The sequence below is a fragment of the Mariniphaga sediminis genome (assembly GCF_003573545.1).
Lineage (GTDB): Bacteria > Bacteroidota > Bacteroidia > Bacteroidales > Prolixibacteraceae > Mariniphaga > Mariniphaga sediminis.
This window is the reverse complement of the sequence record NZ_QWET01000028.1, coordinates 1-54,364: the sequence shown is the minus strand read 5'-3', so window position 1 is coordinate 54,364 and position 54,364 is coordinate 1. Positions and strand designations below refer to the sequence as shown.

The following is a 54,364-nucleotide window of genomic DNA, read 5'->3' as shown; positions in this document are numbered from 1 at the left end:
CAGATATGCCTGCATAGATGTAACAAATTAAATAAACTGCCCGCGGTTGTGGTAACCAACGTTGCCACAACCACCACCGGGCTGTAAAATTACCGGACAAATGAAAAAAATTATTCCAATAGCACTGTTGGCTGCTTTTACCCTTTTTTTGAACCCATTATTAGGAATGGGGGCATCAGGGGAAAAGGCAACTGACCTGCAAAAAGAAGAGCTAAACAAGCTGACAAAAGAAGAGAAAAAGGAAGGCTGGAAACTTCTGTTTAACGGGGTCTCGTTAAAAGGTTGGAAAACGTTTAACGGAGGAAAGGTAGACGGCTGGAAAGTGATTGACGGTGTCCTGAATAACTCGGGAAAAGGCAGCGACCATGGCGGGGATATCATTACCAAAAAGAAGTACGATAATTTTGAATTGTACCTTGAGTGGAATATCTCGCCATTAAGTAACTCCGGGATATTTATCCGGGTACAGGAAGATATTGTAAACACCATTTATAAAACGGCTCCCGAGTATCAGTTAAGCGATGATATCGGGATAACGCGGAAACGGGAAAAATACCAGTTTACTGCTGCCTGTTACGCCATGTATGAAACCACTGGCGCTGAAATCAACCCTCCGGGGGAATGGAACAGCTCAAAGATTGTGGTGAACGGCCCCCATGTGGAGCACTGGCTGAATGGCGAAAAAGTGGTGGAGTATGAGTTGTGGAGCCGGGACTGGAAAGAGCGCAAAGCAAAAAGCAAATGGAAAGACGAACCGCATTACGGGATGGCTGAAAAAGGCCATGTCGGGCTGCAGGACCACGGCGGACTGACTCGTTTCCGGAATATCAAAATAAGAGAATTGTAAGAAAATTTTGAAAAACTAATCGGGAAGGGTCATTTTCCGTTGGGAACATATAAAATTGCGTTTTGGAGGGGGTAATTCCCATTGGGAGACTGAAAATTTCCGTTATGGAAGGAAAAATCGCGTTGGGAGTACAAAAAATCGTATTGTGAAGGGTGAAAAGCCCCTGTGGAAGGCCAAGCTTCACAGGGGCACTTAAAATCAACAATTTACAAGTTGCTAAGCATAGTAATATTTAAACGTTATGGCCCATTTTACAGGGCGTTAACACTGCCGGCGGGTTCCGTGAAAACCTGCCGGTTTTTTGTTGGTTTTTTTTTACAGACTTGAAAAACGGCAAGGCAGCAGTACACACGCCCGAAATGCTTCTGGATGCGCAACTTATATGCCACCAGGAGGCGATGCATTTTTTCGCAGAATCGGGCGGAAGATCAAAATGGACTCCCGGGCCGAAGCGGTAATTTGAGCAACACTCTCCAACAGAATACGGTCTTAAAATTTAAATTTGGCAGAAAAAACATAAAATTACTTTCAATTCATTTTGATTTTTAAATATAGTTTTTACATTTGCCAAAAACTTACGAAGTTTTAAGTATGAAATTAATTGCTACATATATTCTAGTCATTCTCGTGGTCGTGTCAGGATTCGCCGGGATGGGTTAGTTATATATGTTAGTTAAAAGATATTTACAAGCCTTTCCCGGATTCCGGGGGAGGCTTTTTTAATGAAAAGAGATTTTAAAAACTTAAAATTATGCAAATTCCATTACGAAGCAACACGACCACCCAGGGTCGCAGAATGGCTGGAGCAAGAAGTCTCTGGCGCGCCAACGGTATGAAAGAAGAACATTTTGGCCGTCCGGTAATTGCTATTGTCAATTCATTCACACAGTTTGTGCCGGGGCACGCCCACCTGCACGGAATTGGTCAATACCTGAAAGGCCTCATCGAAGAACATGGCTTCTTTGCCGCAGAGTTTAACACCATTGCCATTGACGACGGGATTGCCATGGGGCACGACGGCATGTTGTACTCCCTGCCCTCGCGCGATGTGATTGCCGACAGTGTGGAATATATGTGTAACGGGCACAAAGTAGATGCGATGATTTGTATCTCAAACTGTGATAAAATCACCCCCGGAATGCTCATGGCTGCCGTGAGGCTGAACATCCCTGCCGTGTTTGTTTCCGGAGGACCAATGGAAGCAGGTGAAATTGGCAATAAACATTTCGACCTGGTAGATGCAATGGTTATGGCCGCCGACCAGTCTGTTTCCGATCAGGAACTGTCGGTTATCGAACAAAATGCCTGTCCAACCTGTGGCTCCTGTTCCGGCATGTTTACGGCCAACTCCATGAACTGCCTTGCCGAAGCTATCGGGCTGGCGCTTCCCGGAAATGGTACCATCGTGGCAACGCATGCCAACCGGAAAAAACTGTTCGAAGAAGCTGTTGAGAAAATTATTGCAGCTACTAAAAAATACTATTTTGAAGGAGACGAATCTGTATTGCCCCGGAACATTGCGACCCGCGATGCCTTTTTAAATGCCATGAAACTGGATATTGCCATGGGAGGGTCTACCAACACGGTACTGCACCTTTTGGCAATTGCCCACGAAGCCGGGGTGGAATTTTCCATGCAGGACATCGACCGCCTTTCGCGTATTACTCCAAACCTTTGCAAAGTAGCGCCCAGTTCGCACTACCATGTTCAGGATGTAAACCGCGCAGGGGGTATTCTTTCAATTTTGGGAGAACTCGAACGCATCGATCTGCTTGAAACCTCTGTGAACCGAATTGACGGACGCACTCTTAAAGAAGCTATTGAAGCTTATGATATTACGCGCGACAACACCTCCGCAGATGCCATGAAGCGTTTCCTCTCCTCGCCCGGCGACGGATCACGTAACCTGATAATGGCTTCGCAGGAAAATTATTATACCGAACTGGATACCGACCGCAAAAACGGATGTATCCGGAGTGCAGAACATGCCTATAATAAGGATGGCGGGCTGGCCGTACTTTATGGAAACATCGCTGAAGGTGGTTGTATTGTAAAAACAGCCGGAGTAGATTCATCCATTTTCAAGTTTACCGGAACAGCCAAAGTATTCAATTCACAGGATGATGCGGTAAATGGCATTCTGGGCGACGAAGTACAAAAAGGCGATGTGGTGGTTATTCGTTACGAAGGCCCCAAAGGAGGCCCGGGAATGCAGGAAATGCTCTACCCTACTTCTTACCTGAAGTCAATGCAACTGGATAAAGCATGCGCCCTGATTACCGACGGACGCTTCTCGGGAGGTACATCAGGACTTTCTATTGGCCATGTTTCTCCGGAAGCTGCTGCAGGCGGAGCTATCGGTCTCATCCAAAACAATGATAAAATAGAAATAGATATTGTGAACCGTTCCATCAACCTGTTGGTTTCAGATGAAGAACTGGCCCAACGAAGAAAAGCAGAAGAGGCGAAAGGCGAAAATGCATTTAAGCCTGGCGATCGTAAAAGAGAGATATCCAAAGCGCTGAAAGCTTATGCCAGTCTGGTTTCTTCTGCCGACAAAGGCGCGGTTCGTTTGATAGATTAAAAATAAATAATGAATAATTCAAAATCTGGAAATATGACAAAGAGAAAAGTTACCGGTTCACAGGCCGTAATCCTTTCCCTTCTGGAAGAAGGAGTTGATACCATTTTTGGGTATCCGGGAGGGGCTATTATGCCCATTTACGATGCATTGTATGATTTCGATAAGCATGTAGAGCACATTCTTACCCGCCACGAGCAGGGGGCTGTGCATGCTGCCCAGGGCTACGCAAGGGTCACCGGGAAAGCCGGCGTCTGTTTCGTTACATCAGGACCGGGGGCAACGAATCTTATTACCGGCATTGCCGATGCCATGATCGACTCTACCCCACTGGTTTGTATATCTGGCCAGGTTGCTTCCCCCTTGTTAGGTACCGATGCTTTTCAGGAATCGGATGTAGTGGGTATTTCCATGCCGATTACCAAATGGAATTACCAGATAACCTCGCCGGAAGAGATACCGGAAGCCATTGCTCAGGCTTTTTACATTGCACGATCAGGGCGTCCGGGGCCGGTGTTAATCGATATTACCAAAGATGCTCAGTTTGCCGAACTGGAGTTCGAATACAAGAAATGCAGGAAAGTCAGAAGTTATGTTCCTGAACCACGCATCGATCCTTTTAAAGTAAAAGAGGCTGCTGAAATTATCGATGAAGCCAAAAAACCCATGCTATTGTTTGGGCAAGGTGTTATTATTGGCCAGGCCGAGGAAGAGCTGAAAGCATTTGTGGAAAAAACCGGAATTCCTGCTGCCTGGACCTTGCTGGGGCTTTCGGCACTACCTTCGGATCATCCACTAAATGTTGGGATGCTCGGTATGCACGGGAATTACGGTCCCAACCTGCTTACCAATGAGGCGGATTTAATTATTGCTGTTGGCATGCGTTTCGACGACCGTGTTACCGGAAAAGTATCTACTTATGCTGAAAAAGCAAAAATAATTCACCTTGAAATAGACCCGTCGGAAATCAACAAAATAAAAAAAGCAGATGTGGCCGTTTTGGGTAACTCCAAAAAAACGCTCAAAATGCTTACTGACCTTGTAAAACCCAACAAACACGACGAATGGCTGTCAAGATTCAGGGAATGCGACAAAATAGAAAATGACAAAATAATTCACAATGAGCTATTCCCGACAAAACCCGGCCTGACCATGGGTGAGGTAGTGCGTATAGCCGGAGACAAAACCAACCACGAAGCTATTTTGGTTACCGACGTAGGGCAACACCAAATGATTGCTTCCCGTTATTTCAAATTCAGGCAGCCGCGAAGCAATGTCACCTCCGGAGGTTTGGGCACTATGGGATTTGGATTGCCGGCAAGCATGGGTGCACAACTGGGGGCTCCCGACCGCACTGTTATTGCAGTTATTGGCGATGGTGGATTCCAGATGACTATTCAGGAACTGGGAACCATTGCCCAAAACAAACTCCCGGTAAAGATTATTGTATTGAATAATAACTTTCTGGGAATGGTACGCCAGTGGCAGCAGCTCTTTTTTGAAAAAAGATATTCCTTTACAGAATTGCAGAATCCCGATTTTATAACAATCGGTAAAGGTTTTGGAATTGAAGGTCACAAAGTGGAACACCGTGAAGATTTGGATAGTGGTATTCAAAAAATGATTGACCATGACGGACCTTACCTGCTCGAAGTTGTCATTGAAAAAGAAGACAACGTTTTCCCAATGGTACCGACCGGAGCCTCGGTTTCAGATGTTATGCTGGAACCCAACAGCTAAAATTTAACGTTCAAAATCTAAAAAATTCAGCATAATGAAAAAGGAATATATCATAACAGTTTATTCGGAAAATCATATAGGGCTACTGACGCGAATTACCATTGTATTCACCCGAAGAAAAGTGAATCTGGAAAGTTTAACCGTTTCAGAATCGGCCATTAGCGGAGTTTACAAATTCACTATTGTTGTTAATACGACAGAAGAGCAGATTGTCAAAATTGTAGGACAAATCGAAAAGATAATCGATGTTCTGAAAGCATTCTACCATACCAATAAAGAAATGATTTATCAGGAAATTGCTCTTTATAAAGTACATACAGAATCCCTTTATGAAGACAACACCATCGAAAAGGTAGTACGTAACTCCGGCGCCCGCATTCTTGAAATTACCAAGGAATACACGGTAATTGAAAAAACCGGTCACAAGGAAGAGACCCAGGCCCTGTTCGAAGAATTGAACAAATTTAAAGTGATGCAGTTTATACGTTCCGGAAGGGTTGCGATTACACGCGATCCTATTGAACGGCTTTCAGAGTTTCTGAAAGAAAGAGATGCACTTTTGGAAAGTTTAGACTAATTTATTGCGTGAATTTAGTATCATAAAAGGGGTCAATAATTCCAACATGCAATAAAAACTGAATAAAAAATAATAAATTTGCACTATTTTTTAGAAAAACATTAAAATTCATAATAATAATCGAAAATTATGGCAAAAATTAGCTTTGGCGGAGTATCAGAAAATGTTGTTCTCCGCGAAGAATTTCCAGTAGAAAAAGCAAGAGAAGTATTAAAAGACGAAATCATAGCCATTATTGGTTATGGAGTACAAGGTCCTGCCCAGGCACTGAATATGAAAGACAACGGGTTTAATGTCATTATAGGCCAGGCCCCGGAGTTCAAAGAGGATTGGGACAAGGCTATTCGCGATGGTTTTGTTCCGGGCGAAACACTTTTCCCGGTAGAAGAAGCAGCTAAAAAAGGTACCATTATTCAGTACCTCGTTTCGGATGCGGCCCAACGTATCATTTGGCCCCAACTGGAACCTTGCCTTAACGAAGGCGACGCCCTGTATTTCTCACATGGTTTTTCTATTACTTATAAAGAGCAAACGGGTGTTATTCCTCCAAAAAATGTGGATGTTATCCTCGTTGCTCCCAAAGGTTCGGGTGCCAGCGTTCGTACCAACTTTTTGGCTGGCAATGGCATTAACTCAAGTTATGCTATTTTCCAGGATTTCACCGGCAGAGCAGAAGAGCGTACTTTGGCGCTGGGTATTGCCATCGGTTCAGGTTACCTGTTCCCCACTACCTTTGAAAACGAAGTATTTTCAGACCTCACTGGTGAACGCGGTGTGCTGATGGGTGCATTGGCTGGAATTATCGAAGCGCAATACAAAGTACTCCGTGAAAACGGACACAGTCCTTCAGAAGCATTCAACGAAACAGTAGAGGAACTCACTCAAAGTCTTATCCGTCTGGTAGATCAGAACGGGATGGACTGGATGTATGCCAACTGTAGCGCAACAGCTCAACGCGGTGCACTCGACTGGAGACATAAATTTCGCGAAGCAACACTGCCTGTATTCAATGACTTATACGAAAGTGTAAAATCAGGTGCAGAAACCAAACGCGTTTTGGATTCAACCAGTAGTGTTGATTACAAAACAAGCCTGAACGCTGAGTTAACCGAGATGCGCGAATCGGAATTGTGGCAGGCAGGTGCAGCAGTGCGCCAACTTCGTCCCGAAAGGGGATCAAAATAGGAAAACGGACGTGTCATGTATAAAATGAATATTCTTCCCGCATCCTTACCCGTCAGGGGAAATGACTCTGCGCTTATTAGCCGCCAGTGGTTCCGGATGTGCCATGAGAACACATCATTTATAATCTGACACAACACCTGTTTTTCTGAAAAAGATAAAAAACCTGTTCCGTAACCGGAGCAGGTTTTCTTTTGCCGGAAAATCTATCGCCCGATTTTGAAACATTTCTGCTTAAAAAAAGTAGAAAAAGCACAAAGACATCTTCCTTTTGTACTCTTTTCATGTGCGTGTTCTTACTTTTTAACATTTTAAAAATCAGAAGTTATGCCGGTAAAAAAGCTCAAAACATTTTTGGACGGGAACAACATCAAATATGTTTCCATAAAACATTCCAATGCTTATACCTCTCAGGAAATTGCCTCATCGGCGCATGTTTCGGGGAAAGAGTTTGCCAAAACAGTGATGATTAAAATGGATGAGAAAATGGCAATGGCTGTTCTGCCGGCGTCTTACCACATCGATTTTGAAAAAATGAAAAAAACACTGGAATCAGATAAAGTTACGTTGGCTAACGAAGCAGAATTTAAATACCACTTCCCCGACTGTGAAGTGGGAGCTATGCCGCCTTTTGGCAACCTGTACAACATGGATGTTTTTGTTGCCGAGGCGCTTACCCGGAACGAAGAAATCGCATTCAACGCTGGCACACACACCGAGCTGATAAAAATGCGATATAAAGATTTTGAGCAGCTTGTCAAACCCAAAATTTTTCAGTTTTCCTGGAGAACCATTTCCTTCCCTAAAGATCCGTCGGAACGGTGGCAGGATGATTTATAATTTTTTTACTTGTAGTACCTTAGCCCCCTTTATCTTTCGATTCTTAATATCCATTATCGCCTCATTGGCCTTATCGAACGGATAAACTTCCACGTCGGGTTTAAAAGGCATTTCTGCGGCAATACGAATAAATTCACGCACATCGCGGGCAGTGACGTTGGCCACACTTTTTATCTCCTTTTCCATCCACAGATGACGCGAATAATCCAAATTGTACAAGTACTCCTGGTCGGTATTTTCTTTCCGGATAGCATTGATAACCAGTCGTCCGCCCGGCTTCAGAAATTCCAGGGCGCAAAGAACCGGTTTCCACACAGGGGTAGTGTCTATAACAGCGTCGAGCAGGCAAGGCGGCCGTTCATCCGTATTGCCGGCCCATTTTGCCCCAAGTTCCATCGCAAATTCCCGCTCTTTCGGGCTCCGGGCAAACACGTAAACTTCAACGTGTGGATATTTATACTTTATTAATTTCAGTACCAAATGTGCCGATGCCCCAAAACCAGTCAGTCCAATCTGCTGCCCGTCAGCAATATTACTCAGGGCGACCGAACGGTAACCGACAGCACCTGCGCAAAGCAACGGAGCGGCTTCTGCATCGGTAAAAATATCCGGGATCGGGTAAACAAACTGTTCCGGAACTACCATGTATTCAGCATACCCGCCATTGGCATCCCTGCCGGTAGCCATAAACTCCGGGCACAGGTTTTCCCTTCCTGATACGCAGTATTCGCATACACCACACGAAGAAAAAATCCAGGCCACCCCTACCCTGTCGCCGGGTCGAATGTCGCCTTCAAGCCCGTTCGATTCTTCTACAACTCCCACAACCTGGTGACCGGGGACCACCGGAAAAAAGGGAGGAGGTGTCCGTCCTTCAATTTCATCGATCTCTGTATGACAAACACCGCAAACATTCACTTTTATAAGTAACTCACCCAGCTTCGGTTTCGGTTTGGGTATATCCATCCGGGTGAGCGGTTTATCCTCCGTGCGCAAATCGCTAATTTCATCAATTACCCAGGCTTTCATATTCTTTTCCCTTTCTTTTTCTGTTAAAATTAATACATCCTGCCCCTTTTTCCAAGATGATCCGGAAGGGAAAGCTCAGGCACCGACGCTTTCACTGAATACATTTTTTATAAGAGTCCTTTTCTTTTTGTAAACTTCCCATCTGTTGTCCCAACGAAAAAAGCACCAGATAAAACTTGTTTTATACCGAATGAATCTTGCCGTAAACTCTTTACGTATCCTTTTTAGTCGATTAAAGTTTTACAGGATGAAAGATTTATTTGCGGTTACAGTGGAGTGTCATGCAGGTTATAAAGCCGACGAATATCCCATATGCTTTTACTGGGACAACATCCGGTTTGAAATTGAAGAAGTAGTTGACAGGTGGTACCAGGGAGATCAAAATTCGGATTTTCCCCCGGCAAATTATTTTAAGGTACGTACAGCCGGCCAAAAAAATTATATCCTAAAACACGATACCGGAACAGGCAACTGGTTTTTATGGATTCGGGAAGAGACGTTAAACCTTTAATTTACTTCCACCACGCAGATGAATCTTAAAATCAGATATTATTTGAACAAAGAGGCCGTACAGTTTGCTTCATATTTAGTAGGCAGAAATAAATAAAAAAAATAGAGCAATGATATTCAGAAAACTTGTTGTTGTTTTTTCTTTTCTGGTGTTCGGAATAAAAGCCTATTCCCAGTCGCCCGATATGTATCCGCCCACAGTTCCCGAACAGGTTGAATTCAATCTGTTCAATATTGTTCTGTACATCATTTTACCCCTGGCAATTTTTGCCGGCTATTTTGGATACCGCTATTCAAAAAGGAAAAAACAACGAAAAAAAGAAGAAAAGGAAAATGGGGAGAAATAGATGTCAAGAATACTATTGTGTTTTACTGAATCAGAAATTGTAATTTAAAAGAAAGTGTTATGGAATGGAAAACAGAAAATAATTGCCTGACAAAAGAGTTTGTACTAAAAAACTTCAAAGAAGCCGTCCGCTTTGTCAACCAGGTGATGCCGCTGGCCGAAGCCGCTGACCACCACCCCGATCTTTTAATTCATTCCTACAAAAAAGTAAAGGTGATGCTTATGACGCACTCCGAAGGAAAAATTACGGAAAAAGATCACTTGCTGGCCCGGCAAATTGAGGCTGAGTTTACCAAAGAGTTCGGATAAAAATGGTTGGAACGGATTTGGTCAGTTAACTACTGCTGAAAAGGGTACAAACTCTCCGGAAATGTCAAAAATCACTTTTTCGATTTAAAGTAATGGCGCCACAACACCTTTTTTAACTCACGGGCAATTACCTGGTGGGCAATAATTTCCACATGGCTGTAATGAGGCAGGTCCTGTTCGGCCTGTGTAATTTCATGGTCGGTAATATCCACATGGTAAAGAACCGACAACAATTTATCGTAATTGCGCTGAACGAGTTCTGAAATTTGTATGGTAAGTTGCCGGTGCAGTTCGTCATATGCATTTTCAACTTCTCCGGAAAAGGTGATTTCCACGCCGAACATACCAAAGTCTTTCTGAATTTGTCCGGCGGTTTCCTTAACAATTTCCGCACGGTCTAAAAAACTTTCCACATTGTTGTTCCTGATTTGCGGCAACTCCATCAAAATCCTTTTAAATTTAACGGTTGAAAGTACAATAAAAAGCCGGATTTTTGCCGGAACCACATTTTTTTTATTATTTCAAACTTAATTTAAATCTGCTTGAATTTCAGTATGGATAAAAATAAAATGGTTGCCGGAAACAACAAACAAGCCGGATATCGCACGCTTAGTCTCGGAGAAGAAATTTTCAACAGCATTACCCACGGAATTGGTGCGTTATTGAGTGTAGCCGGACTGGCTATCCTTGCCGTTTTTGCATCGCTGAAAGGAAATGCCTGGCATGTGGTAAGCTTCAGCATTTTTGGCGCTTCGATGTTTTTACTTTACCTTTTCTCTACCCTTTACCACAGTATGACTAAAACCAAAATCAAAAACCTGTTTGCCCGTTTCGATCATGCAGCTATTTTTTTACTGATTGCAGGTACTTACACCCCCTTTGTTTTAACGACCATTCGCGGGCCGCTGGGCTGGACACTTTTCGGCATTATCTGGGGTTTGGCAATTACCGGAATTGTCATCCGTTCCATTTACCTGACCCGTTTCAGAAAACGGATGGTTGGCATTTACCTTGCCATGGGCTGGCTATTCCTGATTGCCATCGTTCCCATAATAAAAAACCTGCCGGCTTCAAGTGTCGCCTTTCTTTTTATAGGCGGCGGCTGCTATTCCCTGGGGGTTATTTTTTATGCCTGGCGAAACCTGAAATACGGTCATGGAATCTGGCACCTGTTTGTACTGGCAGGTAGTATTGCACATTTCTTTTCGGTATTGTACAGCCTCAACGGATAATTTATGCGCCTTTTTATCTTTCGTTTCTTTCCTCCGAAAAACAAAAAGTTATCTCCCATTTTGCCTGCATTTCATTTAAATATTCCATTTTTGTAGTGCACAAATAAATGTACGCCTGAGTATGAAATTTTTATATCCGACATTTCTGTTTGCACTTTTTACGATTGCCATTCCCATCATCATCCACTTGTTCAGTTTCAGGCGATACAAAACGGTCTATTTCAGCCATGTCGGTTTTTTAAAAGATATTAAAAAGGAATCGAAAAAAAAGTCGCAGCTCAAGCAATTACTGATGCTCGCAGCAAGAATTTTCACTATCCTGTTCCTTGTGTTGGCTTTCTCGCAACCCTATATCCCCACCGAAAATGAAGCAACTGCGGGGGCAGGCGATATTGTAGGGGTTTATATCGACAATTCTTTCAGCATGAATGCTCTTTCGGAGCAGGGGCAACTTCTGGAGCTGGCAAGAAACAAAGCGGCAGAAATCGGGCAATCTTACCCGGCCGGAACGCGCTTTCGGTTAATGACAAACGACCTGGCGCCGCAACACCGGCACCTCTTCAATAAGGAGCAGTTTATACGGCAGGTGGCAGATATAAAACCTTCGCCCGCTGTAGTTCCTCTTTCTATTATCCACAACCGGTTCAACAGGCAGAACCAGCAGGAAGGGAACGATGCACGGGGAACACTTTACTGTATTTCCGACTTTCAGCGTAATATTACAGATCCGGAAAACTTTTCAGACCAACCCTTTTTCAGCTATTTTATGCCATTGGTTCCCAATCAGGTAAACAATCTTTATATCGATTCCTGTTGGGTAGAAGTGCCGGCTCACGGGTTAAATCAGGAAGAAACCATTTTTGTCAAAATAAAAAACAGTTCTGATGAAGATTACCAGAATCTGCCATTAAGGCTTTTCCTGAACGATTCGCTGAAATCCATGACCAATTTTTCGGTAAATGCCCGGAATGAAATTACCGCCAGTCTCAGATACACCAATGTTTCTGCCGGAATACAACTGGGCAAAGTGGAAATAACGGATTACCCGTTTATCCACGACAACTCGTGGTACCTCAGCTATTTTGTGGAGCCCAAACTAAAAGCGCTGGCGGTTTACAATAACACTCCCGGCTCGCAGGAAGGCCTGGATTATATTACGGCATTATTTGAAAATGACGATTATGTGGAACTGGAAACAATGGACATCCGCAGCCTGCAAATCAGCAAATTGGCCGAAAGCAATACCATTTTTCTTATCAATTCTGAAAATTACTCCACCGGATTTTTAAACGAACTTGAATCGGCTGTGAACAACGGAAGTTCTGTGGTCCTGTTTCCACAAATGATTCCACAACCAGAAATTCACAACCAGTTTCTGTCGAAATTTGGCGCTGGTTCTGTGTCAGGATTAGATACCACCAGCCAGGAAATCTCGGGAATTGACTTCGACAACCGCTTTTTCCGAAACGTATTCCGCCAAAGAAAGGAGAATGCCCTGCAGCCCAAAATTGAAAGGCACTTAACGTTTGCTGAAAATGTGCGCACCAGTGAAACCAACCTGCTCTGGTTTCAAAACAGCGACAAGGCACTATCATTCTTACCCTATGGAAAGGGAAAAGTGTGGGTGTTTTCCTTCCCGCTGAATCAAAAAAACGAAACGTTTGCCCGGGATATTCTCTTTGTTCCGTCCCTATACAATATTGTACTAAATAGTTTGCCCGACCAGCAAACTTCTCATATTATCGGGAGGGAACAAACATTTTTGTTGCCCCACAGCATAAATGCCGATCTGAAATCTTCCCTGGAAATTGAAAATCGCGAAACAGGAGATCGGTTCATTCCCGGGGTAAACATTTCCGGGCAAGGCACACGCATCGATTTCAACAGCTCCGTTGAGAAGGCAGGGCACTACCTGGTGAAAAACGGCAACGAAACACTGGTTCCGCTTTCCTTTAATTATAACCGCAACGAGTCTGACCTGCGGTATTTCAGTCCGGAGGAACTCCGGGAACGTTTTAGTTCAGAGGTTCCAGGGAAGGTGGCCGTAATCGATAATATTTCAGCAAATTTTTCCGATGTTTTACAGGAAATACAAAAGGGAAAGCAATTGTGGAAATGGTGTATTCTGCTGGCTTTATTTTTCATTTTAGCCGAAGTTTTAATTGCACGTTTCTGGAAACAATAAAGCACACAAAAAAACATGTTAAAAAACAACGTCGAATTTTCCCCTAATCCGACAAATCTCCTTTGAAATATTCTCCGAAAATTGTATTTCTGCATTCTAATTTAAAAATTTGAACCATGTTTCAACTTTCGACCAAAGATTATATAGAGAGAGAAGATAAGTTCGGTGCCCACAACTACCATCCGCTCCCTGTGGTTTTAGAAAAAGGGGAAGGTGTTTATGTGTGGGATGTGGAAGGAAAACGTTATTTCGATTTTCTGGCTGCTTATTCTGCTGTAAACCAAGGGCACTGTCATCCGAAAATTGTGAAAGCATTAACGGAACAGGCCGGAACGCTGGCGCTTACCTCCAGGGCTTATTACAATAATATTCTGGGCGAATGGGAAGAATATATGTCCCGGTTATTTGGGTACGACAAAATGCTCCCCATGAATTCAGGGGCCGAGGCTGACGAAACAGCGCTGAAACTGATACGCAAGTGGGGTTACAAAGTAAAAGGCATTCCAAAAAACAAAGCAAAAATTGTGGTGTGTAACGGCAATTTTCACGGCCGGACCATCACCATCGTTTCCATGTCATCCGATCCGGATGCTTATACGCATTACGGGCCCTACACACCGGGTTTTGTGAACATTCCATACAACGATACGGAAAGGCTGGAAGAAGAGCTAAAAGACCCGAATGTAGCCGGATTTCTGGTTGAGCCCATCCAGGCAGAAGCAGGTGTTTATGTTCCCGAAGACGGCTACCTGAAAAAAGCAGCTGCCCTTTGTAAAAAATACAATGTCCTTTTTGTGGCCGACGAGGTGCAAACCGGCCTGGCACGTACAGGAAAAATGCTGGCCTGCGACCACGAAGGCGTCCGTCCCGATATTTTAGTGCTGGGCAAAGCGCTTTCAGGAGGCTTGTACCCTGTTTCATGCGTACTGGCCGACGATGAAATTATGCTGACCATTAAACCCGGCGAGCACGGAAGTACTTACGGTGGAAATCCCATTGCGGCAAAAGTAGCAATAGCCGCATTGGAAGTAATACGTGAGGAAAAACTGGCGGAAAATGCCATGCGGTTGGGAGAAATTTTCCGGGAAGAGATGAAAAGCATCCCGTCGAAAATGATTGAAACAGTTCGGGGGAAAGGGTTGCTGAATGCAGTTGCCATCAAACCCACCGAAGGAAAAACAGCCTGGGACGTTTGTCTTGCCATGAAAGAGAAAGGGCTAATTGCCAAACCAACCCACGAACATATCATCCGGTTTACACCGCCGCTGGTAATTCACGAACAACAACTCATGGAAGCTATCGGAATAATCAAAAAAACATTTGATGAGATGGGCGTTTAAGCAAACCTTTATCTCTGCGCAAACCGGTAAGGTCCTATTACCCGTTTGCGCACCACATCGAAATCGCGCTCATAGCTAATCACCGAGACTCCCTGGTTCATGTACCCCCCAAAGCGGGAAACTTTCTCGAAACGGTAATTTCCTTGCGAAAGATGAACCTGCTGGTACATAAGGCATTCTTCAAAATCTTTCCCGTAATTCTTTAATGCATTCAGGAAAAAGAAAGCCACATCGTATCCCTGCATTCCAAAGTTGCCGGGTTCAATATGAAAATGTTCCCTGAACTTTTTCAAAAAGTGAATGGTTTCCGGGTGCGAATAATCCACCCAGTAGGGCGCAATGTACTGCAACTTCAGGTTATGAAAAAACTCATCGGTAATGCTGTGAAACTGTTCATAGCGGTTAGACCCGATTAAAGTAATGGCATATTCCTCCCCCAGATTGTTAATATTCGATAAAACCACACTCAGGTCACCTTCGTTCATCGAAGCAACAAAAACCACATTTTCTTTTTCGTGCGAAAAAATACGACTAAGTCCGAAAGGCCCTTCTTTTTCAAAGTCATAAATATTAAACCGCATTCCCTGAGGATGTCCCAAATAACCGGCCCCAAGCATTTTTTCTCGAACAATATCAATCACTTTTTCTTCGGTTGAACCGCCAGAATGCGACGTTTTTATTACTACAAAATTGCTGTTAAAGTACTCATCGGTTATCAGCTCCGCCGTTTTCTCAGCAAGGAATTCACGGGAAGGATTCACCTGAAAATAGTACGGATTATGATCTAATTTTCGCGACTGCGACGACAAAGGTGAAATGAAAGGAATACGGTTTTTAGCGGCAATGTCCGCCACTTCATCCTGAACCTGTGGATAAACCGGTCCTATAATTAAATCCGTTTCCAAAAACTGTGGCGAATGAATAACTTCCCGGATGGAATCTGAATTCTGCCTGGTATCAAAAACATGGAGACGAATCTGCATTCCTGCTCTCTGCAGAGAATCGACCGCTAACAATACTCCTTCGTAAAACTCCAGAAAGTTTTCACTCTCCTTGTAAAAACCGTGAAATATTTCTTTCGGCTCATCCACTTCCACCAGCGTATCTTCTACCAACTCCTCTTCCGCTAAAAGAAGAGAATCTCCGGCCAAAATTTTCTCCGGAATGCTGTTTAACGTATCATTGGTATAAACAAACAGCGGTAAAAATAAGGCAACATTATATTCTGCAGTAGAAAAAAACCGGCTACCGGAAGGCCGGCAATTCTCCGGGATTATTTCCGGCACCTCAATTTTGTAATAGTCATCTTCAAACCGGGGTGCTTCAACCGGAACAGAATCGACAGTCATATTTTCCGTCAACGGCACAATTTCTTCTTCAGGCATTCGCGGAATTAAAATAGTTTCACCCCTCACCAGGTTACGATTTTCAAGCTGCGGATTGAATTTTCTAATTTCAGGTATATCCATATTATACCGTGCTGCCAGTCCGAAAAGGGTTTCTCCGGGCCGCACCTCATGTTTCAAAAAAGCATCCTCGTTTACGGGCTCTGCTCCGCCTATATTGTCCTCTTTCACCGGTACCCGAATGGCGGCACCTGCAGGGAATGATGTTTCCAGCATTGGGTTCAAACGTTTCAGTTCTGCTTCTGAAACATTATATTTCCGGGCGAGCGACCACAATGTTTCGCCCGAAACGATGGTATGTTCAAAAAAAGCACCCCGCTCTAAAGGAACGTTCTGGTCAACCAGGAAAGGCTTTTCCGGAGACTGGGTGGATGTTAAACCGCTATCGGTTTTGGGAAGATAAATAACACTGCCCGATTTGAGCTTGCGCGCACCCGGATTGAGAAATAAAATTTCGCTTTCAGAAATATTGTAACGTTTTGACAACGAATACAATGTCTCACCCGGCTGAACCTCGTACCGCATCAATTCTCTCTCCTGTTCTTCTTCCCTCTGCTGAACCACCTCAACTTCTTTTTCAGGTTCATCCTTTACCTGTTCCCACCGGGGAATTCTCAGCTTTGTACCTTTTCTGAAACGTTTCACTTCAGGATTGTACGCATAAATTTCTTCCACCGTAATGCCAAACTCCCTGGCAACAAAATACGGTGTTTCCCTACGCGATGAAATAGTATAATATTCAAAATAAGTGGGATCGCCCTTTTTACTTGCTGGCAAATCCTGCCATTCAGCCTCTTCCCTAAAAGGAATTTTCAGAATATCGCCGATATTCAATCCTTTTTTGATTTGCGGATTGTGCTCAACAATCGACTGACTATCTACCCTGAATTGCCGGCTGATTGAATAAAGAGTCTCCCCTGTACGCACCTGGTGCAACACATACTTTTCACCCTGAATAACAACTATTTCGTTTTCCTTCAACTGCTGGGCTGAAACTTCTTTCGCCAAAGAGGCAACTATCAGCAAAACAAGGAAATAATATACGATTCTCATCCAAAAAACAATTTATAAAATTCGTTCAAAAATAACAATAATCGGGCATCACTTAGGTTAAAACGTCTTAAATTGAAAATAATTTTGGTTTCTTTCGGAAAACAAAAAGAGTAATTTTGGTTAGTAATTTTTACTTTTGTGGCCTGAAACAATGGCATTCACCTTAAAATTAAATTCATGCAGGAAAAAATTTTGATCCTCGATTTTGGATCGCAATACACGCAGTTGATTGGCCGCAAAATCCGGGAGCTAAACATTTACTGTGAAATTCACCCTTTTAACCACTATCCCGAGATTGACGAATCGGTAAAAGGCGTTATCCTTTCGGGAAGTCCGTTTTCGGTGCGCGACCCGGAAGCTCCCCGTCCCGATCTTTCATCCATAAAAGGAAAGTTACCGGTGCTTGGAATTTGTTATGGCGCCCAGTATATGGCACACTTTTTTGGCGGTGAGGTAGCTCCTTCCGACTCAAGGGAGTATGGCAGGGCCAAATTAGGATTTATCGACCACGACTGTCAGCTGTTTAACAGCATGACCCGGCACACCCAGGTATGGATGTCGCATGGTGACACCATTGTAAAGCTACCTTCCAATTATAAAGTAGTTGCCTCTACCGAAGATGTCAATTTCGCAGCATATAAAATTGACAATGAACCAACATACGCCATCCAGTTCCACCCTGAAGTTTACCATACAACCGAAGGACGGCAACTCCTGAAAAATTTTACGGTGGACATCTGCGGATGCGAACAGTCATGGACACCGGCTTCTTTTGTGGAAACTACGGTGAACGAGCTAAAACAAAAACTGGGAAATGATAAAGTGGTACTCGGCTTATCAGGTGGCGTGGACTCATCTGTAACCGGTGTTTTGCTAAACCAGGCCATTGGCAGTAACCTCACCTGCATTTTTGTAGATAACGGACTGCTCCGTAAAAATGAATTTGAAAGTGTCCTTCATTCGTATAAAGATATGGGGCTGAATGTTATTGGAGTAGATGCCAGGCAAAAATTCTGGGACGACTTAAAAGGAATTACCGATCCGGAACAGAAACGAAAAATCATCGGCCGGAATTTTATTGAAGTATTCGATGCGGAAGCGCACAAAATAAAAAATGTAAAATGGCTGGCGCAGGGAACTATTTACCCTGATGTAATCGAATCTGTGTCGGTTAACGGCCCTTCGGCCACCATCAAATCACATCACAATGTGGGTGGTCTTCCTGAAAAAATGAATTTAAAAGTGGTAGAACCGCTTCGCCTTTTGTTTAAAGATGAAGTACGCCGGGTGGGAAAAACCATGGAAATCAAACAGGAACTTCTGGGACGCCATCCTTTCCCGGGGCCCGGACTGGGAATCCGTATTCTGGGTGAAGTAACACCCGAGAAAGTACTAATGCTGCAGGAAGCCGACACCATTTTCATTAACGGATTGAGAAACTGGGGGCTGTATGACAAAGTATGGCAGGCCGGGGTAATGTTACTACCTATTCAGTCTGTAGGTGTAATGGGCGACGAACGCACTTATGAAAGCACAGTAGCATTGCGGGCTGTGGCTTCCACCGACGGGATGACAGCCGACTGGGTGCACCTCCCCTATGATTTTCTGGCAAAAATGTCGAATGAAATTATTAACAAAGTGCCCGGCATTAACCGGGTGGTTTATGATATTAGTTCCAAGCCGCCTGCAACAATCGAGTGGGAATAAACGTTTCTCATTTTAAATTTGAAAAAAATGAACTTCAAAATGAAATATTTTTTCGGGAACAAATTTCTCAACACGCTCACAATAATTATGGCTGTTGCATTGGTTTTTCAATCTTCCGGGCCGGTTAACGCTCAGGAAGCTGTACAAAAAAACCAACTAAAATTTGGACGGCTGTTACGTTTAGTCGACGGGTATTATGTTGACTCGGCCGATGTGGATGCCCTCACTGAAAAAGCAATTATTAACCTGCTCAGCGAGTTGGATCCCCATTCCGTTTATATTTCAAAAGAAGAAGTAGAAAAAATGAATGAGCCACTCCAGGGAAATTTTGAGGGGGTTGGAATCACCTTCAACATTTTCAAGGATACGCTGATGGTAACGTCCACAATTCCGGGTGGCCCTTCAGAAAAAGTAGGACTCAAAGCGGGCGACCGAATTGTGGAAGTGGACGAAAAAAACATTGCAGGCATCGGACTCAAAAACAGCGATGTTTTCGATTTACTTCGGGGGGAAAAAGGAACTACCGTAGTTATTAAAGTGCTGCGCAAGAATTTTGATGAAGCGCTTGATTTTACGATTGTTCGTGACAAAATACCAATTTACAGTCTCGATGCTTCTTTTATGCTTGATGAAGCAACCGGCTACATCAGGCTCAATAAGTTTTCGGCGACTACAACCGATGAGTTTACAGAGGCTATGGTTGATTTAAAGAAACAAAACATCCAAAACCTTATCCTCGATTTGCGTGGAAACGGCGGAGGTTACCTCAAAACAGCCATTGAGATATCAGATCAATTCCTCGAAAACAATAGAATGATTGTTTACACAGATGGTTTGAATGATCCTAAGAGAGAGTACAAGGCCACATCGAAAGGGATTTTTGAAGACGGCAACCTGGTTATTCTCGTTGACGAATCGTCTGCCTCAGCCAGTGAAATTGTTTCCGGGGCTGTACAGGACTGGGACCGTGGATTGATTATTGGAAGGCGTTCTTTCGGAAAAGGATTGGTACAGAAACCCTACTTCCTCACCGACGGATCCATGGTAAGATTAACTACGGCACATTATTACACGCCCAGCGGGCGCTGCATCCAGAAACCTTACGAAAACGGTGTGGAAGAATACCGGCGAGATTATCTGGAAAGGTTAAACTCAGGTCAGTTGTTCAGCGCCGACAGTATCGCTCTTGCTGATTCGCTAAAATATAAAACCCTCATGAATGGCCGGGTGGTTTATGGCGGCGGCGGGGTAATGCCAGATATTTTTGTCCCGATGGATACTTCAGGACACTACAAGTATTACAATCGCCTGCGGAGAAATAATGTTGTATACGATTTTGTAATTAATTATGTCGACAATCATCGGAGTGACCTGAAAGAACAATACCCGGAGTTTGAAGCATATAATGAGAAGTTTGAAGTAACGGAAGAAATGGTAGAAAAGATTGTGGTTGAAGGCGAGAAAAAAGGGATAGAAAAAGAACAGGAGAGCCTGGATTTCACTCTGGATACCATGAAAAAGGAGATAAAAGCGCTCATTGCCCGTGACATTTATACACGTAACGATTTTTACAAAGTCTTTTACCAGGATGACGAAGCTATTTTGAAAGCCCTGGAAGTGATCGAAAACAAAAAAAAATACAACAACCTGCTGGTTACCGCAGAATAAAAAATGATATCAGAAGTTCTAACCACCTGGTTGTGGGGAAACAAAATTGAAATTGCAGGGGCAATCCTGGGGCTTTTGTACATTTTTTTCTCTATCAGGCAGCATATTCTTACCTGGCCTACCGGCCTGTTTACATCTCTACTTTATATTGCTGTATTTTTCCAATCAGGCTTTTATGCTGACATGGGATTGCAGGTTTATTATGTTGTAATCAGTATTTACGGTTGGTATTACTGGCTAAAAGGGGGTCAAAATAAAACGAACGCATCGGAAAACCAGGTGCCTGCAAAAAAAACTCCGCGAAAAATTATTTTACTCGGCCTTTTGGTAACGTCGGGTATTTATGTCATTATACTATTTATCCTGCTCCGTTTTACTGACTCGACAGTCCCTTATATGGATTCCCTGACCACTGCACTAAGTATTATGGCCACGTGGATGCTTGCCCGTAAGTACATTGAGCATTGGCTTATCTGGATTTTTGTGGACTTTGTTTCAGCAGGTTTATACATTTACAAAGAATTGTGGCCCACCGTTGTTCTCTTTATCGTATACACTGTTATGGCAGTATTGGGTTACCTCGAGTGGAAAAAAGATTTGAAACAGGAATGAAAACAGAATCAAAAATAATAGTCATTACCGGCGCAGAATCTACTGGAAAAAGTGCGCTTTGCGAATGGCTGGCCAACCATTTTCAGGTACCTTTTGTACCCGAATTTGCCCGCATCTATGTCGAAAAACTGAACCGGCATTACAATTACAGCGATCTGGAAATAATTGCCCGCAAACAGATACAGCAACTCAGCGAGCTAAAAAAAGAGAAACTTCCGTTGGTATTTGCAGACACCTGGCTTATCATTACCCAAATCTGGTTTGAAGAAGTATTTGACCGGGTTCCGGATTGGCTGGAATCTGCCATTCGAAAAAATCCGATCGATCTGTTTCTTGTTTGCGACACCGACCTCCCCTGGGAACCAGATCCTGTTCGGGAAAATGGTGGAGAAAAAAGACTTTATCTTCAGAATAGGTATATCGAAACCATTAAAAAATATGGATTCCGCTATAAAATAGTAAGAGGGAAAAATGAAGAACGGTTTCAGGATGCATTGCAGCATCTTGAATCTTTGTAAACGAAGGACAATAAATCAAAATATTAAAATACCGGAAAGTTTGTTTCTTTTTAATTATTGACTTCAAAATTTGCAATGCGATTTTCCTACATTTGTAAAACAATCATTAAAAACAGAAAAAATGACAGGCCGGGAATTTGACAATAAAATATCAAAAACTATCGAGGACTTAAGCGACCCGTTAACATACAATCTGGTATGCCATGAACATCGCTTGGGAGAACCTTTACCCTCGATTCCCAAACTTCAGCGGATTATTGAACTGGTAAGGGAAATTATTTTCCCCGGATACTTCGGAAATACTTCATTACGCCCGAACACAACCCGGCATTATATGGGTGTTTATGTGGACGAGTTGTATGAATTGTTAAGTCAGGAAATACTGGCCGGCATGTGCTTTGAGTGCATTGATGAACAAGTTGGCAGGGCAAAAGAATACACTATTGAGGCAAAAGAGACGGCTACTGCTTTTATTGAGTATTTACCAGAAATAAGGAGGAAGCTGGTGGCCGATGTCAATGCCATCTACCTGAACGACCCGGCTGCAAGGAACGTAGGCGAAGTGATATTTTGCTATCCCGCTATCCGCGCTATTTCCAACTACAGAATGGCGCACAAACTTCTGGAACTGAATGTTCCTCTCATCCCCCGGTTTATTTCGGAAATGGCTCACAGTGAGACCGGAATCGATATTCATCCGCGGGCACAAATCGGTGAAAGTTTCACCATCGACCATGGCACGGGGGTCGTAATCGGTTCCACCACTATCATTGGAAACAATGTTAAAATATACCAGGGTGTAACACTGGGCGCCAAAAGCTTTCCACTTGACGAAGAGGGAAATCCCATTAAAGGGATACCACGTCATCCAATTGTGGAAGACAATGTGGTAATCTATTCAGGAGCCACCATCCTCGGACGAATAACCATCGGAAAAGGTTCGGTTATTGGTGGGAATGTTTGGGTCACCCAGGATTTACCACCTGATTCCAAAGTGGTGCAATCACGCCCCAAAGAAATTACGTTTACTGATGGTTCAGGCATTTAACCTAAAATTATTTTATTTTGGAAAATTATAACCTTACGGCCAAAACTTATGCCGGACTGGAATCGGTACTGGCAAAAGAAATTGAAGCTATTGGAGGAAAAAATATCAGGGAAGGACACCGGGCTGTCTTTTACGAGGGAAATCTGGAGATAATCTACAAATCAAACTACCTGCTGCGGACTGCTCTTCGGGTATTCAAAGAAATTACCCTTTTCAGGTTTAACGACGTCGATCAGTTTTACCTGAAGTGCAAGGAGGTAAACTGGCTAAAATATTTTGCCATCAATCAAAGTTTTGTTGTCAATAGTACAGTCGCCAATTCTCCGGCTTTCCGAAATTCCATGTTTGCTTCATTGAAAGTAAAAGATGCCATTGCCGACCATTTCAGAGAAAAAAAAGGGAAAAGACCCGATGTAGATACCCGGAATCCTGAAATATTTGTTCATGTTCATATCAACCGGAATACATGCTCCCTTTCATTAGACAGTTCCGGAGAATCATTACACAAACGAGGCTACCGTGTCCATCAGGGGAAAGCACCATTAAGTGAAGTGCTGGCAGCTGGGATGATTTTATTATCAGGATGGAAGGGCAACACAGATTTTATTGACCCCATGTGCGGTTCAGGAACATTGTCCATTGAAGCAGCAATGATTGCACAAAACATAGCTCCTGGCAGGTTCCGAAAAGAATATGCCTTTGAAAACTGGCCGGGATACAACCCACAGCTTCTTGAAAAAGTGAAAGAAAACCATCAAACAAGGCCTTTCACAAAAAAAATATATGCATCAGATATTTTAAGGGAAAATGTTTTGACTGCCGAATCCAATGCACGGCGTGCCCGCGTATTTTCCGCTATCAAATTTCAAACCTGTAATATGCAAGACCTCAGGCTGGAAGCCAACAATGCAGTTGTAATCATAAATCCACCTTACGGGGAAAGACTGACACCCGACAATATCAACTCGCTCTATTCCATGATAGGAGAACGGCTAAAACACCAGTTTGCTGGCAATACCGCCTGGATTCTCACTTCACAGAAAGAATACCTGAAATGTATTGGATTAAAGCCTGCCCAAAAAATGACATTGTATAACGGAGCACTGGAATGTACTTATTCATCCTATCCGCTATTCAGTGGCAAACGGACGTACCAATAATGGGCAAATATGAAAATTTGTTGATAAAACTCTATTTAACAAATAGAGGGAAAAATATTGAATCGATTTGTTATCCTATTGGATCAATTAAATCTTTACTACGGGAACCTGGTTTTGTATCATCACCACCCCGTACCTTCAACATTTCGGTTGCATTCAATACTTCAATACCACTAAAATTCCTTTTCTCTTTTGAATTGAAAGAAAACCTTTTCATCGTAAATAAATTTAATTCGTTAAACTTGAAAAACACACATTCTATATATATATTCCGAAAAACGGGAAAAGGTAACCCTCAAATTGAAAAAAAAATGATTTTTTTTTTAATTTGGCCTTCTGAAACATGGACAAAATGAAGTTAAGACCGACCTTTTTCTTATTAATCCTACTAATCCCTTCCACCCTGTTAAATGCTAATAATAAAACACTTAACACCGACAGCATACGAGCTATCAATACTTATAAAACCGCGTCCTATTTAATACGGGAAAATAATTATACAGAAGCCATCGATTCCTTAAAAATTTCCTCTGCTCTTTGGGAAAAGATCTATTCAAAAGATAGTTATGAGTATGCCATCACTCAAAATGTTTTGGGTATCTCCTACAGAAACCTTGGAAACTTTGACAAAGCCATTGAACATTTTTTACTGGCAGAACAATCTCATTTAGCCGTCTCTTCTCCAAACAAAATGGCTATTGCCCGGTTATACAATAATATTGGGAACGTGTATAAAGACAAACTTAATTATGGCACAGCGCTGGAATATTTCCAACGAGCCATTAGCATCTATTCAACTGTAAAAGAAGATCTAGTGTCAGACATCGCTGACGTTCAATATAATATTGCGGAAAATTATTACAAACAAGATAAATACTATAAAGTGCTCGAAATTATAGAGCAATACTACGATCATGCATATTCTGACACTAAACTCTTTTTTCTGAGCCTAAAAGCTGCCTCATTAAAAGAATTGGAATTGAATGATGAAGCATATAAAAGCTACATTGAGGTCATTGAATATGCTATCGATTTTTATTCGGAAACAGACATAAATGTGGCATTTGAATACCTAAGCTTTGCTAATTTTCTCATATCAACTTATAATTATGATGAGGCCATGGAGGTTTTAAATAATGCAAAGAGCATTTTCGATAAAAACAAAATAAGAGAAGGGACAACTTTGGCCCTATATTATAAAGCGTTAGGAGGCTTACTTGAAAATCTCAAAGTAGAAACAAAAGGTATTGATTCCTTCCGCGAACAAAAGTCTGCTAACCTGCATAAAGCGATGGAGTGCTATAAAAAAGGTTTGAAAGCACTTAGAATGGATATATCTAACCTTTCTGATATTTCTGTTTCAATAGAAAATACTCTTTCACTTACAGAAAGTCTTAGACTACTGAAGTTGGTTGCAGATACTTACACCCAAATTGCCGAAATTTATGATGAACAAAAAAACAGCCAACGCATTGAATCGCTTTCCCAAGCGCTTGATTATTATGCCATAACCTCTAACATGATACAACAGGCCCGGAAGGAGATTTATTCGGATGAAAACAAAATTCAGTTAAGTGAATTGGAAGAAGCGACATTTAGTAAAATTGTTCAAACTGCATACAAAGCTTATGAAGCAGAAACAAATCCGAAAATTGCTGAATTTGCTTTTACCAATGCCGAAAGAATGAAGGCCAGTTCCGTTTTTGACCGGCTTTCAGACCAACTGGCCAAAGAAAACAGCCTGGTTCCTGATAGTCTGACAGAACTGGAACGTACTCTAAACTACCGAATTACCAGTCAGAACGAAAAGCTTTTTGACCTGCGACAGGCAGAAGAATCCGACAATACAGAAATAGCAATCGCCGACTCCGTCTTGTTTCAACTCAAAAAACAACGCGACGAGCTTACCCAATACCTTGAAAAGAATTATAGTGATTATTACGATCTAAAATATTCTGATGCAACAATCAGCACTTCGGAGATCCAGAAAAATCTCGACAGCGATGAAATGTTGTTTGAGTATGTCCTCAACGAGACTGACTCTATCCCTGAACTGTATGTATTCTGTTTTTCAAAAGACTACACAGAGTTCCGCAAGCTTAACATCGACTCAGACTTTATCCATGCAGTAGAAGAAGCTTTCCGGTTTATGTCAAACTCCGGCTACCTCTTCACCCGTAGCGACAATGCAAAGGCATTTTGTGTAGCTTCCCACCAACTATACCAAAAGCTCTTTCTCCCGTTTGAGTCTCAAATTCAGAACAAAAAAATAACTGTCATTCCCGATGGCAAACTAAGCTATCTTCCTTTTGATGCGCTTTTGACGGAAATGCCTGATACAACGGGACAAGTGCAGTTTAACCGCCTTCCATACATGATTTTAAACAATTCCATTCACTACGCCTATTCTGCCAATTTGCTTTTTAAATTCAACCGGCAGCAACGAAAAGCAAAAAACCGATTATTGGCATTTGCTCCGGAGTACAGATCCGACACGCTCATTTTTGAAAATGAAAAACTGGTACTTGTTCCGTTACCAGGCATCCAGCGTGAAGTAGATTTAATCTCGAAAGAGATTAAAACCAGACTTTTCAGAGGAGAGAATGCAACAGAAATACAGTTCAGGGAAGAAAGCAAGCAACACGATATCCTTCACCTTGCCATGCATGCGTTCATTAATGACTCACTGCCAGCCTTTTCCCGGTTTGCCTTTACTCAGAACCAGAATTCGGAGCCCGAAAACGACGGCTGGTTAAACACGGCTGACATATACAACCTGGATCTCAATGCACGCCTGACAGTTTTAAGCGCCTGTAATACCGGTAGTGGAAACTTAAGGAAAGGAGAAGGCATAATGAGCCTGGCCCGGGGATTTTTGTATGCGGGATGTCCTTCCATTGTTATGACACTTTGGGAAGTGGAGGATAACGCAGGAACCAAGATTATGAGTTCATTTTACCGAAACCTCAAAAAGGGCAGAGCCACCGATGAAGCACTCAGGCTGGCAAAACTAAAATACCTTGAAAATGCCAACCCACGTATGGCCCACCCCCATTACTGGCTGGGTTACGTTAGTATCGGAAATACTCAACCTCTCTTCAGAAGTTACGATTTCTATTTCTTTGGACTGCTCATTCTCGTATTAACCGGAATTATCACAGACCAACTCATCATTCGTATAAAAAAGGCGCGAAAAAAGCGTCATAAAAATTAAGAATGTGTGACTTTCAATAACGACTTTTTATTTCGACGAGCCTTTATCATCATAAAACGTTTTTTGCAAAAATGTGTGGTTTTTCAAATCTAACGTTTTATTCTATGATGAAATTTTCAATTTATAAAGAACGTTTTTGTGAATGTGTAAAAATCAAGTTTAACGACTAAATTTATATTATCTGAATGAAAATCTGTTTTTCCTTAAAACGGCTTTTGCGTCGGTAGCATAGTAACCGTTTCTGTTTATTATCGCGAGAAGTTGTTCTCTCGCCGAATCTTTTTTGCCTAGTTTCACGTAACACAATGCCCTGTACCACTCAGCTTCTTCCACAAACATATTGTCTCCATGCTTTATCACACGGGAATATTCGGGAATAGCCTCGTCAAACCGTTCCATGTTTTGGAGGGATGCAGCCTTGTAAAACTGAAAAACAAACTTTTCGTTATTTTCCTTTATGGCCTTGTCATAAAGCACGAGAGCTTCTTCGTACTCTCCATTTACAAAATAACTGTTTGCCTTCTGCAATATCCCCAAATCAGCTGCAACAGACCTCTGAGGAGCCCATTCAGGCGCCTGGTAGTACTTGCTATAGATATTCTCTGAATTGTTCCTCAAAAGTCCTGTAAACGCAACCAGAAGGACAACAACAGCCACTCCTGCCCTCCACCAATGAATGTGCTGGACTTTTGTGTCAGGGATAAACGATTTTATTTCTTTGCTTTCAACATCCTTCTTCACATCCTGAAGCCTGTCACGGAACATTAACACATCATTCTCGCCAATAGCTTTATCCACATTTCTGCGAAGGGCTAATTCAGCCTTCAAACCGGCATTTTCATTCAACTCAGCTTTAAATACCTCCAGGTCTTCCCCTTCAAGCTCTCCGGCGATATAATCCTCGATCTGCTTTTCCGTCACATTCCAGGAAGTTTCTGTTTCCATCAGATGTGCAATTTCATTCCGGAAGTTCATTACATCCAGTTCAAGAAGTGCACTCTCAAGCTCCCTGTGTATTTCCACTTCCCGCTGCAGAATACTGTTCATTGCCAATTCCTGTTCGAACCGTTCCAATTCCTGACCAACGAGTTCACCGGCAAGGTAGCGGTCTATCTCTTCGGTTGAACATTGTCCGCGAACAGAGGATGAAACTTTCGATAAAGTGTCTCTCAGGTTTAGGACATCTTTTTCAAGGAGGGCTTCTTCCAGTCCGTCCAGTTCAATTTCGGAATCTTCAAACTCGTCCAAAATCCCTTCATCATCCATATCTGAAACATTCTGTTCCCGGTAAAATTCATGGATATTTTCATTTGAAACAAGCTCGTGCTGATACACATGTGCTTTAGGAAGTGAGTCGTAAAATTTCAGTAATTCTTCTGGGGGAATTGTTTCGGTGAGTTGTTGGATGTTGTCAAAATCATCAAGAAGCTCAAACGGGGTTTTTCCATTTTGGGTTTGTGTTTCAACTTCTTTCAGTTTTTCCCTTAAGTTCAGAACGTCGTTCTCAGTAGTTGCTGACTGAATTTCTCTTTCGAATTTTACTTCATCCCTTAATTCGCTATTGCTTTTCAGTTCTGTTTCAAATTCTTTTTTTTCAGCCTGGTCAAGGTTGTCCATACAATAATCCTCAACCCATTCAAAGAGTTTTGTTTTAGGTATCATCTTCAAGTATTTTTTTAAATTCTGTATCCTGCTTAATTCTGCTAATCAGAAGTTCTTTACATTTGAACTTCCTTTTCTTTGCGTATTTTTCGCCTTTATAGCCCATAATCCGAGCAATTTCAGACAGAGGGACCTTCTCGAAAAATAACTGCAACAACTTTTGACAATCAGTACTCAGGGTTTTAAAGTGTTTCTGGTATAAACCATACTTTTCATTTTTCTCTACCAATTCCACCAAATTATCGTCGTACACATCTTCCTGAAATGGCAGCGTATCATTTATCCTTTCGTGTTCAATTCGCCTTTTTTCAAGCTCTTTAAGCCATAAAAACCGGCACACCGAAAAAAGATAACCCTGAAAAGAACTTGTCTCGAAAACTAAATCGTTTTCCTTCAACTTACGGTAGATGACTATTATCGCCTCCTGAAAAATATCATTTGCATCATCTTCATTCCCACTGTTCTTCTTTATAAATAAGTTAACCTTATAATAAAACTGTTTGTAGATGTATTGCAAAATTAAATTATCATGTCTTAATATCCCTTTCAGGATTTGATCATCACTGTAATTTTTCATGTCCGTCTATTATAATATTCTATAAATTTAAAAAAGGTAACCCTCTTTTTAATAAAAATTGAAAAATTTATTTTTATCAATCCGTAAAAAACGTTCCAAATATACTAAAAAACAAATACTTGTATCAATTCCAAAAAAATGAAATAAACAGACAAAAAGAGACATTTATCTGAAACCATCAAATTAACTCTGGTCACGAAATTAGGGAAAAACGGGGTAGCTTCTAATTATATCCACGCCTCAAACGAAGAAAATCAATTTTCTTCGTTCACTCTCCCCTATTTGTATGATTGAGGGAATAGATATTTCAATTTTCAGGGAGTGCGTTGAAAAAGACAAGAGGTTTACATTCGATTATTCATTCACTTCTCCACCTCTGCCAAATTGACACGAATAAACCCTCAAATCGGACAATATATTCTTTTTTCAATATTTTTTCAGATTTGAGGGTTACCTTTTATCGAAAATCAGAACATATATTTAGAAGGTGCTTTTTCCTTCAACCATTAAATCTGAAAAATTTTTATATAGCGAGGGGGTGGAAGCCCCCCTTTTCACATTCTCTCGGGTACTTCAATGCCAAGCAATTTCAGGCCTCTTTTTATTATTTTCCCAACCGAAGCTGAAAGCAACAATCGGAAATCACGCTTTTGCATATCCTTTTCGCCCAAAATTGAATGGTCGTGATAAAACTGATTGAATTCCTTGGCAAGTTCAAAACAATAATTTGCCAGGATAGCCGGACTGTATCCGGAGCCTGCTTCCTTCACTGCATCGGGAAACAGGGCAACTTTTTTCATCAACTCTTTTTCTTTTAAGGATACTTCTCCTGAAAAATCGTCAATACTTTCATTCACAAACAACTCCCTCTCTGCTGCTTTCCGCAAAACCGACTGTATCCGGGCGTAGGTATATTGAATAAACGGTCCTGTATTCCCGTTAAAGTCGATCGATTCCTCCGGGTTAAACAACATATTCTTTTTGGGGTCCACTTTCAATATAAAATACTTGAGCGCCCCCAGGGCAATAATTTCATACGTTCTTTCCGCCTCTTCCGGTGTAAGGGAATCGAGTTTCCCCAGTTCCTGTGCCATTTCCCTTGCTACCTGCACCATACCCTCCATTAAATCATCGGCATCGACCACAGTTCCTTCTCTCGATTTCATTTTGCCGGAAGGAAGCTCTACCATCCCATAGGAAAAGTGGTGAAGCCCTTTACCCCAATCATAACCCAATTTATCGAGTAGAATCGCCAGCACCTGGAAATGATAGTTTTGTTCATTACCCACCACATATATCATTTTATTGATGGAGAAATCATTAAAACGCATTTTGGCGGTACCAATGTCCTGTGTCATATAAACCGAAGTACCATCGCTTCGCAACAACAGCTTATTGTCGAGTCCGTCGCCGGTTAAATCGGCCCATACAGAGCCGTCCTCTTTCCGGTAAAAAATGCCCTCTTTCAGTCCACGCAGCACCTCTTCTTTTCCAACAAGATAGGTTTCGGATTCATAATAAATTTTATCGAAATCAACTCCCAGCCTTTTATAAGTAGTATCAAAACCTTCATAAACCCAACTGTTCATGGTTTTCCATAACTCTACAACTTCGGAGTCACCGGCTTCCCACCTACGCAGCAATTCTCTTGCTTCCTGTATGGAAGGTGCTTGTTCTTCAGCCTCTTTCTTCGAGAGGCCTTTTGCTTCAAGTTCGGAAATCTCCTGTTTGTAATGCTTGTCGAATGCCACATACAACTCACCGACAAGATGGTCTCCTTTCTTCCCTGTATTCTCAGGAGTCTTCCCATTTCCCCATTTTTGCCACGCCAGCATCGATTTACAAATATGGATTCCCCTGTCGTTTACAATATTAGTTTTAACAACCTGGTACCCATTAACCTTTAATATTTCTGAAATAGAAAATCCGAGCAAATTATTCCGTATATGCCCCAAATGAAGAGGCTTGTTGGTATTTGGAGAGGAATATTCCACCATGGCCAGTTCTGCTTTTTCCGACGCTTTCTGAAATCCGTAGCTTTCATTACTCCACGCCTCTTTTAATTCGCCTGTCCAGTAACGGCTGCTAATTTCAAGGTTCAAGAAGCCCTTTACTACGTTAAATCGTAACACCTCATCAATATGGGATTGAAGGTATTCTCCTATTTCGGAAGCTGTGTCTTCCGGCCGTTTTTTAGAATGTTTCAGAAACGGAAAAACCACCAGGGTTATATCGCCTTCAAAATCTTTCCGGGTAGCCTGCAATTGAATTTGGCCGTCAGAAGCTTCAAAACGATAAAGTTCTTCTAAAGCTTTTGCGACTGTTGAATGGATTATCTGCTCGATTTTCATTGTTAATACTGAGTTAAAAAAGAGCGACAAAGATAAAGTATTTGAAATAAAAAAGCCCTGCCCGAAGGCAAGGCTTTTCCTTTTTATTGCATCATCTTTTTATTTTCTCACCTTGGCTACTTCAAATTCAGCCCTGCGGTTCTGTTTCCTGTTCTGAAGAGAAGTATTCGGAACAGCCGGTTTTTCTTCACCGTAATATTTAGAACCAACATAAGCATTGCTAATACCTTTTGAAAGCAAATACTTCACAACTGATTCTGCCCTCTTTTCAGAAAGGCCCATGTTGTATTTGTCTGTACCAATGTTACAGGTATGACCTGCTACAACAATATCATATTCCTTACTATTGCTTAACGTTTGAACCAGTTTATCCAGTTCGCTTTTACCTTCCGGTTTCAATTCAGACTTATCGAAATCGAAATAAATCGTTGGAATTTCAATTTCAGCCCAATCAGGACATCCGTCGTTGGAAGCAGGTCCGGCTTCAGTCGGACATTTATCTTCACAATCTATTACACCGTCGCCGTCAGAATCCAGCGGACAACCATTGGCATCTACCGGGCAACCTCTCGGAGTGTCAGGACATTTATCTTTGTGATCCGGAACGCCGTCTTCGTCAGAGTCAGGACAACCATTGAATTTTGCCAATCCGGGAACATCCGGGCAATCATCGTCTTTATCCGGAACGCCGTCGCCGTCGCTGTCAGGACATCCGTTAAATTTTGGATCACCTGCTTCATCCGGACAATCATCTTTATAATCCGGAACGCCGTCGCCATCGCGATCAAGCGGACAACCATGCTCGTCAACCTGAACTCCCGGAGGGGTATCCGGACATTTATCCTTTCTGTCAGGAATACCATCACCATCCGAATCTTTGGCAGCTCCAAAAGCAAACTCAATGATACCGGCTAATTTCAGGAAATTATCATGTACATCTGTTAATTGATCATTGACGTGACGCTCCCCATCTATTCCGTGAATATAACCCGCTTCGAGGAACAATGAAGTATTCGGGCTAATGGGGAATTTGCTACCCACACCGGCATTAAAATTGACTCCTTCCTGTAAATTATCAAACAAGTACCCTACTCCACCAAACAAATAAGGCTGTACGGCACTGGTTTCTGACAACATTTTACCATTGTAAAACTTCAAACGGAGGTCTAACGAAGGGTTCATAATGTCTACCCCGTCGCTAACAAAACCGCCTTCTGTTTTTAACCTCAGGTCGAAAGTCGGGCTCAGGTAACGGCTGATATAAAATTCGCCGAGAAAACCCATGTCCTCTTTTTCCAGGTTATAATACAAACCTGGTCCTAATCCAATGGCCCATTTTTTTTCTGCATTTTGGGCAAATGCACTTCCCAGAATGAAAAGGGAAAGAAAAAAAAGTGTAAATCTTTTCATGATCTTTATTTTTAGTAGAAATTTTTAATTTTTAAAGTAAAAAATATTATGCGTCATTTTATATTATTAGAAAAATTGCCTGTTTAAAAGATCCGATTTTCCTAAATTTTTTAACAAATTTAAATATTTCTTTAGAATAAAAATATATTTGTTAAGAATTTTGTTTGCAATAATTGATATAGAAACCACTGGGAGCACCTATAAGTTCGGTCAGATTACAGAAATTGCAATTTACCAGCATAATGGTTCTGAAATAACGGGCTCGTTTACTTCTCTTATCAGGCCCGATATGGATATTCCCCTTTTTATAACCCGTTTGACAGGTATTACGAACGAAATGGTGAAAGACGCGCCCAAATTCTATGAGGTAGCCCGTAAAATAGTAGAAATGACCGCGGGACGAATTTTTGTCGCTCATAATGTTCATTTTGATTACCGCTTTGTGAAAGAAGAGTACAAACGACTGGGGTATGATTTTTATCGAAAAACGTTGTGTACGGTAAAATTATCCAGACAATTATTTCCCGGTCACCCCTCCTATTCTCTGGGAAAAATCTGCGCTGCAATGGGTATTGAAATAAATGCAAGGCACCGCGCTGCCGGCGATGCACTTGCAACTACAAAGTTATTCGAGCTTTTAATCAGGGAAAACGAACGCCGCAATCAGATTGACGCCGCAGGTCACCTGAAACTATTCTGAAACGCCTTCCTGTTTCTCCTCTGAATTTTCCGTTTTGGTCTCCTCCTCTTCCGAAAAGTCGAGCATCTCTTTTTCCCGAAGAATATTATACCACAACAACACCTTCTTAATATCGGATACATAAACCCGGTCACGGTCGTAGTCAGGCAGCACCGCGCCAAAATAAGCTTTCAGTTTATCGGCAGATGATTTATGGCTAATCGCCTCACCACCGTCCTCTTTTTCTGAAATGGTCTTAAATACATCCTTTAACGGGACATCTTCTGTGTCGGTATAGATGGCAATATCTTCGAGCGCCGAAATTTTCGAGGTCGAATAAGTAGGCATTCTCTTGCCTGTTTCAAGTGATTCAACAATAATATTGTTTTTCGATTCGGCAATGAGTTTAAACAACCCTGCCTGTCCTGAAATTGCTAATATTCCTTTTAACATGACTCTATTTTTTGGCGAATATACAATTTTTGCAAAACCGAAAAAATAAAGATTAGTTAAATTTCAAATCGAATAAAATCCCTGCTTTCATCCATCTTCCGGGCTGAGCAATATTTCCCAGATCGAAATAGGTTCTGTTAAACAGGTTATTGGCCGAAACATAAATTTTTAAAGGATAAATCTGATACAGTACTTTTGCATCTGTAAGAAAAAATGGCTTGTAAGGCGTTTCTCCCGCCGGTTTCTGGTTTTGGTACAGCGTAAAGTTCCCCTCTCTGTCCTGATATATTAATTTCAAATCGACGGTAAGATTTTTCAGAATCTCCTGATTTACAGAAGCCGCAAACTTATGCCGAAGGTTATCGAGCACATAGTAGGAAATCAGTTCCCCCTGCTCTTTTGTTTGATTATTGTATAAATAACTAAATTGTATCTTATTGGGCCATTGCGTCCCTAAATGTTTATTGGGGAAATACTGTAAGTTGATTTCAATTCCGCGGCTGTTTATTGTTGTATGGTTCATTGACTGCCAAAGCTCCTGGTCTCCATCTGATTTAACCCAGTCGATAATATTTCTCCCCCGATTAAAAAAACCTGTTAAATGTCCTTTAAAAAAAGGGGTGTTCCATTTGATTCCGCCTTCCCATATCTGGGATCTTTCCGGTTTTAAATCCGGATTTCCAATATTGGTTGGCCCGGAATAGTAGAGATCCGTAAATGTGGGCATTCTCAGAGAGGTGTTCCATGAGGCTACCATTTTAAGCGCCGGTGAAAACTGGTAGCTCAAATCAACACCCGGAAAAAAGTTCCAGCCCAACTCACGGTCAGAAATGTGATTGGCCATGGCCCCGGCACTAAAAATCCAGTCGTTCAGATAATACACGTGTTCAAAAAAAACAGAAGCGATTCTCCTGGTTTTTGAGTGGGTATAAAAAGCATCTTCACCGCGAATACCAACCGGTTCGCCAAGCTCTTCGCCCAACACGTTGCTCAGGATCTTTTCCGTTCTGAGTTCGGCCCCAAAAGCTGTTTTTCCCCCTTCCCATAAAAACCAGGAATTGAGATTAGCGCCCCATACGTCGGTACGGTGATGGTTTTTATATAAATCAGGATTATCACGGAACAACAGGAATTTATCGAAATGTCTGCGCCAGTAAACCACCGGAGTCAGATGAAGTTTTGAGAACGATTCCCATTTTGCTGATGAAAAAATGGTTTGGGTGCGTTCAAACTGGTTGGGATAAACTGCAGAGTAAAAACTGTTGGCTCCAAAGCCTTTTTCTGAAGCGCCTGTCTGCACTGAAAGTTTTCCGGCTTCGGAAAGGAGTTGACCGGAATAAAACAGGTTGGAAATCCCAAAATCGGTATTTTCAATATAGCCATCCGAGCGCTTCCTGTTCCCGGCAAACAAATGATCTATTTTACCTGTGTTGAAACTTCCGGCAAGGTTGCCATTAAAATACCCGTAACTTCCCCCGTCAATCCGGGCTGATAACGTTTTGTCTTCCGGTTGTTTGGTTACAATATTAATGGCTCCCGAAAAAGCATTGGGACCATAAATACGGGCAGCCGGTCCTTCAAGGACTTCGATGCGTTCAATCTGGGATAAACTAACGGGAAGGTTTAAATTGTGATGGCCGGTTTGTGGGTCGGTGATGTTGATTCCGTTCAGGAGGATTAATGTTTGGTCGAAAGTGCCACCGCGCGTATTGATATCTGCCTGAACCCCTTCGGCACCCCGTTGCCTGATATCGACCGAAGCAACGTATTCCAGGAGATCCTGTACACTCGTAACCGGCGCCTGCTCAATCTCCTGTGATTCAATAACTGAAAGCACACGGGCAATTTCGGAATACAACGCAGGTGCCCGCGATGCAGAAACCTCAATCTCTTCCAGATCATACTCCATTTTTACGGCAGATGTATCCGGTTCCATAGCCACGGAAAACACCGGAGCCAATAGAAAATAGGCAACCGACAGAACGGAAATCTTCACCTCTTTTCGTAAAGTGGAATAAAGGGAAAAGTTTTTTCTCCCCCACTTTTTGAATGTCAAACATTCCTTTTTCTTCCATTTTTGAAATTTCTCCTTCATAATAATATAAGATTTAAATAAAAAATAACGGGCAAATATACGATTCTGATTTTAACATGATAAATGGTAAGATTTAGTGAAAATTCAGCCCAAATAGTCGAAAAATTAAATTCGGCCGATTGTAATTCTAATATCGATCATAAGCTAAATACCATTTGTGTAATTTAAGAACAAATGTGTGTAATTTTATCCACAATATTTCTACTATGTCTTACATAAACATAGATATTAATCTACAAATAAGACACATATGCAATTTGCATTTTTTAGGCACAATTTTATCTAACTACAACGATATGATTTTAAATGCCACTTTTTTTAAAACAGAAAATGATCCTTATAAGTAATTTTTATCTACAATAGATAAAATCAACTACTAAAAGAGTTAAAAATCTTTTTTAATTGTTTTATGGATTCTATATTTGTTTCGACAAAAGTTAAAAATGACAAATTAAAAATAAAACGCCATGACTCAAGTTCAATTTAACAACGCATTACTCGGTTTGAGAGACAAACTGCATTACTACGCACTTAGTTTAACTTCCGATTCGGAACGTGCCGACGATCTGTTGCAGGAGACCATGTTAAAAGCATTGACTTACCGCGACAAGTTCACCCAGAATACAAACTTCAAGGCGTGGATCTATACGATCATGAAAAACACGTTCATCAATGATTACCGGCGGAACGTAAAAACAAGGAACACATTTGATGATTCAAACAATGATTTCCATCTTTTGTTCTCGAAAGACAAAGTTTATCCTGCACCTGATTCATTTTACAGTACAAAAGAGATACACAATAGTATTAATGCGCTGGAAGATGAATACCGGGTACCTTTTACCATGTTTCTGGAAGGATACAAATACAAAGAAATAGCTGAACAGCTTGACTTGCCACTGGGGACAGTAAAAAGCCGGATATTTTTCACACGTAAAAAGCTGGAAAAATCGCTGTACGAATATTCTAATAATTAAGGATACTGAATAAAATCTCATCTTGAAAAAGATCTTCGGGTTTCGAAGATCTTTTTTTATTTTTGAACGTTGCTTAAAGACCTGTGGAGTTTTAACATACAAAAATTAACCGATATGGAAACAAAAGTAGCCGTTCATTTGGCAGAAGGATTTGAAGAGATTGAGGCCGTGAGTATCATTGATGTTTTGCGCCGTGCGGCTATTGAAACGGTCGTGGTTTCCGTTACAGGCAAACCGGAGGTAACCGGTTCTCATGACATTACAATTACTGCCGACCAGCTTTTTGAAGAAGTGGATTACAACACTATTGAGATGATCGTACTTCCGGGAGGATTACCCGGAGCCAATAACCTGAAAAAACACACCGGATTGAACAACCGGATCCTCGACTTTCACAAAAATGGAAAACCGCTGGGCGCCATTTGTGCAGCACCATTGGTTTTGGGGCATCTCGGAATTCTGAAAAACCAAAAAGCAACCTGCTTCCCTGGCTTTGAGGATCAACTGACCGGTGCCGAAGTTACCGGAGCCGAGGTGGAAACATCGGGAAAAATAATAACCGGCAAAGGTGCCGGAGTGGCCATTAAATTTGCACTCAAAATTGTTGAATCACTGAAAGGCAAAGAGCTGGCCGACACTCTGGCAAAAAAAATGATCTTTAAACCATAAAGGATTATCCTTAAAATCACAACAGGCTACACATACTGTTAAAGTGTATGTACAACATATCTTTTAAGCATCCGGATTGAACAGAAAGGTATATCTTTATCGCCCAAAACATAGAAAAATCAACATGACCCAAAGAACATTCCTCTTAATCACATTGCTGTTCTTTTTGAACGGCCTGAACAGTGTTTTCGCCCAGGATAAAATTATTACCTCCGCAGGCGACACTATTAACTGTAACATCCTACGTGTTTCAAACAAAAAAATCACTTACGAAAAAAACGTAGGTGGTGTAAAAACAACGCTTCAGAAAGAGCGCCGTTTCGTAAAATCCTGGATAAAAAATGAGGCTGACCCGTTTCCCGGAGGTCTTGATGCTGAAATATATGAAAGTGCAAGACCGCACGATTCGAAATGGAAAATTTCGGTAAATGGAGGCATTGGCTATCGCATTGCCGGAACCAAAGAGGCCAAGCAGGATTTAATTAAGAAGGGATTTTCCGAGCAGAAAGTGGATTCCTATTTTAAATCTATAAAATGGGGCGAAAAAGCAGCCGGTCAGGTTCATTACATGCTCACTCCAAATTACGGACTGGGACTGGATTATCAGTTCTTTACATCGTCCGGAAGCATCACCGACATTCTTGATCCGCAGGATGGGGCCATGCTTTATTACGGCCTGGCCGAAGACAAGGAATTCACAAATTATGCCGGGCTGTCATTTTATTATCATGAATGGCTTACCCCGGCCAAAACGAAATTTTATTGCCAGGTTTCATTGGGATTAACAATGTTCCGCAACGAATCAACATTCTTTTACAACCCCATCCTGATAACCGGGAAAGCTTTAGGCGGGAACTCTGAACTGGGGTACGAATATTTTATTACACGAAATACTGCGCTGGGAATCCATCTCAACTTTTTTCAGGCAACCATCACCAAAGTCAATTTGGACGACGGAACACACTCCCAGGAGATAAAACTGGAAAAAGGAGAACAGAGAGGATTAGCGCGAATCGATGTCAGCGCCGGAATAAAAATCTACCTCTAATATAGTAACCTGTAAAAAAAAACCGATGACTTCAATATATCGCACCATAAAAAATCTTTTGTTTGGAATAGCCATTTTGGGCTCCCTCTGTTTCAATTCCTGTGATAACAGCTTTCTTGAAACAGAGCCTCCCACGCAAAATATAACCACCGACACTATTTTTGTCACAAACAAAACCCAGCCATTCCAGCTCAATTTCGGGTTTGAGACATCTGAAGCATGCAACTGGAGGCTTTTCCAGTTTCCCATCTGGTTGGATGTTTCTCCCAAAGAGGGTTTTAAATCTGAAAATTCGAATGCTGTACTTCAATTTACAATAGACCCGAATGAGTTCTACTTTGACTTCGGTTTTTACACCTTCCCCCTTACTTTTGATGTAGATGAAACACAATTTGTCACTTACACAATAATGCTGGCTCACCTTGGCAATCCAACAATGGAGGTCACGCCATCAAACCTTATAATAGAAAATATACTGGAAGGAGGTTTTGAAATTGTCAACAGGGGACACGGTATTTTATACTGGGAAGTAACTGATTCGCCTTCCTGGTTAAACATTGAAACAAAGCAGGGGTTTCTGGAACAAAACCACACGGAAACAATCCATTTTACTATTAATAGTAACGGACTGGAACCAGGCACTTACGAAGGGGTTGTCAAAATACTGAATAATGCCAATGACAATCACTACAATATTCCTGTTTATTTAAAACTGGAAGCTCAAAACCCTTAGGGTGTTTACAACGGTCACTTGTATGTGGTAGGGCGGGATTTCTGGAAGAAATCGTGTCCGACAGGTAGGGCAGAAGGTACAAAGTCTGACTTGTCAGAACGCTAAGAGCCCCGTCTGCCATATACAGTTGTTAGCCACCGTAATTATCTTTTGTCAATGATTCTATTTTTAACTCTATCAAATAAATTATCAATTAATTCTTTATCATCACTGTCGAAGTACTTATTGTCATATTCGTTAATATGATTTTCTAATTTTTTTGCGACAGGATATTTTCCTATCCATATGATATAAGTCTCCAATCTTTGTAATAAATCAATCTCGCTGGAAGTAAGATTAATAATATTTTCTCTACAGATACCACTTATACCATGTCCAGATTTATACTTGCTCCATTTGTTAGAATAAATGTCATTGAAAGACATTTGTGGGTTATTTTTAATGGACAATCCTTTTATTAGATTCTCAAAAGAATAACCAATTAATAAGTAATAGGTATTACTAAATGATTTTAATCTGTCTTCGAGATTATTTATTTTATCTCTTTTTCGATTTATTGTAGAATTAACGTCAAAATTTGATTCAATTTTTTGTTCTCTCTTATAATCATTATATGTCGTGATTATTTTGTCAAATATAGAATCTGCTGATATTTTTAAAAATTCCGCATTCTCAAGCCAAGTCATCGAATCAGTTGATGCATTTTCAAAAAAATCCTGTTTTAAATAATCATCCATTTTTTCTTGGTTTTTATGGTGGCTAACAAAAAAATAAATGTATTGTCTCGAATTCCGACAAGAAAACTCCGTTTATCACCCCGATCAACGGCATCAACAATACTGTTATTCCTTACCTCAGGGAATTAAACCCACTATTCTCCGCGTCTCCGGTTATTTTCAGCCCGACGCCTGTTAGTATCGCTAACGACTTTGAGCATCAATCCAGTTCCTTGCATTCACGAATGCCTGAATCCAGGGTGCCAGTTCATCTTTTTTCCGTTCAGCGGGATAATGAGCCCACTGCCAGGGGGCAAACGCCCTTTCGAGATGAGGCATCATGGCCAGATGCCGTCCATTGTCTGAACAGATGGCGGCTGCCGCAAAATGAGAACCGTTAGGATTGGCTGGATATTCGTCAGAACTGTATTTTAACGGAATATTGTATTCCCCTTCGTTGAAAGGCAGGTAAAACTTTCCTTCGCCATGGGCGACCCAAATTCCCAGTTTCATCCCCTCCATGTCTTTCAACATAACCGATTGATTTTCCAGAATATCCACATTCAGGAAAGCCGACTCAAATTTTCCCGATTCGTTGTGCAACATTTTTGGCTGAATACTGTGCTCCGGATAAACCAATCCCAGTTCAACCATTAACTGGCAACCATTGCACACCCCAAGGCTCAGGGTATCCTCACGGCGGTAAAAATTCTCCAGAGCCATCCGGGCTTTTTCATTGTATTTGAAAGCGCCTGCCCATCCTTTTGCCGACCCAAGCACATCTGAGTTGGAAAAGCCACCCACAAAAACAATCATGTTTAAATCTTCCAGGGTCTCACGTCCCGAAATAAGGTCGGTCATGTGCACATCTTTCACATCCATTCCGGCCAGGTACATGGCATACGCCATTTCGCGATCGCCATTTACCCCTTTCTCGCGGATAATGGCTGCTTTAATCCCCGAGGGTTTCCTGCGGTTCATGTCTATGCCATAATCGGCTGCGTTCCCTGTAAAATTCCGGAAATCAAACTTCAGTTCGTGCTTTTTATAATTTTTGAACCGTTCCAAAGCCAGTTCTTTTCCGCTCTGTTTCCGGTCGAGAAGATACGATGTTTTAAACCACAGGTCACGCAGGGAATCAATATCGAAATCTGTTTCTGTTTCAAAATTATTCACTCGTACCTTCCGGTATGGAACCGGGAAGCCAAGCGAAATAAACCCAACCCCGTTTTCGGTGAGTTGTTTTTTTACAACCTCGCTGTCAGCACACTGGATAACAATCCCGGGATTTTCGCTGAAAAGAACTTTGACCAAATCTTTTTCTCCAATGCCTGTCAAATCCACCTTCATCCCGCCTTTATTACTGCTAAAACACATTTCGAGCAGTGAGGTAATCAACCCTCCCGAACCAATATCGTGTCCGGCAAGGATTAGTTCCTGTTCAATCAGTTTTTGAATGGTGTCAAATGCCGCAACAAACTTTGCAGCATCTTCTACCGTGGGGGCCGTTTTACCAATCCGGTTGACCGACTGGGCCAGGGCGCTGCCGCCCAATTCCCTTTCAGAAAACGAGAAATCGACAAAAAGAATTTCTTTTGATTCGTCATTCACTAAAACAGGTTCCACTACTTTCTTCACATCAGAAACCTCGCCCGAGGCCGAAATAATTACTGTTCCGGGGGCATATACTACGTCATTTTTATATTTCTGCGTCATCGACATGGAATCCTTCCCGGTAGGAATATTGATTCCCAACGCACAGGCAAAATCACTGGCAGCTTCCACTGCATGGTAAATCCGGGCATTCTCCCCCGAATTTTTAGCAGGCCACATCCAGTTGGCGCTAAGCGATATACTGCGGATATGGTCGGTCATTGGCGCCCAAATAATGTTGGTAAGCGCCTCTGCAATGGAAAGAACAGAACCGCATGCAGGATCAATCATTCCGGCCACAGGAGCGTGTCCAATGGAAGTAGCCACCCCTGCCCTGCCCTGATAATCGAGGGCAATCACGCCCACATTATTGAGCGGCAAGTGTAATTTACCTGCTCCCTGCTGCTTGGCAATACGTCCGGTAACCGAACGATCCACCTTATTGGTGAGCCAGTCTTTACACGCCACTGACTCCAACTGAATCACACTTTCCACAAGGGTATTTATCTCTTCCGGGTTGTATTCCACTTCTTCAAAATCCGGTAAAACGGTGGTATCTTCCAAAACTGTTTTAGGCGGGTTTCCAAACATATAGCCCAATTGCCAGTCGATCGATTTTTCACCGGTTTTTGAATTCTCAAATGTAAACTGCATGTCGCCGGTCGTTTCACCAATGTCATAAATAGGCGCCCGTTCGCGTTCGGCAATTCGTTTCAGCAGTTCAACATTTTCAGGTTTCATCACCAGGCCCATCCGTTCCTGGGACTCATTCCCAATAATTTCTTTTTGTGAAAGTGTAGGATCCCCAACCGGCAACTTGGCGGTATCAATTTTACCTCCGGTGGTTTCTACCAGTTCCGAAAGACAATTCAGGTGACCGCCTGCACCGTGGTCGTGAATGGAGATAATTGTATTTTTATCTGATTCGGCTAATGCACGGATGGCATTGTAAACCCGCTTTTGCATTTCAGGGTTGGCCCGCTGCACGGCATTCAATTCAATGGCGTTTTCGAATTCACCGGTTGCCACCGAAGAAACGGCGCCGCCTCCCATGCCGATGCGGTAGTTGTCGCCCCCCAGCAATACAATTCTATCCCCTTTCCCGGGATCGTCCTTCAGGCTATCTTTTTTATTGCCAAAACCAATTCCTCCGGCCAGCATCACTACCTTGTCGTAGCCATATTTTTTAAATTTCTCAAAATGTTCAAAAGTCAGTACAGAACCGGTAATCAGCGGTTGGCCAAATTTGTTCCCAAAATCACTGGCCCCGTTGGAAGCTTTAATCAAAATTTCTTCCGGAGTCTGGTAAAGCCAATCACGTTCTTCAGTAGCCTGTTCCCACGAACGCCCGGCTTCGGTACGCGGGTACGACGTCATGTAAACGGCTGTGCCAGCAATGGGATAACTACCTTTTCCTCCGCCAATCCGGTCACGAATTTCGCCTCCGGTTCCGGTGGAAGCGCCATTAAACGGCTCTACCGTTGTTGGGAAATTATGTGTTTCTGCCTTCAGCGAAATAACCGTTTCAATATCTTTTACTTTAAAATAATCGGGTTTATCCTGCGTTTCCGGGGCAAACTGCTCTGCCACCGGCCCCTGAACAAACGAGCAATTGTCTTTATAAGCTGAAACTATTTTATTCGGGTTCTCTCTCGATGTTTTCTTAATCAACTGAAAAAGAGACGACTCCATTTCTTTCCCATCGATAATAAACGTTCCGTTAAAGATTTTATGACGGCAATGCTCCGAATTTACCTGGGCAAAACCATATACTTCACCGTCGGTTAACGGCCGTCCCATGGCTGTTGCCACCGAGTTGAGATAATCTATTTCTTCGTCGCTCAACGCCAAACCTTCCTGTTGGTTATAATCGGCAATGTCTTCAATATTCAGGATTGGATCCGGTTGTTTTTCGATAATAAAAATGCGCTGTGACAGTCCGTTGTACTTTCGCTGGAGCATCGGGTCGAATGCTGCATTTTCATTTTCAACCTGAAAAAACTCCTCCATCCGCACAACACCTTCAATCCCCATGTTCTGGACAATTTCCACCGCATTTGTACTCCAGGGAGTAAGCATTTCCCTTCGCGGACCAATAAACCATCCTTCCAGATTGTCCTGCTGAACGTGTTGGGCATCAGAAAATAACCATACCAGTTTTTCGATATCGTTTGCATTTAACGGCTGGATAGAATCGACAGCAATAACCGAACTAACCTGAGTTTTAAAAAATTGAATCATGTTGCAGCTTATTTTGTAATGACATGTTGTATAACACAGCGCAAAGATAGAAAATAATCAAAGTTTGCAGCGACACTCCTGCCGGATTAACCAAGGAGTTTTTAACAACCTTAAAATTAGAAAATGAACCATGGGATTGAGTTCCTATTTTTCAAAATTTTCGGTTACTTTGAAAAAAATTGACAGCAATGAAAAAATTCCTATTTATATTACCAATACTACTCATTTTTGCCTGTAGTACACAACACAAACTACAAAAGTCATTTACAGGGAAACCCGTTTCCATCCTGAAGGAACATTTTGGTAGTCCTATAACTATTTTTAAAAACGATACCAATTCTGTTTACGTTTTTGAAAAAACTGAAAAACTCAGGAGTACGGAAATCAACCAGGGGAAATTGACTCTTGACCCCATTGTTTCTCCTGAAGTAAAAAAGACCGAACGCTATTACTTTACGGTAAAAAACGGGATTATTTCCCAGTCACGGTTCGAAAAAGAATATGAACGCTGAACAACGAACATTTTCCCTCAAAAAGGTGTCAGTTTAAAGAAATTTTATAGTTTTGCACTCGCGATTTTTGAAATAGTAATTTTCATGATGGTGTCCCGGTAACTATCCGGAGTAAAAGCACATCAGGAAATGACAAAAAACGTTCTTTTTAAATTATTGCCCGGATGGTGGAATTGGTAGACACGCCAGGTTGAGGGCCTGGTGGCCGTTTTTGGCTGTGCAAGTTCGAGTCTTGTTCCGGGCACAGGCAAACAAAAGCGCTTAAGTTCAGAAACTTAGGCGCTTTTGTTATTCATTTTCTAAATCTTCGATGCTCTGGGGATATGTATCCATGAATAGAATTTAAGTTTTCCGGCAAGCACAGAACCAGTATTATACTGATTCTGTACTAATCCAGCTACTTCTAAATGTTACATGCTAACTGGGAATGATTAGTTCTCCCTAACACCCTACTTACTGGTAAATCGCTAATATTTTATGCAATTATTGGCATCGTTTTTATTCATCACCTTTTCTACAGCTTCCAGATAAGAAAAACCATATTTCATGTCTGGTAAAAGGTAACTTCCTTCTACCCATTCATTCCATGCATTGATAGTAATCAGTTTGGGCTGTTCGGGATGACTGTCAGCATATTCCTTAGCTTTGGAAAGCAAGGCTGCAAAACTTTCAGGTGTATCATGATAATGCACCACATCCTTCATTCCTTTGGCAGGAAATCTTGGCGTATCGTCCCAACCAACAGAAACACAGGGGAACAACGGCACATTCAGGATAGAATCCATTTGTGCCCTTATTTTTATTGAATTGGCGCCGTAAACCAGGTAATCTTCGTTTAGCCCGCCCATGTTGTACATGGCCACACTATTGAAACCCATCATGTCCACCAAGTCAACAAATTGAGCAGCTGCTTCTTTCGACATAATGGAACCTCCCCCCTGATTCCATTGAATATGCAATCCGGGAAATCCGGCTTTTTTTACTTCTTCCCTGAAATAATCCAGCGCTTTTCTTGCTTCTTCCATGCTCCCTCCAAAGCCTTCCAGCAATTTACCTATACTGAATATGGAAAACACAGGCTTGTCATCGATTTTAAAATAATTAGGCTGTTTGAAATACTGATTTATTACCCTTTCAACTATAATTTTAAAGTTGTCCCAGTCTGCAGATCCGTCCCAAAGCAGCGAAGCATCATCTTTAAACTTATGCACGTTCCAGTAGTTTCGTTTAACATCGTGGTTCGCCCACATAAGATAAAATTGCATTTTCGAATTATTTTTTGCTTTCAGGAAACCATCATTAAGCGTACTTTCCAGGAATGGTCCTCCATCGAACCAGTACCAGTCGAAAATAAAAACATTAACCCCATGCTCTGTTGCTGCATCAATCCACCTTTCCATCACCTTCGGGTCGTTGTCCATTTCGTAGCCCCATAAAGGCTGGCGGGGTTGGTAATGTCCTTCAAACCTGGGAGTACCTTTCTTTATGACTTCCCATTCTCCTGTACCTTCAGGCCAAAGCATATCGCCAAAGCGTTCATCATGATGGCACGATGGCCAAATATAAGCTGCTACAGAATATTCTTCATCCTCATTTGTTTTTTCTTCCTGCCCGTTAAACGATGTGCACCCACAAAAAAAGAGAAAACCCAATAAGGTCAGCACACTCAAAACAGCACTTTTAACACTACCCTGAAAACCTAAAACGATAAACTTTTGTTTATTGATTTTCACTGATTCTATTTTTTTCATTATTGAAAACATATCGAAATGTATAATTAATGTAAATGTGTGTTATTTAATGGTTTCCCTTCACTCATAACAGTCACCTGTATACGCGGATTTATACCAGTTGGTGAATTACCGGTAAAAGAAACATGGTTCCTGCCGTTTTTTAATACTGGAATCTTTCCCTGAACCGGTACATTTTCAATAAATTCACCGTTGGCTCCGTATAATTTACAGTCTTCTACAGACTTAAATTCGATGTACATTCCCGATTCTAATGTAACCTGTAAGGTAATTATTTCTTCTCCTATTTTAATGGAAGGGTTTTCTATAATACCTGAAATCATTGGGATTGCTTTCACCGGGCCAATAATACAATTGCTTTCTTTCCCTTCCGGCAGATTATTATACCACAACTGAAACTCATTAATGCTTTTAAAGTCCATCCAAGTGTGGTGGGATTGGTAGAGATTACCCATGACACTGGAATTGTCCCATATATAATTAGTAAATTCAGAAGATTCGAGTTCTACCAGTTCAAAATACCTCCATCCTATAAAATCAATTTTCACGTAATGTCCTGCAATTGCACCATGTGAAAGGTGAAAAGGTCCTCCATGCCTAAAATCCAGGATTTCTCCGTTTCCATCTCCTTTTATCCAAACGCCTAATGCTTTATGCTGACTAAGATCCAACCAGGGTTCAAACTCCTTCTTCATACAAATCCATGAACCATTGCGGGGAGAAACACCCGAATTATTTGCCTTAAATATTCCACCTGATTCACCGTCCAATGTTTTTTCATTTGAATGGATTATTTCTCCTGACACTCCCTCTGCGGCTCCGGTATTTGAAAATTCATCCGACGCGGAAAAATCTGCTAAAACAATATTATCCGGATCATCGTAAGATTTAACTGACATCAATGATTCAATCCGAAACTTAACCGGCTGTGAATCAAATCCATTATCAACTATCCAACTAGAGGAAGGTTGATTGATTCCGAGTACTTTCTGTTTATGGTATACAACAGGTTTAAAATTCCACGAAGCATCATTTTCCTGAAACAGTGTAAATTCTTTGCCAGGTTGACGCAAAAGTTTTTTAATATCCTCTCCAAAATATTTTTCATGTCTTAATCCTTCATACTGTTTAATAATAGCATTTAATCGTCTAAAAGAAGGATATTTGGTTACCTCTTTTTCACTAACACCTCCCAGTAAAGAAAGCCCTGCATCGTGTCCAATCATTTTACAACACAAATATTCAATATCATCAGGAAATGTACGTTCAGCTTGTGGAGGCCCCCAGGTAAAATTCAACCACCAACCAAGGTGCATGGGGAGAAGCAACCCGCCGTTTATGTTATCGGAATGAAAATCTATAAAGTTTTTAAATCCCCGTCGTGGGGTATCCCATGCCTGCCAACGGGAACGATAATGCCACCAATGATGCTCCATCATACTCATTTCCATACCAACGGGACGATCTAACGCTTTCATGATTTCAATTACAAATTTGGTGCTATAATACCAGTAATACTCCTTATCTGCCAGGATTCTACTTCCGTCAATTGCATCCAGATAGATACCATCAAAATTGTTTTCGTTAACAATCCGGGCATGATTATGAGCTATTTCCACAAAAAGATCACTTTCCGGATCCGCGACAAATAAACCAAACATCTCTTTTAAATGATGAGCTTTCTCATTTACTCTATGCGATGCCACTCTGGTACCATTTAATCCCCTCTTGCAACCGGTAAATTTATAGGGAGGAGTTTTCGTTACGGCATCAAATTCAATTAATTCATTTCCGATCTTAAGAGTCCGGCTATTCTGAACTAAAAAACCAGTAAGTGTCGAAATATTTTCTGTTGATTCATTTACTACGATAACAGTATCTGTATCGCTCATTGATTCTGCTAAAGTAAAGGTTCTGAAATAAGCCAGATCTTCACTGGGAACAGGGGTAACATATTTCGAATTCTTATCGATAAAAAAAGCATACGTATGAAAAATTGAAGATATTCCTGCGTCATGAAGTCGTTTATTGATCCGTTTGAAATGCTCCCAGCCATCAGGCCATTTCTCCGGATTTAACTCTAAACTTCCAAATTTGAAAAAATCCTTTCCTCCTCCGTGATTATCTATCTGATTGAAGCCAACAGATGAACACATCTCGATCCATTCATCAACGGTTTCTTCTGTAAGGGAACCATAATTAAAATGGTATGAACCACGTCCCTCTTCCGACATTTTTGCCCAGGCACCACCGGCTGTAGAATATGGAATATCTTCGGCATTTTGCATTACGGCCCTGATTCGCGGTAATATATCCTCCATGGGAGTACCAATCAATGTAATTTTAGCGCCTTCCATTCCAAAGCGGTTATAACAAGTTGCCCAAAGATGTGTCTGAAGTGCAGGAAGCTGACGAACATGTGTTTCAAGGTTCATCGAAAGAGCACATGTTGCAAATGGTTCATTTGGCACTCCTTCAAGTGTTAATGGAATATTTAGAAAGTTAAACGCCTCAACATCACCAACAACTTTGATAATTTCAAAAATAACTCCTTCCTGATTTCCTTCAACATTTATCTCTGCTGATACTCCGGAACTTTCAAAAAAAAATTTTAACCTGCTTCCTTTTAAAACAACAGAATTAACTAAATAATCTGTTCCTGCTACCGTAACTGTGGCTGCGTAAGATTCTGCCGAACTGTCAAGATAATCTTTACCTGTCGCTTTATCGATAAAATGCAGGTTCCTCCCCTGTGGCGTCACCTCATATTTAAAATCACGGTTTTCAATAACGAGACTACCGTTTTCATTTCGAACAACACTTTCTGCTGAACATAGGAATGGCAAGAAGATTGACATTATAAACAGCAAAAACACATTCGGAATATACGATTTGATATATTTCATTTGAATTGATTTAATAATTCCACATCAAATATGTGAATGGGGATTATATTCATTGTCACTCAACGTACTTAATACTATCTTTTACCAATCTTTATTTTGAACTAATGATTGATTTATAAACAATTCTGTCTGAGGTATCGGATAAAGGTTCATCTTGTCTTCCCATATTCTGTTTTCAACCAACTTTGTTGAATAGGATAAAGTACCTGTTTCATTTTTTGCCACCTCAACGCCATAAATATCTTTCGTTGATGCACCAATCTTCCATCTTCTTATATCCCAAAAACGATGATCTTCAAAGGCAAGTTCTACCCTTCTTTCATTCATAAGTTTATCTCTAAACTCGTCTTTGGACATTCCGTTTGGAAAATCAGGCATACCTGCCCTCGCTCTTATCATGTTGACAGCATCAGTTGCCGATAATAAAAGCGATCCTGTACCGGTATTCATGGGGCCAAAGGCTTCATTCATAGCCTCAGCATAATTTAGCAGGATCTCACTCAAACGGAAAATAACCCAGACGTGTTCCCTTGTAGTTATATTTGTTGGATCAAGTGAAACACTTTCCATCACATATTTTTTCAGGTAATATCCTGTTTTAGTTGCATTTAACTTAGGAGAACCATTCAGCCCTCCATCCCAAATCTCAATTGATTTACCTTTAAAAACGGCTCCGTTATAAAGAACTGTTTTGTGGAGCCTTGGATCGCGGTTAGCATAGGGATTGGTCGGTTCATATTCTGATCCAGGTTCAAATATACCTTTCCCGGTTGTACTCATTTCATAGGAATCAACCAAATTCTGAGTAGGGCAGGTTCCTGTATTTCCGCCTTCAATTCCAACAGGGAAATTGGTCCTTTCAAAGGAATTAGTGGATTCCTGCCTTCTTTCAAAAATTAATTCTTTAGAAGCAAGGTTATTTACAGTACTTTCATAGGAATCATCAAGTGAATACCAATCCGAATCGATAATATCCTTAGCAGTTTTGGCAGCTTCAATCCATTTCTCTGCATTATTTGAAGGATTATGCAAAGGACTGGCTGCATACAACAAAGTACGCGCTTTTAATGCCAGGGCAGCCCCCTTTGTTGCCCTACCCGTTTCGGAACCTGGTACTGACAAAAAGGTTACAGGTAATTCAGCACTTACTTCATCGCATTCCTCTACTATGAAATCAACAATTGTACTGTAAGGAGTCCTTGTGACATTATTTGCTTCTTCCTGGGAAAGTACAGCTGTGATTAAAGGTACGTCACCATATCTTTTTATGAGTTCAAAATAAAAAAATGCCCGAAGGAATCTTGCTTCGTATGGATACAGCTTATACCTTTCCATTATTAACTCATAATCGTCGTTGTAACGTAATTCTTCAAAATTTCTGTTTTTTTCCATTTCGGTTAAAAACAGGTTACAAGCCCTGATTCCGGCATACATATTCTCCCACTGGCAATCAAGAGTTTGTATCGAACTCCAGGTTCCATCATTGAACTTATGCACAATAGCCAAAGCATTGACAAACGTAGCATCATCGGTTGCATTGGAACGCATAGCATCATTTATACTATGAAAGTCAGCAGGAAGATAACTATAAATATTGGAAAGAAATGCATTCGTAAAATGAGGATCAGAGAAAATATAATCCTGTGTATAATTACTCGCTTCAGAATAGTCCAACTTTTCACAACTCCAGAACAAAAGGGAAAGAATTGGCACTATATATAATAATTTAATATATTTCATAACAGTAATTTTTTAAATTAAAAATCAATTTTAGTTCCGATACTGAACAATTTTGTCGTTGGATACCCGACACCAACAGACTCAGGGTCAACAACTTTTATATCATCAACTGAAAACAAGTTAGTTGCTCTTAAATACAATTGCATTTCAGAAAGCTTAAAATTTGACAGCAAGGAGTGAGGGAGATTGTAGAACAGTTCAACAGACCTTAACTTCAAATAACCTCCATTTTTAAACCATATATCATTCGGTCTGTAATTATTTGCATTCTCCTGTGTTGTAAGTCTTGGATAAACTGCTGAACTCTTGTTATCTATGGTCCAGCTTTTATCAGCTGCTGATTCTGAAATAGTTGTATAACCTCTCAAAGGCCAGAAGACACTGGGTGTATTTAAGTATTGTGTTTGATTTGCGGCGCCTTGAAACAGAGCGTCAAAACCAAATCCCTTATATTCAGCTCCGATTGAAGCAGAAAAATATAATTCGGGATTTATTGTATTATAGCCAATTGGTTTAATATCATACTCATCTACTACGCCGTCATCATTTTGATCTTTATACTTAATATCACCTGGTTTCACGATAGAGAATAACTGTTTTGGACTGCTTTGAATATCTGCTTCATCTTCAAAGAAACCAATTGCCTCCAGGCCAAAAGCCTGACCAACACTTCGTCCGGTACGTTTCAAGTACTCGTAGGGCCGGTACTCCTCTCCCATTTCAATTATTTTATTACGTACAAAAGAGAGCTGTCCATTTATGAAATAGCCAAAATCTCCTATTTTATCCTCTAAATTTAATCCTAATTCTAACCCTTTGTTTTCAATAATGCCAGTATTGGTCAATCCTGTTGAGTTTCCAAAAACTTCTGAAGTCAGACCTGAAGATTCAACCAGAATATTTTTTCGTCGATCATAAAACAGATCAACGGTTAAATCTAATTTTTCAAACATTTTTGCATCAATACCCAAATTGACCTTATTTGATGTTTCATAGGTTACATCAGCATTTCCCAATGCCCCTTCTTTAAAACCACTGATATAATTATTATTAGATGTAAAATAATAACCTGCTGCTCCAATTATTTTGGTTGTATTAATATTCTGGGGAATCAGATCATTACCGGCTAACCCCCATGAAGTTCTGAGCTTAATGTAATTAAACATCCTACTATCAAACCAATCTTCATCAGACAAATTCCAGGCAAATGAAACTGCGGGAAACATACCAAACCGCTGACCATCAGGTAAAATATTTGTTCCATTATAAGACATGGACAGATCAGCAAAATATTTTCCCCGTAATGAATAGTGCGCATTTAAGGCTATCATTCGACGAATGAATGTGTTAAACTGCCCCGTTCTTACCATATTATCCTGCTGAAAAATAAGCGCAGAGTTTAGTTTACTGTTTCCCCAATCATAAGAATATTTAAGATTCCCTTCAAATGTTGCACGTCTCCACTGACTTCCCAGAAAATGATAGTAAGATAGTTCTGTATCCTCTCCAAAAAAGTTACTGGTAGTATCCGTAATATTTCCTGAATCGGGATCTTTCGTTATATCAAGGGTTTCGTACTCAAACTGCTTTATTTTACCTTCCATGAAAGTTGCAGAATTATCATAAGACATGGCAAGCTCACCAGATAAACCATCCAATATAAAATCTAATTCCTGTTCCAACCTTCCGTCTACAAAAAGCTCTCTGACATATTGAATCCCATATCCAGATGCCGATATTTGAGCAACCGGGTTAGCAACGTAAGCAGAGCTGCCCCCCCAGTTATTGTTATATGTCTTTACCGGAAATGCTGCTGAGGGAACTGAAAAAAGTGAATACATAATATTATCCTGTCCGTTTCCGGGGCTTTGGCTTTCACGCAGATACCCTCCTAAATTAACACTAAGGTTGGTTGACTTTGTCAAATCAACATCTATATTGGTACGCAAATTAAACTTATTAAAACTTAACTGGGTATCATACCCTTTATTTTCTCCTACCGGACCTAACAGACCTTTGTCTGTTTGATAATTTAACATCGAGAAATATCTTATTCCTTTAATGTTACCCTGGAATGAAGCATTCCAGTTATCCATATTGCCATAATCTCTCAGAGACTCGTTTATCCAGTCGACATTGGGATAAAAGTATGGTGAATTTCCGGATTTAAACAAATTCAACTCATTGGAAGAATAAAGAGGGGACAAACCGTCATTAGACCTTGCTTGATTCATTGAAACAGCGTAATCATATGAATTTTGAAACTCAGGTAAACGGAATGCCCGGGTAATTCCATGCTCATAAGACAAGGAAACACTTTGCCCCTGGTCATTACCTCTTTTTGTGGTAACGAGCAATACCCCGTTAGCTCCACGTAACCCAAACATGGCAAGAGCCGCAGCATCTTTTAATACTTCAATACTTTCAATTTCATGTATTGACAATGAGGATATCGGGCGCTCAAATCCATCAACCAAAACGAGGATTGAAGCATCTCCGGAGGTTCCTGTTCCCCTGATAAATAAATCCGGATCGTTTCTCCAACTTCCTCCTCCATTTTCCATAACAGCCAATCCCGGAATTTTGCCAAAAAGGGCATTTGCAGGATTAATAGCAGAACTTTTTATTATATCGCTTGATTTGATAATACCTACAGCAGCACTTAATTCACCCTTTTCCCGTTTTAAACCAAATCCCAATTGAATTAAATCATCCTTCTCTGATTGGATAATTGTGTCCTTGGGAATCATTTTTTGTTGCCCAAAGACATTACAAGCTGCCAATAGCAACACTATCCAAAAAATGGAATATCTTATATTATTATATTTTTTCATTTCATTATAATTTTTTGTTTTAACGGCATAAAATGGAACTCGCCATCTATAATGTTCCATCTAAAAAGCGATAGATCATGACTCGTTTCATTTTCCTATTTTTTAAAATCGTATGGATTTTTATTTAGATGAAAGCCACACCGCTGAGGAAATAGATTTATAAGGACAAGCGACAAAAGGACATGAATAAATAATAAGCCACCTAGCTTTGCATTTCCAAATCAACAAGAGCTAGATGGCTATGAAAAAAGAT

General features: G+C 41.2%; 41 protein-coding genes and 1 tRNA gene. 26 read left to right on the top strand and 16 right to left on the bottom strand.

Annotated features, from left to right (window positions below; all coding sequences use genetic code 11):
- Nucleotides 1-100 precede the first annotated feature (100 nt).
- From D1164_RS22015 to D1164_RS21990, 6 genes are all read left to right on the top strand, one after another.
- Nucleotides 101-847 (top strand): 3-keto-disaccharide hydrolase, encoded by a 747-nt coding sequence (locus D1164_RS22015; protein ID WP_119352068.1) that lies wholly within the window; start codon nt 101-103, stop codon nt 845-847.
- 751 nt (nt 848-1,598) lie between these two features.
- Nucleotides 1,599-3,431 (top strand): dihydroxy-acid dehydratase, encoded by a 1,833-nt coding sequence (gene ilvD, locus D1164_RS22010; RefSeq protein WP_119352067.1) that lies wholly within the window; start codon nt 1,599-1,601, stop codon nt 3,429-3,431.
- Between the two features lie 33 nt (nt 3,432-3,464).
- The gene (gene ilvB / locus D1164_RS22005) at nt 3,465-5,168 is read left to right on the top strand and encodes a biosynthetic-type acetolactate synthase large subunit (RefSeq protein ID WP_119352074.1); all 1,704 of its coding nucleotides are present in this window, start codon (nt 3,465-3,467) and stop codon (nt 5,166-5,168) included.
- 34 nt (nt 5,169-5,202) lie between these two features.
- Nucleotides 5,203-5,745 carry an acetolactate synthase small subunit gene (gene ilvN / locus D1164_RS22000; RefSeq protein WP_119352066.1) on the top strand — a complete coding sequence of 181 codons (543 nt, stop codon included), beginning with the start codon at nt 5,203-5,205 and terminating at the stop codon, nt 5,743-5,745.
- 129 nt (nt 5,746-5,874) lie between these two features.
- A complete protein-coding gene (gene ilvC / locus D1164_RS21995; protein WP_119352065.1) occupies nt 5,875-6,930 on the top strand; it encodes a ketol-acid reductoisomerase in 1,056 nt (351 codons plus the stop codon).
- A gap of 324 nt (nt 6,931-7,254) precedes the next feature.
- The gene (locus D1164_RS21990) at nt 7,255-7,767 is read left to right on the top strand and encodes an aminoacyl-tRNA deacylase (RefSeq protein ID WP_119352064.1); all 513 of its coding nucleotides are present in this window, start codon (nt 7,255-7,257) and stop codon (nt 7,765-7,767) included.
- On the opposite strand, the gene D1164_RS21985 is transcribed toward D1164_RS21990, so the two are convergent.
- A complete protein-coding gene (locus tag D1164_RS21985) occupies nt 7,762-8,796 on the bottom strand; it encodes a zinc-dependent alcohol dehydrogenase family protein (protein WP_119352063.1) in 1,035 nt (344 codons plus the stop codon). The two genes, D1164_RS21990 and D1164_RS21985, sit on opposite strands and share 6 nt — an antisense overlap.
- Nucleotides 8,797-9,043: 247 nt before the next feature.
- On the opposite strand from D1164_RS21985, the gene D1164_RS21980 reads away from it, so the two are divergent.
- From D1164_RS21980 to D1164_RS21970, 3 genes are all read left to right on the top strand, one after another.
- Nucleotides 9,044-9,307 (top strand): cytoplasmic protein, encoded by a 264-nt coding sequence (locus D1164_RS21980; protein ID WP_119352062.1) that lies wholly within the window; start codon nt 9,044-9,046, stop codon nt 9,305-9,307.
- Nucleotides 9,308-9,416: 109 nt separating this feature from the next.
- Nucleotides 9,417-9,653: a hypothetical protein gene (locus D1164_RS21975; RefSeq protein WP_119352061.1), complete on the top strand. Its 237-nt coding sequence runs from the start codon at nt 9,417-9,419 to the stop codon at nt 9,651-9,653.
- A gap of 59 nt (nt 9,654-9,712) precedes the next feature.
- The gene (locus D1164_RS21970) at nt 9,713-9,961 is read left to right on the top strand and encodes a 4a-hydroxytetrahydrobiopterin dehydratase (RefSeq protein ID WP_119352060.1); all 249 of its coding nucleotides are present in this window, start codon (nt 9,713-9,715) and stop codon (nt 9,959-9,961) included.
- A gap of 71 nt (nt 9,962-10,032) precedes the next feature.
- Here the strand turns inward: D1164_RS21970 and D1164_RS21965 are convergent, their stop codons facing one another.
- Nucleotides 10,033-10,404 (bottom strand): hypothetical protein, encoded by a 372-nt coding sequence (locus tag D1164_RS21965; RefSeq protein ID WP_147372266.1) that lies wholly within the window; start codon nt 10,402-10,404, stop codon nt 10,033-10,035.
- A 111-nt stretch (nt 10,405-10,515) separates the two neighbouring features.
- Here D1164_RS21965 and trhA point away from each other — a divergent pair, with 111 nt between their 5' ends.
- The 3 genes from trhA (at nt 10,516) to rocD (ending at nt 14,718) form a co-directional block, all read left to right on the top strand.
- Entirely contained in the window at nt 10,516-11,193 is a 678-nt protein-coding gene (gene trhA / locus D1164_RS21960; protein WP_241558313.1) for a PAQR family membrane homeostasis protein TrhA, read from the top strand.
- A 121-nt stretch (nt 11,194-11,314) separates the two neighbouring features.
- Nucleotides 11,315-13,378 carry a BatA domain-containing protein gene (locus tag D1164_RS21955; RefSeq protein WP_119352058.1) on the top strand — a complete coding sequence of 688 codons (2,064 nt, stop codon included), beginning with the start codon at nt 11,315-11,317 and terminating at the stop codon, nt 13,376-13,378.
- Nucleotides 13,379-13,494: 116 nt separating this feature from the next.
- Nucleotides 13,495-14,718: an ornithine--oxo-acid transaminase gene (rocD, locus tag D1164_RS21950; protein ID WP_119352057.1), complete on the top strand. Its 1,224-nt coding sequence runs from the start codon at nt 13,495-13,497 to the stop codon at nt 14,716-14,718.
- A gap of 8 nt (nt 14,719-14,726) precedes the next feature.
- On the opposite strand, the gene D1164_RS21945 is transcribed toward rocD, so the two are convergent.
- Nucleotides 14,727-17,177 carry a LysM peptidoglycan-binding domain-containing protein gene (locus D1164_RS21945; RefSeq protein WP_119352056.1) on the bottom strand — a complete coding sequence of 817 codons (2,451 nt, stop codon included), beginning with the start codon at nt 17,175-17,177 and terminating at the stop codon, nt 14,727-14,729.
- Between the two features lie 177 nt (nt 17,178-17,354).
- Here D1164_RS21945 and guaA point away from each other — a divergent pair, with 177 nt between their 5' ends.
- The 6 genes from guaA (at nt 17,355) to D1164_RS21915 (ending at nt 23,890) form a co-directional block, all read left to right on the top strand.
- Nucleotides 17,355-18,884, top strand: a complete 1,530-nt coding sequence (guaA, locus tag D1164_RS21940; RefSeq protein WP_119352055.1) for a glutamine-hydrolyzing GMP synthase — start codon at nt 17,355-17,357, stop codon at nt 18,882-18,884.
- A 27-nt stretch (nt 18,885-18,911) separates the two neighbouring features.
- Complete coding sequence (locus tag D1164_RS21935; protein WP_119352054.1) at nt 18,912-20,552, top strand: S41 family peptidase; 1,641 nt, start codon at nt 18,912-18,914, stop codon at nt 20,550-20,552.
- A 3-nt stretch (nt 20,553-20,555) separates the two neighbouring features.
- Nucleotides 20,556-21,164, top strand: a complete 609-nt coding sequence (gene pnuC / locus D1164_RS21930) for a nicotinamide riboside transporter PnuC (protein WP_119352053.1) — start codon at nt 20,556-20,558, stop codon at nt 21,162-21,164.
- Nucleotides 21,161-21,682, top strand: a complete 522-nt coding sequence (locus tag D1164_RS21925; RefSeq protein ID WP_119352052.1) for an AAA family ATPase — start codon at nt 21,161-21,163, stop codon at nt 21,680-21,682. The genes pnuC and D1164_RS21925 overlap by 4 nt, the downstream gene beginning before the upstream one ends.
- Nucleotides 21,683-21,803: 121 nt before the next feature.
- Nucleotides 21,804-22,730, top strand: coding sequence for a serine O-acetyltransferase EpsC (epsC, locus tag D1164_RS21920; RefSeq protein WP_119352072.1), 927 nt, complete (start codon nt 21,804-21,806; stop codon nt 22,728-22,730).
- Nucleotides 22,731-22,747: 17 nt separating this feature from the next.
- Nucleotides 22,748-23,890: a THUMP domain-containing class I SAM-dependent RNA methyltransferase gene (locus D1164_RS21915; protein ID WP_119352051.1), complete on the top strand. Its 1,143-nt coding sequence runs from the start codon at nt 22,748-22,750 to the stop codon at nt 23,888-23,890.
- Between the two features lie 70 nt (nt 23,891-23,960).
- On the opposite strand, the gene D1164_RS23860 is transcribed toward D1164_RS21915, so the two are convergent.
- Entirely contained in the window at nt 23,961-24,107 is a 147-nt protein-coding gene (locus D1164_RS23860) for a hypothetical protein (RefSeq protein ID WP_172594589.1), read from the bottom strand.
- Nucleotides 24,108-24,242: 135 nt separating this feature from the next.
- Between D1164_RS23860 and D1164_RS21905 the strand changes: the two genes are divergently transcribed.
- Nucleotides 24,243-27,104, top strand: coding sequence for a CHAT domain-containing protein (locus tag D1164_RS21905; RefSeq protein ID WP_172594588.1), 2,862 nt, complete (start codon nt 24,243-24,245; stop codon nt 27,102-27,104).
- A 177-nt stretch (nt 27,105-27,281) separates the two neighbouring features.
- Here D1164_RS21905 and D1164_RS21900 read toward each other — a convergent pair whose 3' ends face one another.
- The 4 genes from D1164_RS21900 to D1164_RS21885 form a co-directional block, all read right to left on the bottom strand.
- Nucleotides 27,282-28,766 carry a tetratricopeptide repeat protein gene (locus tag D1164_RS21900; protein ID WP_119352048.1) on the bottom strand — a complete coding sequence of 495 codons (1,485 nt, stop codon included), beginning with the start codon at nt 28,764-28,766 and terminating at the stop codon, nt 27,282-27,284.
- A complete protein-coding gene (locus D1164_RS21895; RefSeq protein WP_119352047.1) occupies nt 28,756-29,343 on the bottom strand; it encodes an RNA polymerase sigma factor in 588 nt (195 codons plus the stop codon). The genes D1164_RS21900 and D1164_RS21895 overlap by 11 nt, the downstream gene beginning before the upstream one ends.
- A gap of 554 nt (nt 29,344-29,897) precedes the next feature.
- The gene (argS, locus tag D1164_RS21890; protein WP_119352046.1) at nt 29,898-31,694 is read right to left on the bottom strand and encodes an arginine--tRNA ligase; all 1,797 of its coding nucleotides are present in this window, start codon (nt 31,692-31,694) and stop codon (nt 29,898-29,900) included.
- 99 nt (nt 31,695-31,793) lie between these two features.
- Nucleotides 31,794-33,104 (bottom strand): OmpA family protein, encoded by a 1,311-nt coding sequence (locus D1164_RS21885; RefSeq protein WP_119352045.1) that lies wholly within the window; start codon nt 33,102-33,104, stop codon nt 31,794-31,796.
- Nucleotides 33,105-33,264: 160 nt separating this feature from the next.
- On the opposite strand from D1164_RS21885, the gene D1164_RS21880 reads away from it, so the two are divergent.
- The gene (locus tag D1164_RS21880; RefSeq protein WP_119352071.1) at nt 33,265-33,804 is read left to right on the top strand and encodes a 3'-5' exonuclease; all 540 of its coding nucleotides are present in this window, start codon (nt 33,265-33,267) and stop codon (nt 33,802-33,804) included.
- Here the strand turns inward: D1164_RS21880 and D1164_RS21875 are convergent.
- Both D1164_RS21875 and D1164_RS21870 read right to left on the bottom strand, forming a co-directional pair.
- The gene (locus D1164_RS21875) at nt 33,796-34,236 is read right to left on the bottom strand and encodes a DUF5606 family protein (protein ID WP_119352044.1); all 441 of its coding nucleotides are present in this window, start codon (nt 34,234-34,236) and stop codon (nt 33,796-33,798) included. The two genes, D1164_RS21880 and D1164_RS21875, sit on opposite strands and share 9 nt — an antisense overlap.
- A 52-nt stretch (nt 34,237-34,288) precedes the next feature.
- Entirely contained in the window at nt 34,289-36,331 is a 2,043-nt protein-coding gene (locus D1164_RS21870) for a TonB-dependent receptor plug domain-containing protein (RefSeq protein WP_119352043.1), read from the bottom strand.
- 467 nt (nt 36,332-36,798) lie between these two features.
- Here D1164_RS21870 and D1164_RS21865 point away from each other — a divergent pair, with 467 nt between their 5' ends.
- From D1164_RS21865 to D1164_RS21850, 4 genes are all read left to right on the top strand, one after another.
- Nucleotides 36,799-37,308: an RNA polymerase sigma factor gene (locus D1164_RS21865; protein ID WP_119352042.1), complete on the top strand. Its 510-nt coding sequence runs from the start codon at nt 36,799-36,801 to the stop codon at nt 37,306-37,308.
- A gap of 114 nt (nt 37,309-37,422) precedes the next feature.
- Nucleotides 37,423-37,977 (top strand): DJ-1 family glyoxalase III, encoded by a 555-nt coding sequence (locus tag D1164_RS21860; RefSeq protein WP_119352070.1) that lies wholly within the window; start codon nt 37,423-37,425, stop codon nt 37,975-37,977.
- Between the two features lie 124 nt (nt 37,978-38,101).
- Complete coding sequence (locus D1164_RS21855) at nt 38,102-39,025, top strand: hypothetical protein (protein WP_119352041.1); 924 nt, start codon at nt 38,102-38,104, stop codon at nt 39,023-39,025.
- Nucleotides 39,026-39,050: 25 nt separating this feature from the next.
- Complete coding sequence (locus D1164_RS21850) at nt 39,051-39,758, top strand: BACON domain-containing protein (RefSeq protein ID WP_119352040.1); 708 nt, start codon at nt 39,051-39,053, stop codon at nt 39,756-39,758.
- Nucleotides 39,759-39,901: 143 nt separating this feature from the next.
- Here the strand turns inward: D1164_RS21850 and D1164_RS21845 are convergent, their stop codons facing one another.
- Together D1164_RS21845 and purL are read right to left on the bottom strand one after the other, a co-directional pair.
- Nucleotides 39,902-40,495 (bottom strand): hypothetical protein, encoded by a 594-nt coding sequence (locus D1164_RS21845; protein ID WP_119352039.1) that lies wholly within the window; start codon nt 40,493-40,495, stop codon nt 39,902-39,904.
- A 183-nt stretch (nt 40,496-40,678) separates the two neighbouring features.
- Nucleotides 40,679-44,368, bottom strand: coding sequence for a phosphoribosylformylglycinamidine synthase (gene purL, locus D1164_RS21840; protein WP_119352038.1), 3,690 nt, complete (start codon nt 44,366-44,368; stop codon nt 40,679-40,681).
- Between the two features lie 188 nt (nt 44,369-44,556).
- On the opposite strand from purL, the gene D1164_RS21835 reads away from it, so the two are divergent.
- Together D1164_RS21835 and D1164_RS21830 are read left to right on the top strand one after the other, a co-directional pair.
- Nucleotides 44,557-44,880, top strand: a complete 324-nt coding sequence (locus D1164_RS21835; protein ID WP_119352037.1) for a hypothetical protein — start codon at nt 44,557-44,559, stop codon at nt 44,878-44,880.
- 158 nt (nt 44,881-45,038) lie between these two features.
- Nucleotides 45,039-45,124 (top strand) — tRNA-Leu (locus D1164_RS21830).
- A 223-nt stretch (nt 45,125-45,347) separates the two neighbouring features.
- Here the strand turns inward: D1164_RS21830 and D1164_RS21825 are convergent.
- From D1164_RS21825 to D1164_RS21810, 4 genes are all read right to left on the bottom strand, one after another.
- Complete coding sequence (locus tag D1164_RS21825) at nt 45,348-46,631, bottom strand: glycosyltransferase WbsX family protein (RefSeq protein WP_119352069.1); 1,284 nt, start codon at nt 46,629-46,631, stop codon at nt 45,348-45,350.
- 26 nt (nt 46,632-46,657) lie between these two features.
- Nucleotides 46,658-49,537, bottom strand: a complete 2,880-nt coding sequence (locus D1164_RS21820) for a hypothetical protein (RefSeq protein ID WP_119352036.1) — start codon at nt 49,535-49,537, stop codon at nt 46,658-46,660.
- A gap of 81 nt (nt 49,538-49,618) precedes the next feature.
- Nucleotides 49,619-51,277, bottom strand: a complete 1,659-nt coding sequence (locus D1164_RS21815; protein ID WP_119352035.1) for a RagB/SusD family nutrient uptake outer membrane protein — start codon at nt 51,275-51,277, stop codon at nt 49,619-49,621.
- Nucleotides 51,278-51,294: 17 nt separating this feature from the next.
- A complete protein-coding gene (locus D1164_RS21810; RefSeq protein WP_172594587.1) occupies nt 51,295-54,027 on the bottom strand; it encodes a SusC/RagA family TonB-linked outer membrane protein in 2,733 nt (910 codons plus the stop codon).
- Nucleotides 54,028-54,364 lie beyond the last annotated feature (337 nt).

Excerpts from the sequence above, each read along its gene's own strand:
- D1164_RS22015 (WP_119352068.1), top strand. The coding sequence starts at position 101 with ATGAAAAAAATTATTCCAATAGCACTGTTGGCTGCTTTTACCCTTTTT.
- ilvD (WP_119352067.1), top strand. The coding sequence starts at position 1,599 with ATGCAAATTCCATTACGAAGCAACACGACCACCCAGGGTCGCAGAATG.
- ilvB (WP_119352074.1), top strand. The coding sequence starts at position 3,465 with ATGACAAAGAGAAAAGTTACCGGTTCACAGGCCGTAATCCTTTCCCTT.
- ilvN (WP_119352066.1), top strand. The coding sequence starts at position 5,203 with ATGAAAAAGGAATATATCATAACAGTTTATTCGGAAAATCATATAGGG.
- ilvC (WP_119352065.1), top strand. The coding sequence starts at position 5,875 with ATGGCAAAAATTAGCTTTGGCGGAGTATCAGAAAATGTTGTTCTCCGC.
- D1164_RS21990 (WP_119352064.1), top strand. The coding sequence starts at position 7,255 with ATGCCGGTAAAAAAGCTCAAAACATTTTTGGACGGGAACAACATCAAA.
- D1164_RS21985 (WP_119352063.1), bottom strand. The coding sequence starts at position 8,796 with ATGAAAGCCTGGGTAATTGATGAAATTAGCGATTTGCGCACGGAGGAT.
- D1164_RS21980 (WP_119352062.1), top strand. The coding sequence starts at position 9,044 with ATGAAAGATTTATTTGCGGTTACAGTGGAGTGTCATGCAGGTTATAAA.
- D1164_RS21975 (WP_119352061.1), top strand. The coding sequence starts at position 9,417 with ATGATATTCAGAAAACTTGTTGTTGTTTTTTCTTTTCTGGTGTTCGGA.
- D1164_RS21970 (WP_119352060.1), top strand. The coding sequence starts at position 9,713 with ATGGAATGGAAAACAGAAAATAATTGCCTGACAAAAGAGTTTGTACTA.
- D1164_RS21965 (WP_147372266.1), bottom strand. The coding sequence starts at position 10,404 with ATGGAGTTGCCGCAAATCAGGAACAACAATGTGGAAAGTTTTTTAGAC.
- trhA (WP_241558313.1), top strand. The coding sequence starts at position 10,516 with ATGGATAAAAATAAAATGGTTGCCGGAAACAACAAACAAGCCGGATAT.
- D1164_RS21955 (WP_119352058.1), top strand. The coding sequence starts at position 11,315 with ATGAAATTTTTATATCCGACATTTCTGTTTGCACTTTTTACGATTGCC.
- rocD (WP_119352057.1), top strand. The coding sequence starts at position 13,495 with ATGTTTCAACTTTCGACCAAAGATTATATAGAGAGAGAAGATAAGTTC.
- D1164_RS21945 (WP_119352056.1), bottom strand. The coding sequence starts at position 17,177 with ATGAGAATCGTATATTATTTCCTTGTTTTGCTGATAGTTGCCTCTTTG.
- guaA (WP_119352055.1), top strand. The coding sequence starts at position 17,355 with ATGCAGGAAAAAATTTTGATCCTCGATTTTGGATCGCAATACACGCAG.
- D1164_RS21935 (WP_119352054.1), top strand. The coding sequence starts at position 18,912 with ATGAACTTCAAAATGAAATATTTTTTCGGGAACAAATTTCTCAACACG.
- pnuC (WP_119352053.1), top strand. The coding sequence starts at position 20,556 with ATGATATCAGAAGTTCTAACCACCTGGTTGTGGGGAAACAAAATTGAA.
- D1164_RS21925 (WP_119352052.1), top strand. The coding sequence starts at position 21,161 with ATGAAAACAGAATCAAAAATAATAGTCATTACCGGCGCAGAATCTACT.
- epsC (WP_119352072.1), top strand. The coding sequence starts at position 21,804 with ATGACAGGCCGGGAATTTGACAATAAAATATCAAAAACTATCGAGGAC.
- D1164_RS23860 (WP_172594589.1), bottom strand. The coding sequence starts at position 24,107 with ATGAAAAGGTTTTCTTTCAATTCAAAAGAGAAAAGGAATTTTAGTGGT.
- D1164_RS21905 (WP_172594588.1), top strand. The coding sequence starts at position 24,243 with ATGAAGTTAAGACCGACCTTTTTCTTATTAATCCTACTAATCCCTTCC.
- D1164_RS21900 (WP_119352048.1), bottom strand. The coding sequence starts at position 28,766 with ATGATACCTAAAACAAAACTCTTTGAATGGGTTGAGGATTATTGTATG.
- D1164_RS21895 (WP_119352047.1), bottom strand. The coding sequence starts at position 29,343 with ATGAAAAATTACAGTGATGATCAAATCCTGAAAGGGATATTAAGACAT.
- argS (WP_119352046.1), bottom strand. The coding sequence starts at position 31,694 with ATGAAAATCGAGCAGATAATCCATTCAACAGTCGCAAAAGCTTTAGAA.
- D1164_RS21885 (WP_119352045.1), bottom strand. The coding sequence starts at position 33,104 with ATGAAAAGATTTACACTTTTTTTTCTTTCCCTTTTCATTCTGGGAAGT.
- D1164_RS21875 (WP_119352044.1), bottom strand. The coding sequence starts at position 34,236 with ATGTTAAAAGGAATATTAGCAATTTCAGGACAGGCAGGGTTGTTTAAA.
- D1164_RS21870 (WP_119352043.1), bottom strand. The coding sequence starts at position 36,331 with ATGAAGGAGAAATTTCAAAAATGGAAGAAAAAGGAATGTTTGACATTC.
- D1164_RS21865 (WP_119352042.1), top strand. The coding sequence starts at position 36,799 with ATGACTCAAGTTCAATTTAACAACGCATTACTCGGTTTGAGAGACAAA.
- D1164_RS21860 (WP_119352070.1), top strand. The coding sequence starts at position 37,423 with ATGGAAACAAAAGTAGCCGTTCATTTGGCAGAAGGATTTGAAGAGATT.
- D1164_RS21855 (WP_119352041.1), top strand. The coding sequence starts at position 38,102 with ATGACCCAAAGAACATTCCTCTTAATCACATTGCTGTTCTTTTTGAAC.
- D1164_RS21850 (WP_119352040.1), top strand. The coding sequence starts at position 39,051 with ATGACTTCAATATATCGCACCATAAAAAATCTTTTGTTTGGAATAGCC.
- D1164_RS21845 (WP_119352039.1), bottom strand. The coding sequence starts at position 40,495 with ATGGATGATTATTTAAAACAGGATTTTTTTGAAAATGCATCAACTGAT.
- purL (WP_119352038.1), bottom strand. The coding sequence starts at position 44,368 with ATGATTCAATTTTTTAAAACTCAGGTTAGTTCGGTTATTGCTGTCGAT.
- D1164_RS21835 (WP_119352037.1), top strand. The coding sequence starts at position 44,557 with ATGAAAAAATTCCTATTTATATTACCAATACTACTCATTTTTGCCTGT.
- D1164_RS21825 (WP_119352069.1), bottom strand. The coding sequence starts at position 46,631 with ATGAAAAAAATAGAATCAGTGAAAATCAATAAACAAAAGTTTATCGTT.
- D1164_RS21820 (WP_119352036.1), bottom strand. The coding sequence starts at position 49,537 with ATGAAATATATCAAATCGTATATTCCGAATGTGTTTTTGCTGTTTATA.
- D1164_RS21815 (WP_119352035.1), bottom strand. The coding sequence starts at position 51,277 with ATGAAATATATTAAATTATTATATATAGTGCCAATTCTTTCCCTTTTG.
- D1164_RS21810 (WP_172594587.1), bottom strand. The coding sequence starts at position 54,027 with ATGATTCCCAAGGACACAATTATCCAATCAGAGAAGGATGATTTAATT.